The following is a 55,774-nucleotide window of genomic DNA, read 5'->3' as shown; positions in this document are numbered from 1 at the left end:
CTGGCCGCCGGCAAGATGGTGTTGACCGAATGGCCGCTCGGTGTGGATCTGGCCCAGGCCGAGGCTCTCGCGGCCCTGGCCCAGGCCGCGGGCGTGCGCACTTTCATTGGCCTGCAGGCGCGCTTCGCGCCCCAGGTCCGCTATGCCCGTGACCTGATCGCATCCGGCGCGCTTGGCCGGGTGCTCTCCACCTCGCTGGTCGGCTCGGGCATGATCTGGGGCGATGCGATCCCGCCGAACTTCGCCTATACGCTCGACCACCGGGCGGGCGCGGGCGTTGGCCCCGTGGCCCTCCTGCACGCCCTCGAAGCGCTGACCTTCACGCTGGGTGATTTCCGGACAATCGACGCCACATCCGCCATCGGTCGCCCACGCGTCCGCGTCGGAGACACCGAGGAGACGGTGGAAGCCTCCTCGCCAGACCACATCGCCGTGAGTGGAATCCTGGCGGACGGCGCAGTGGCGTCGGTGCTCTATCGCGGCGGCGCGGTCCGCGGTCCCAATCTCCGTTGGGAGATCAACGGCACGCAAGGCGACCTGGCCATCACCGCCGAGTTCGGCAACTTCCAGGTGGCCGACCTCAAGATCGAGGGCGCCTGGGGTGAGACGCCCCGAATGTCGGAACTGGCTTTGCCGGCTGCCTACCGCGATGGCGAGGCTGGCGCGGCGGAGGGGTTCGGCGCCAACACCTTGCGGGCCTACGCGGCCATCGCCCACGACCTGACGACGGGTGAGGTCACGGTCCCCGACTTCGCCTACGCCGTGCGTCGCCATCAGCTGCTGGCGGCCATCGAGCGTGCGGCCCGCGACGGCGTGCGTCAGGAGATCGCGTGATGGCCGGGGAGAGCATGCGCCAGTGGGAGGCGCGGCCGGGGCAAGCCCCGACCTTCGAGCTCACGTCGACCGCCCAGCCCACGCCCGGCCCGGGCGAAGCCTTGGTCAGGATTGACGCCGTGTCGCTGAATTACCGCGACATCGCCATGCTGGACGGTGAACTCGCCGCGCCTTCGGGGCCGCCCGTGCCCGGATCCGACATCGCCGGCGAGGTGGTCGCGGTCGGGCCGCAGGTCACCCGGGTCGCGGTCGGTGACCGTGTGATTGATGCGGACAACACCGATTGGATCGACGGGCGTCCGCCGCAGGACGCCAACGCCGTGCCGGTCCTCGGCCGCCTGGCCGAGTTCGCGGTCATTCCCGCCGCCCAGCTGGTCCGCGCGCCGACCAGCCTTGACGCCGCCGGCGCGAGCACGTTGCCTGTGGCCGGCTCGACGGCTTGGTTCGCGCTGGTCGAGGAAGGTCGGCTGCACGCCGGCCAGACCATCGTCGTCCAAGGAACAGGCGGCGTGTCGATCTTCGCCCTGCAGCTGGCCCGTGCGCACGGCGCGCGGGTCATCGTGACATCCAGCAGCGACATCAAGCTCAAACGCGCGATGGCCTTGGGGGCCGACCACGTGATCAACCGCGTCCTGGAGCCGGAATGGCAAAGGACGGTCCTGGAGATCACGGGCGGCCGCGGGGCCGATCACGTGCTCGAAATGGCGGGAGGCGACAATCTGGCGCGATCGCTCGAGGCCGTGGCGCTGGGCGGCCGCGTTTCGCTGATCGGCCTTCTGGACGACGCGCAGATGCGCGCGCCCATCGTGCCCCTGCTCTACAAGAGAGCCACGCTGGCGGCGATCGCCGTGGGGCATCGGCGCGCCCTGGAAGACCTGGTGCGGGCGGTCGACAACCTGTCCCTGAAGCCGCAGATCGATGGCCTGTACGGGTTCTCCGATGTCCCGCAGGCCTTCGAGCATCTGCGGAAGGGGCCGTTCGGCAAGGTGGTGGTCTCGATCGCCTCCGAAGCCTCGACGTCTCACGCCGCCTAACGGCGTCTGGCATGCGTCCAGTCAACCCCGGAGCGATGCTTGGCCTGTCGGCGTCAAGCCCGGCTCCGGGAACGTCCCCCATGCAAACCCATTACGCCCCTAGGTTCCTTCGCCCGATCGCCGGGGTCGCGAGCACACCTAGCGCCGCCGTGCGATATGGCTCCGAAAGCGCAGCCCGTGCCCATCGTCCCGCCCTTGCGCCTTGGCAGGCGCGGCGTATCGAGGCCTTCGTCGCGGCCAATCTGTCGGGCGCCTTGCGCGTGCCGGATCTGGCCGCGGTCGTCGGGCTCAAACCCCGCTATTTCACCAAGGCCTTCAACGGCAGCTTCGGCGTTTCACCGCACGTCTACGTCGTCGAGCGACGGATCGAGCAGGCTTGCGTCATGCTCCGCGACACCAACGAGGCCTTGGCCCAGATCGCGGTGAGCTGCGGCCTCTACGACCAATCGCATATGACGCGGATCTTCCGCCGGCTGCGCGGCGAGACCCCCGCCGCGTGGCGGCGCTCGCGCCTTGCGCCCCGCCGCGCGGCCTGACTTCGGCGACACGGCGTGCGGTCACGCGGCGAAACCCGCGTAGGACACGCAGATGCAAACAGCGCGCTCGGAGCTTAGGGCTCCGAGCGCGCTTTGCTATCGGCGGGCCGCGAGGGCGGGCGGCGGTTATGTCGGGAGGGAGGCCGCTCCGCCGGACAGGGGGAGGAGACGGGCGGAGCGGCCCACGAACGCCCCGGGGGGAGGCGTCCGTAACGCGACTATGATCTCGGCGGCCGGGCGGCGATTGGATGTCTGCGCGCTGACGAAGGCCGGGCTCAGGCCGCGGCGTTGAACTGGCGGACAAGCGCCGCGATGTCCGACCGGGCGCCTTCGAGGGCTTCAGTCCGCGCCGCGGGGCCAAACGCCACCCCCTCCGCCCGAACAAAGGTCACGTCCGTCATGCCGATGAAAGACAGCAGATGGCGCAGATAGGGTTCCTGAAAGTCGGCCGAAGCGTTCGGCGTGGCGGTATACTGTCCGCCCCGGCTCTCGACGACGATGACGCGCTTGCCGGTGATCAGGCCCGTCGGCGCGCCACTGTCATAGCTGAAGGTCTCTCCGGCGCGGATGACGTGGTCAAACCAGGCGCGCAAGGGCGTGGCGATGCCGAAGTTGTACATGGGCGAGCCCAGGATGATGGCGTCGGCCGCGCGCAGCTCGGCGATCAGCGCGTCGGAGAGCGCCCGGGTCGCCAGCTCGGCCACGGACTGGGGTACGCCGCGCACGCCGGCCAGGGTCGCGGCCGTCAAGTGGGGGATCGGCTCGGCGCCCAGGTCGCGCCGGGTGACCGACAGCGGTCCATCGACCTGCTCGAGCGCGGCGATCACGTCCTCCACGAGCGCCCGCGAGACCGAGTCCGGAGTGATGCTGCTGTTGATGGCCAGAACGTTCGGCATGGCTTTCTCCTTTTGCGCCCCCTAGATGTCGTTTCGGATGGCGGTCGGGCAGCCCGCGTTTTCGCGACGGCCCGTTGCTGAAAATGGAACGCTGAATGGACACCGACGACTTGCGCGTCTTCCTCGCCGTGATCGAGGCCGGTGGCGTGACACCCGCCGCGCGGCGCCTGGGCCTGGCCAAGTCGATCGTCAGTCGCCGGCTCGCTCGCCTGGAAGAGCTGGTCGGCGCCAAGCTGCTGACGCGCACCGCGCGCGGCGCGATGGCGACGGAAGCCGGCGACCTGTTGCGTGACCACGCCGCAAGAGCCTTGGGAGAACTGGAGGCGGCCTGCGACGCGCTCAGCGCCGGCTCGGACCTGCGGGGCCGGCTCCGACTGGCGGCGCCCCTGTCCTTCGGCGCCGTGCTCGCGCCGGTGCTGGCGCGGTTCGCGGCGCAGCACCCGCGCCTGGAGCTCTACACCGCTTATACCGACCGCTTCGTCGACCTGGCCGGCGAGGGCTTCGATGCGGCGGTGCGGATCGGCGTCCTGGCCGACTCCAGCCTCATCGCACGACGCATCGGGCAGATCGAAGCGCGACTCGTGGCCAGTCCCGACTATTTGCGGCGGCATCCCGCGCCGGCGAGGCCGCAGGATCTGCTCGGTCACGAGGCTTTGTTGCAGGGTCACGAGGCGTGGCGCCTGCGCGACGGGTCCAAGGAGGTCACGATCAAGCCCCAGGGACGGTTCAAGGCCGATAGTGGGTCGGCCTTGGCGGCCGCGGCCTTGGAGGGCATCGGCATCGCCTTGCTGCCCGCCTTCCTGGTAGACGAACACATCGCGTCGGGCGCGCTTCGAGCGTTGTTGCCCGCTCACCCGATGCCCCCGGTCGGCATCTTCGCGCTTCGGCCGCCCGGTCAGCGGCCGCCGCGCAAGACGCTCGCCCTGATCGACTTCATTGCGCAGCGGCTGGGCGGCCCGGTCGTGGCCGCCCAGCCGCCCGTTCAGCCCTGAGGGGCGAGCGGCGCGGCGTCCGCCCATTCGGCCCGTGTCGTCGGATGTCCCTTGATCGTGGCCGCCATGGCGGCGGACTTGTTGAGAGTTTCCTGCAGTGACCTTGGACCTTGGAACGGCCGCCCGCCGATGTGCCAGCCGTCGGGATGGAGCTCCTCGATCAGCACCCACACGACCTCGCGAAAGGCCTCGGATCCCTCGAACCGGACCATGACGTCGGTAAGGGCCGCGGCCATCTCGTGCTTTTGCTCGGGCGTGAAAACGCCCTCGACCAACTTGACGTTCACGAAGGGCATTGTGGTCTCCTAGGTTTTGCTTCTGGGGAAGGCGTGATCAGGCCTGGATCTCGACGACCACCTTGCCGCTGGCGCGTCGCTCGGCGAGCCATTGGTGGGCCGCGTCGGCTTCGGCGAGACTGAACCGGGTCGGATCAACGATCGGCTTGAGCAACTTCAGGTCGGCCAGGCGGGCGACCTCGCGGAGGATCTCCCCGTGACGCTCCCGGCCAACGCCGGTCAGCAGCGGCAACAGGGTGAACACCCCCGAATAGGTCGCCGCCTTGAAGGACAGCGGCGCCAGCGCATGCGTGCCCCATCCCAAGCAGCTGACGACGTGGCCGAACCTGCGAACCGACTTGAAGGCCTGGTCCAGCACCGGACCGCCGACCGTGTCGTAGACGAGATCGAAGCCCTCTCCATCCGTATGCGCCGCCAAGTAGTCGTCGACCGTCTGGTCGCGGCTGATCGCGGTGGCGCCCAGGCTCTCGATGACTGGAGCCTTTTCCGGCGCATCCACGGCCCAGACCCGGGCGCCGAAGCTGCGCGCGATCTGGATGGCCACGTGGCCGACCCCGCCGGCGCCGCCCAGGACGAGCACTCGTTGGCCCGACCGCACCCCGGCGCGATCAACCAGACCCTCCCAGGCGGTGATGCTGATCAGAGGCAGGGCGGCGGCTTCGCGAAGGTCCAGACCATCGGGAGCCAGGGCCAGGAGGCGCTGGTCGACAACGGCGTGGGTCGCCAGAGAGCCTTGCACCCCGCCAACGCCACCGGTCATGCCGAACACACGATCGCCCGGCTCGAAATCCAGGACGTCGTCGCCGACCGCCTCGACAACGCCGGAAAGATCCAGCCCCAGCACCGCGGGGGCGGCGTGACGGGCGTGGGCCGCCTCGCCGGCCCGGATCTTGAGGTCGAGCGGGTTCACGCCGCTGGCGACGACATGCACGAGCACCTCGCCGGGCCCCGGGGTCGGTCGCTGGGTTTCGAGGAGGCGGAACGCGCCCTGGGCTTCTTCCAGAACGAGAACCTTCATGGTGGCGGACATAGGCGTTGCTCGTGATTGCAAATTACGAGCGCGATACTGGGCGGCGCCTCACGCCTTGAATTGGACGGAAGGGTCTTCGAATGGCCGAGCCCTACGCGGGTGACGCTGCCTCAGATTGCGGTTACGCGCCGGATCCGCGTTGTTCATGGATCGCCCGTGCGCCGGCCCGCCAGCTCAAACCCAGGGACAAGAGGGCAAGCGGAAGGCAGACGCCCAAAACGATGGAGAGCGACCAGCCGACCTTCTTGGGATCGGCGAAGACAAGATCGGTGAGCATGGCGACGCTGCTGGGACCAACGGCCATGGACGCCAAGGTCATCGCCGAGGTCACCAGGGCGATCGTGCGGCTGCGGAACCGGTCCGGGACCGCCTGGCTGAGCGTCGCCATGATCGCGGCATTATAGGGTATGACCAGATAGAACAGCCCGATCAGGGCGAAGGCCGCGTCCTTGCCCGCGACCAGAAAAATGACCGGTCCCAACGCCAGGAGCACGGCGGCGACGACCGTTAGGTATCGGTAGCCGGCGTTGATTACCCCTCGGGCGATCAGGGTGTCGATGATCGCACCGCTTGCGAGATAGCCGCAGACGCCGGCCGCCAACTGGAGAAGACCCAGTCTCGATCCGATGTCGCCCGCGTCCACCTCGAATTGGCGAGACAAGAACGTCGGCGTCCAACTGGCGACGGCGTAGGCGGCGATGCCGAGCTGAATGCCGGCAAAGGATAAACCCAGGACGAAGATCCAGCTTCCGCCGAGCCAGCGACCATAGGCCCTGAGACCACCGCGTCCTTCACCGGGCCCCTCTTCGCGTCGATGCGACGGGATCAGAAACACGAGCAGCGCCAGGATCAGGCCTGGCGCGCCGACCATGACGAACACCTTTCGCCAAGCCACCTGCGACTCTGCGCCAAAGAAGGTGAAGTCAGGCAGTCCGTGCGCCTGGGCCAGCAGTTGACCTCCGGCATAGACCGCCATGGCGGCCCCGATGGGCGCGCCCGCGCCGAGGACGCCGGTGGCCAGGCCCATGCCTCCCCGCCGAAAAAGATCGGCCACGATGCTGAAGGCCGCGGGCGCCAAGGCGGCTTCTCCGACCCCGACCAGGACACGAGCGACGAGCAGCTGCTCGTAGTTTTGGACGAAGGCCGCGGAGATCGTCGACGCGGACCAGAGGATCACGCCCGCGAAGATCACGCCGTTGCGCGACGTCCGATCGGCGATCCAGGCGAGCGGAAACCCGGCCAGACTAAAGCCCAGGGCGAACGAAAGCCCCTGGACCACGCTGATCTGCACGTCCGTAAGGCCCAGGTCGGCCTTGATGGGATCGACCATCAGGACGATCACCATGCGGTCGACATAGGACAGGACGACCAAAAGCAGCAGAATGGTCAGGGTCGCCAGGGCGCGCGCAGAAGGCCCGAGCGCACGGCCCGATGGTTCGATCGCTGCATGAGCATCGCTTCCCCGCACCGCCCCCATCCTCCCAAGGCTCCGTCGCTTGCGTCAGGGCCGGCTGGCGTGTCGTCGTCCAGGACGACCCAGCGCGAGCCCTGAGCGCATGCTGTCAATGCGAACGATAGCCCGCTTGCGTCGAGTGAACGTTCGGCAACACCTCCCGCCCGGTCAACAGACGTCCGTGGGAAACAAGGTGAAATAACGGGAATGGACGTGAACTCCGCACGCTGGGGGAGGACGACGCGAGCGACCTAAGTTATCCTTGGACGAGTTAGCGGACGGGTTGGATTTTGACGCGAGTTTCGCTCGGAAAATTGAGCATTGCCGTCAAAAACCGGGCCGTAAAGCTTTGCGTTGACTGTCGTTAGGGCGCAATCGCGGATTGCGCTCAGAAAAAGTCTAGGCCGTTCGGAAAATTGCCTTATGCCCAGCGGGCGCGACATCAATGATCTTGATGGACTTGGCGGAGGCGACCAGCCGCCCAGGCCGTCCACCCTAGATGCGCCCTCATCCCCCGTCGCGGGCCCACTGGTCTTCGGCGACTTTCGGCTAAACCCGGCGGCGCGGACGTTCGAGGGCCCCATGGGCGAGATCGTCCTGGGCGGGCGAGCCTTCGATCTTCTGGTCGCGCTCGTCGAGCACGCCGGCACGGTGATCTCGCATCGCGAGCTGCTGGCCCGGGTCTGGCCGGCCACGGCCATTTCGGACGGCGTCCTGCGTGTCCAGCTCAGCGCCCTGCGCAAGGCCCTGGGCGACAGCAAACGCTTCATCGTCAGCGTTCCGGGAAGGGGCTACGTCTTCACCGAACGTGCGCGACCCGAAAGCGCCGAGGCGGAGCTCGACACCGCCGCACCCGAGATGCCGCCGCCCCGTGGGCGCAACCATACCGCCCTGACCGGTCGCGACGCCGTGATCAAGGCGGTGATCGAACAGCTGGATCATCGACGGGTCGTCACCCTCGTCGGCCCGGGCGGGATCGGCAAGACCAGCGTGGCCGCGGCAGTGGCGCATCACCTGATCGAGGGCGACCAACGCGCCGCCCACTTTGTCGACCTCACCTTGGCGACCGAAGCCGGCTTCCTGCCGACCGTGATCGGCGCGGCCGTGGGCTTGCGTTTGAACCATCTCGAAGGGGACCGGCTGCTGACGTTCCTGGCGACGCAATCGTGCGTGCTCGTCTTCGACAATTGCGAACACATCATCGCGGCGGCGGCGCATTGGGCCAGCCGCATCGCGGGGCAGGCCCCAGGGGTGACCATCCTGGCCACCAGCCGCGAAGCCCTGCGTATTCCGGGCGAGTGGGTTATCGCCCTACCCCCGCTGGAGACTCCCGATCAGGAGGCGGCCGTAGACCCCGACCGGGCCCGCGACTTCCCCGCCGTTCGCCTGCTTCTCGACCGCATGGTCTCGCTCAGTCCCGGCAGACGCATCGTCGAGCAGGATGTTCTCACCGCGGCGCAGATCTGCCAGCGGTTGGACGGCGTCCCTCTGGCGATCGAACTCGCCGCCAGCCGCGTGTCGTCCTTTGGCCTGCCGGAGGTCGCCCGACAGCTGGATCACCGGCTGAGCATGACCTGGACCGCCGGTCCCTCCGCTCCCGCCAGACAGAGCAGCCTTCGCGCAACGTTGGGCTGGAGCTATGACTTGCTCGGCGACAACGAGCGCCTCTCGCTCTGCCGGCTCTCCGCCTTTGTCGGACGGTTCGGCTTGCGAGACGCCACGGGACTTCTTGGCCAGGCCGACCCGCCCTTCTCCGAGGCCTTGGCGCTCGAAGCCGTCCACGCCCTGGTCTCGAAATCTCTCCTGAATCTCGATTTTCAGGACGGAGAGCCGCGATATCGACTGCTCGACATCACGCGGACCTTCGCCAGCGAGCGCGCCTCAGAGCTTGGCCAGGCCCGCGCGAACGGACTGGCTCACGCACGCTATATCCGAGACTACCTGCGCCGCGCCCCGACCAACGTTCACGCCAAGGCGGCGCTGGACGGGCTGAACGACAATCTGGCCAATGTCCGCTCGGCGCTCGACTGGAGCTTTTCGCCGTCCGGAGATCTCGAGTTGGCGCAGGACCTCGCCGCCCTGTCGCCGCCGTTCTTTCTGGCGCTGTCGCTGTCCGAAGAGGTGTTGCACTGGTCGAGGATCGCTCTTGAAAAGCTCGCCTCCGACCAGCGCGGCGGCCTCCAGGAGCTCGCCTTGCAGGCTGCGACGTCCCAGGCGCTGGCGTTCGGCCAGTCGATGCGTCCCGCGCTGACAGGCGCTTTGACCTCGAGTCTGGCGCGGACCGTCGAGCTGTCCGAGAAGCTCGGCATGGTGCGCGAGAAAACACGGGCGCTCTATTTCATGTCGCGCCTCACGGACTTCCATAATCCCCTGCTCAAGGCCGACATGGCCGAGCGGGCGGGCGCAGGCTTGGACCACGACATCGCCTCGCAAGCGATCGATGCGTCTGACCGCGCCCTCTATCATTTCGCCTTTGGCCGCCTGCACCAGTCCATCCAGCATGCCGAAATGGCGCTTGCGCTGTTTGCGAGCGTGGGGCCTGAAGAGCTCGGCGTGCTCGACCAGGGCATCGCGGCCCATTGCCGAGGCATGCATTCCGTGGCGCTCTGGTATGTCGGGCGGCCCGACCAGGCGCTGTCCGCGGCGGAGCGTTGCCTGGCGCTGGCCGCTGAATCCAACAGCTTCGATATTCTCTGCGACGCGGTTATCTGGACGACAAACGTGTTCTGGTACCGCGGAGACCTCGGCAAACTGCTGCCCCATCTCGATGAGGTGGAGCGCGGTGCGATGTCGCGCGCCGACTTCAAGTCTCGTCCCTACATGCAGTTCGCCCGGGCGATCACCGAATTGGAACGCGGGAACAGGTCCCAGGCGGTCGACTCTTTGACCGGGCAGATCGACCTCGCCGGCAATCCCCAACTGGTCCTGCGCATCGGGGCCAGCTTGGCCGATGCGCACGCCCGGGCGGGCGATTTCGACAAGGCGCTGGCCTGTCTGGCGCGCCTGGAACCCACGCTCGACCATCTCGGCTACAGCAATCTCCAGCCCGAACTGATGCGCCTGAAGGCGGAGGCGCTTTGGGCGTTGGGGCCCGACGCGCGCGAAGATTGCGTGGCGGTGGCCACGGCCGGCAAGGATCTGGCCCGCCAGGTCGGCGCCCTGTCGTGGGAGCTTCGCATCGCCCGCAGCCTGGCCAAATTTCTGATGGCGCAAAACCAGCGGGCGGCCGCCGAGACGATGCTCGGGGAGGTCTATGAGCGCTTCACGGAAGGTCACGAGACGCAAGATTTGCGCGATGCCCGGGCCTTGCTCGAAAGCGCAAGAAGCGCCGCTCCGGCCGCTCGAGCCTAGAACGCCATCTCCGCCCTGATCCCGATCATCCTTGGACGATCGGGCGTGAAGTTATCGCTGACGGCAGACGAGATGTTGATGTTGTGTCGCTCGTCCAGGAGGTTCGTCACCCAGAGCCCGAGTTTGACGCGATCCTGCCCCAGCGCGACGTAAGCTTCGGCGCTTACCAGGTCATAGGCCGGCTCCCTCAAGCGATTATCGGCTTCGTAAAAAAAGCCGGAATTGTAGTAGTAGCTGACGCGCCCGCCCACGGCGCCGAACGAAACCGCCCGCCTGTAATCGATCGTCGTCGAGACAGTCGCGTCCGGCGTCCTGATCGTTCCGTTGCCGCGCGCGTTCACAAGCGAACAGGCCTTATTGCCGCCTTGCGTCGTCGCGAAGGGCGGCGAGCAGAAATAGCCTGGGGGCAACCGGGTCGGGTCCACCGGATTGCGCAAGGTGGCAGGCGCCCCCGGAAAATCCACGTACCGGCCGCGAATGAGGCTCACGTCGCTTCGAATGCTGAGGTCCCGACTGATCCTGAGTTCGACATCCGCGTCCAGGCCATGGAGGCGCGCCGCCGCCGCGTTGAGCAAAAGGGACCGGCCAAGCACCGACTGGACCAGTTGAATGTCCTTGTACCTGTAGCGCCAGGCCGACAGGTTCAGCCGCAGTCTTCGGTCCAGAAATTCGGAGCGCAACCCAACTTCGTCGGCGGCGAGCTTTTCGGGCCGAACGGGCGGATTGGCGAGATTGGAAAGGTTGAAGGCGCCACTCTTCAATCCGGTGTTGTAGCTCGCATAGACAGTCACACCCGAAGACAGACGATGGTCGAGCGCCAGACGGTAGGTCGGGTCGTCATAGGTTTCGGTCCTGTCGACCAGGTTGGTGTCCGGGCCCACGGCGAGCACCTCGCGTCCCACCAGTCGGCGCTTGTCGCTTGTGTAGCGCAGGCCAATCGTGGCGCGCGTGCGAGGCCCTATCGGGGCGGTCAGCTGGGCGAAGGCCGCCCGCGAGCGTGTCCGCAAATCACCGTACCGGCTGAGCTTGCCCCCCGCCGCGGCGCTGGCGGCGCCGGTGATCGCCAGCGGCTGCTGAAGCGCCTCAAGATCGAGAAAGAACAGTCCGGCGATCCACTGCACCCGCGCGTCGTCCGGCGACTTCAAATGGATTTCCTCGCTCGCTTGCCGATCCGCCTGTCGATATTCGATGGTGGCGAGGTCGATCTCCGAGCCGTCTTGATCATAGACGTTGAGCGCGTCCGACGTGCGGCGCGCCGTGAGGCTGACCAGTGTCGCCCAACCCAGGTCATGCTCGACGCGCAGGCTCGCGCCCGAACTCCTCAGAAAACTCCAGGGCGTCGCAACATTGTTGCGGACCCAGTACGGCGCGCCCAGATAGCCACCGCCGGCGCTGTTGACGCCCCCCGGGACAATGGTTCGAGGCGCGCTGAAGCTGTCCTTCTGCCGCGCATGGTCCACCGACAGCAGCAGCCGCCATTTCGGCGTTGCGTCCCAGAGCAGCTTGGCGCGAGCGCCGCCCGACCATCCCCGATAGATCTCGTCTCCGGTCAGGAGGTTGCGTCCCCATCCGCGCCGCTGACTGACATGCGTCGTCGCGATATTGGCGGACAGTCCGTCGGCGAGGGCCGACGTGCCGTAAGCCGACGCCGATACTGCGCCATAGTCACCGTAGGTGAACCGGGTCTCCAGGCGCGGGGCGGATGTCGGGTCTCGGGTGATCACATTGAGGAGGCCGCCCGTGGCGTTGCGCCCAAAAAGCGTTCCTTGAGGTCCTTTCAGGACTTCGATCCGCTCGACGTCGTTGAACTGGAAGATCGTTGCGTTCAGCGACGCGAGATAGACGCCATCGACATAGACCGCGTTGCTGCCCTCCTCGCCGGTCGCGCCATTCGTCGTTCCCACCCCGCGGATGTACAGACTGGGCGTGCCGGGCGTGCGGGTGATGACAAGCCCCGGAACCGCCCGCGGCAGCTCCGCGATCGACGCCACCCCGGCGGTCCGCAGGTCCTGGCGACCGACGACATCGATGGTCAGGGGCACACGCTGCAGGTCTTCATCGCGCCGCTGAGCGGTGACGATCACCTCGGTCAGCGCCTGAGCCTGGGCAGGCGTTGGCCACTTCGGGGCCGATAGAGCGACCGCGATCCAAATCCCCGATCGCCACCCGATCGCCCTCCCGCGAGCGCCGCCAGCGCGCTGCTTTCGATGCGGGTAGCCGGTCATGCAGCGTCCCTGACGATCATTGTTCGACCAACAATAGCTTTTTCATGCACGCTCACGTCCTGCAAGGCAGCGCTTTTCAAGACGATGCACGGCCATTGCTGGCGCCCAAATTTACAAGACCGCGCGTCCGATCCGCCGAACTCTCACCCGTCTGCCGCTAGGACAGGACACAATGAGCGAGTTCGGACCGGAGGCGACGGCGGACGATATCCTTCAGCATGTGGACCTGCGCGGCCGTCGGGTCCTTGTCACGGGCGTCACCTCCGCGCTGGGCGCGGAAACGGCGCGCGCCCTCGCCGCGCGGGGGGCCAGCGTCGTTGGCGCGACGCGCTGTCCGGGTAATGGGGTTGACGCCTTATTCCCTGGACGTGGCGACATCGCCCTGACGCGGCTTGATCTTGCGTCCCTGGCTTCGATCGATCGCTGCGCCGACCGCCTAGGGCGGGAGGGCCGCGCCTTCGACCTGGTGATCGCCCACGCCGCCGTGAGGACCGACAGCTATTCGACCGCCCACGGCGTCGAGCTCCACATGGGGATCAACCATCTTGGCCATTTCGCGCTCGTCCAGCAGATCACCCCCCTGCTATCCCCAGGCGCAAGGCTGGTCATGGTCTCCTCCGAAGCCCACCGGCTGGCCGACCTCGACCTCGATGACCCAAGCTTTCGATCCACGCCGTTTGACGGTCGCACCGCGCATGCGCGCTCCAAGACCGCCAACGTGCTGTTGGCCCTCGAATTCGACCGTCGCCACCGAGACAAAGGGATAAGGGCGATGGCCGCCAACCCAGGACCGTTCGACAAGTCGAACGGCCCAAGCACCGGCCGCACCATAGGGCAAGCAGCGGCCACGACAGTCTGGTGCGGCGTCGTCGCATCGGCCGCCGCGATCGGCGGGCGCTATTGCGAAACCTGCCGCGTGGCCGACGTCGTCGAACGCCAAGACGCCGAATACGGCGTGCGGGGCTACGCCATGGACGGGGAAAGCGCCGAGCGTCTGTGGGCCTGGAGCCAGGACATTCTGGGCGCTCGCCTCCAATAGTCTCGAGCCCTTGAATGTTGGATGACAAACGCCGCTGAACACCTTTGAACAACACGAAACTGTCCCGGCGCCCCGCGATCGTTCACCTTGGCGTCCTGGCGAGAACGCGGAAGGTCCGCTTGGCTTTCGCCAGACGCGTGGTTGCGCGAGCAAGTCTCAGGAGTTGCGACATGGCGGGATACCCAGCGCGCATCGAAGGGGGATGGGGCCATGCGGCGCAAGCCGGCGGGGGGCCATCTCCGGGCGTTTCGGAATTTGGCGCAGCGCCGCTAAGCTTTGGGGATTTCGAGCTCCATGAGCGAGCGCGTGTGCTTCTGCGCGCCGGCGAGCCCGTCGAAATCGGCGCCCGCGCCTTCGACCTTCTGTCGACACTGCTGCGCGCCCGCGGCCGGATCGTCGAGCGCGCCGACCTCATGCAGGCTGTTTGGCCGACGACGATCGTCGACGAGAGCAACCTGCGCTACCAGATCGGTGGGCTGCGGCGGATCCTTGGTCCGGACGGAGACCGCATCAAGAATATCCCCGGACGCGGCTATCTTTTCGCGGACGCACCGCCCATCGCTCTGGCGCTGCGGTTCGCCACGAGCCGGGACAACCTTGTCACCGAACCCAGCGGCGCGCCAGACGAACCGGAGGCGGACCGGCTGCGCCGGCTGGAGATTGAGAACCATAAGCTAAAGCGCGCCCTGCTTAGCCTGGTGGCGAGAGAGACGAGCGACCAAGCCATCTAGACGCCCGCTGTTTTGGCAGTTCTTCCGGGGGCCTTCAGGGTCGGTGGCATCCAGCCAACTCGAACATCAGAACCTCGCTGGCGTCAGGAACAGCTTCAATCCACAGATTCTGCGGTCAGCGTCGCTACCGACCATCAGGGCCGCACACGTCTGAGAGTTCGCCGCGCTTCGAGCGGTGGATTTCCAGAAGACTTCGATGCCTCGCAAGCCCGCCCTGCCCGCCTCTGATCAGCAATCCTCGGACAGCTCGCCAAACCGAACGCCCACACCCCAAAAACGGCGCGGCTACGCGCCCCGCCCTATCATCGCCTACCCCAAGGCGCTCTGGGACGAGTGGGACGATCCGGAGGACTTTGCCAGCGCCTTGGGCCTGCACATGCGCCGCCACAAGGACACCGGCTATGGTCTTCGTCGCGCGGTCTGCGGCCGCGACGACAAGGTGGAGACCACAACCTTCACGGCCTGGCGGCGCGGCGACAAGGCGCCACGCAGCGCCACCAGCTTCCGGATCCTGGCCGCGCTCGAGCGGCGCTGGCGGCTTCCGCCGGGATACTTCCGGGACAAACTCCACCATCCGGGCAGGATGATCACGAGCGAGGCGCTCATTCCCCTGCCCGAGCCGGAGCGTCGCAGGATGGCCTGGCACCTGCCCGACGACTTCGCCCTGCTGCCCGAAGCCAAGCGCGAGGAGATTCTGGCCTGGGTGAAGTCGGTCATCATCACCGGCGCGACCGACTATCGTCGTTATCAGGCCGCGGCCATGAAGCAACGGTTCGCCGTGCAGTTCACGGCGACCGGCACGGTTCGGCCTGGCTCGGGCAAGTACTGGCCCGACGACGGCAGGACACGCCCGGTCGCCGCCCCGCCCGCCTTGGACGCGGAGGCGGCGGACCTGGTCGAGTTCAAGTGCGCCACCCTGACCAGCCGCGGGCGCCAGCGGGCCGGTGTCTGGGGCCCGGACACGGCCGACCAGACGATGGAGCATCTAGGCCTCATGCTGGGCGCGCTGGTCGCCTCGCCCGACGGCGAGGTCGAGGGCTTCGGTGTCGACCTCGCCAACATCACCTTCGGTCTGCTGGCCTTCCCGACGGTCTGGGACTGGTATCTTGGCTGGCGCGAGAAGCGTCGAGGGTTCTTCACGCAGTGGGAATCCGAGATGCTGACCCTTGGGGCCGCGCTGTGCCGGCGCGAGACGGGATGGCTGCGACAGACGCCGAGCCTGGCCGAACGCCTGACTCCGATCGAGGGCCTGATCACCGCCGCGGATGTCGCCGCCGCCAAGGCCGACTGGGATGCTGTTTGCGACGAACAGCACCGCCACGCCCTGATCCGCGCCAAGGAGATCGGCCGCGTCAGTCGCGTTCACCGCGACCCTTTCGAACCTGTTCTTCCAATCCTCGAGGCCGATAGCCCGGTCGGCGAGTACCGCAAGATCACCGAGGAAGTGCTGCGGTACCGGCCGGATCGGCGACGGCATCCGATCTCGGCGGCGGAGTCGACCCGCGCGTTCCTGATGCTGCGCCTTGGCCTGCACCTGGGCCTGCGCCAGAAGAACCTTCGGCAGCTCCTCTTCAAGCCGAAGGGCTGGCCGGCGACGCCGGAACGGCAGCTGGAGGCGCTTAAGCGCGGCGAACTTCGCTGGAGCGCACGAGACAGTGGGTGGGAAGTCCTGATCCCGGCCGCCGCCTTCAAGAACGCCGGCTCCACCTACTTCCGCAAGAACCCCTTCAAGCTGGTCTTGCCTGACTTGGGCGGCCTTTATGCCGAGATCGAACAGTACATCGCCACCGATCGCGCCGTTCTCCTGCGGGGCGCTCCAGATCCGAGCGTCTTCTTCGTCAAGACGATGAGCTCCCGCAGCCGCGAGGCCGCCTACGATCAGAACACCTTCTACGAGGCCTGGCGGGTGACCATCCAGCGCTACGGGATCTACAACCCCTATACCGGTCGAGGCGCGATCGAAGGTCTGCTACCGCACGGCCCTCACAATGTTCGCGACGTCCTGGCGACCCACGTCCTCAAGCAGACGGGCTCCTACGAGCAAGCCAGCTACGCGATCCAGGATACGCCCGACACCATCGCCGAGCACTACGGGCGCTTCCTGCCTCAGGACAAGGCGGCGATGGCGGCGGGCGTGCTCAACAAGGTGTGGGCCGCCTAGATCGTGTCACCGCCGTGGAACCCGATCTTCGCGTTCATGTCTCGCGCGAGGTAACGGCGCCTCATTGCACCGCTTAATAAGCGGCGGCGATCCCGCGCTGTCTGCACTCGGCTAGCCCATCCGTCGCTTGGCGGAATAATAGAGACCTAATTTGGCGGGGAGCAGGGGAACCGAACGCCGGTCGCATCCAGGGTTTAAGAGCGTCAATAGCAGTCCTTGGTTCATCTCCAAGAAGTGGACACTCCGTTTTTTGCTCGGCGATAACCAAAAAGCCGCCCCCCGCATCTAATGCCCCCTAGCTAGGTTGCATGTTCTCAGGCCTGTACTCGGCCAGCATGCAGAGGGTGTTGACCAGCGACATCTCGCGAATGGTCCGACAGGGCGTCTCCAGCAGCGCCGGGCTGGCGAACATCAGGGCGGTGACCTGGGCGCGCGAGATCGCCACGTTGATGCGGTTGAGCGAGAACAGGAACTCGATGTCGCGAGGAAGCTCGTCCCCGCTCGAGGTCGTCATCGAGATCAGGCAGATCGGCGCCTCCTGCCCCTGGAAGCGGTCCACGGTCCCCACGCGGACCGCAGGGGGAAGCGCGGCCCGCAAGGCGTTGACCTGGGCGTTGTAGGGCGCGACCACCAGGATATCGCCATGGCCGATCGGCCGCTCGTCGCCATCCCGGTCCCGGAAGGTCGCCCCAAGGAGCTCATCGACTGCGGCGGCGATCGCGCCGATCTCCTCGGGACAGACCTGGGAGCGTCCCACGTGATTGATCGGAGACAGGCGTGCACCGACCAGCTGCTTGCCGGCGGCGTTGGCCAGCACTTGCCTGGCCGCCCCTTCGTCGCTGCGCAACCGACCTTCATAGACGGCCTTGGAGATGAACCCGCAGACATGCGGATGCATGCGGCGGCTCACAGGAATGAAGACGCCGCGATCGGCCGGCACGACCCGATGTCCGGCCATCAGGTATTCGAGGCAGGATTGGCCGCTCTGCCCTGGATGAAGGCCTTGCAGCGGCTGGGCCAGCTGCATGGGGTCGCCGATCAGCACCAGGTTCTGCGCCGACCTTGACATGGCGATCAGGTTGGCCAGCGAGACTTGCCCCGCCTCGTCGACGAACAGGTGACTGAAGGCCGCCTGGCCATATCGGGCAAAATGCCAGGCCGTGGCGCCGACCACGTGCGCGGCGGCGATCTCTGGCGCGTCGTTGTCGTTGACCCGGGTGATGCCGGAGGCTTCCGCCTCGTCGCCATCATCCTCGGACGTCTTCTGCACGATGTTGCATCTGACACCCATCGCTCGGGCGCGCGCATCCACGGCTTCGAGCAGGTTTGCGATGGCCTTGTGGCTGTTGGAGGAGACCGCGACCCGCCGGCCGCTTCTTACCAGGTCCACGATCGCCCAGGCGCTGACATATGTCTTGCCCGTGCCCGGGGGCCCCTGGATCGCCAGGACCGTTCGATCCATGGCGGCGATGGCGCTGCTGGTCTCTTCCGGCAGGGCTCCTTGCGGATCGACCACGCCCTGGGTCCGCGGGCCGTTGGAGAACCTGGGCGGCGAACGCCGCAGCAGTTGCTCGATGGCCGGATGTGGCGCTCCGGCGATGAACTCATCCCTGACCGCAGCCAAAGCGTCGCGCAACGGGCCGTTGCTGATGGGCTTGGGCGGAATGAGGTCGAGCCGCTCGGGCAGCAAGAAATTCTTGGCCGTGCTCTTGAGGGTCAGGGTGCGGGCGACAGGATCGATATCCTTGAGCTCGACCGCGATCGGCGCGTCAGCCGGCTTGACGCAGGGGCGCTTGCCCGACCGCAGCTTGGTCTCCTGCTCCGGAAAGGTATAGGTCCGCACGAAGGATCGCTTGTCTGGAACAGCAGGACCTGTCGCTTCGAGACCCGCGATGCACTCCAGGTCCTCGACGAGGTCGTCGCTCTCACGCCCCAGACGATCGAAGATCGACCACCAGGTCGGCTTGTCCTCGCGGGCATGGAAATCGCTCAAGTCCATAAGGAGTTGGCCAACCTCGCCGCCATAGATCTGGAAAACCGGCTCCAGCCGCGCGCGCAGTTCAGCGAGGGCTGCGTCTTCGTCAGCCACGTTCGACAGCGGTCCAGCCTCGGGCGCTGGACCGGGTTGCCGCCAGGCCATGCTCTTGGGCCGGACCTTCTCGACAAGCCAGTCACGGAGCAATTGGGTCGATCGGCAATCGGTCTCGTTGTAATCGCGGATCTGTTCGAGAAGGGCCGCATCGCCCTGTTGGCGCCACTGCTCGTAGACCACCACACTGGCGCCGGCGGTCGCCACCTCGCCGGCGCGCTTGTCCATGTAGAAGACCTCGAGATCCTTGATCGAATAGCCTCCCTCGGAGGCGACCAGACCTCCCGCGACCACGCGGAAGAGATCGACGAACCGCAGCTCTCGCTGCAACTGGTCCATGGCCGCCTCGCCAGTGCGATGCTGCGCCGTCAGGCGCCGGAGCGCGGCGACCTCGTAGTGGGCGTAGTGATAGATATGGGCCTTGGGATGCCTGGCGAAGTGGTCGACCAGGAAGGCCAGCAGGTCAGCGACCGCCTTGCCCTCGGCGTCCCGATCGTGAGCCCAGAACGCCTTGAACGTCCATTGCCCGCCGATCTTCAGCCAGAACCCGTGAAGATACTCCAGCCCGCCCGGAAAATAGGGATCGCCCTCGATGTCGTAGAAGACGTCGCCTTCATCCGGCTCGGGCAGAAGGCCAAATCCCCGCCCGGCCTCATAGGGCTTCAGGAGGAAGGAGGGTTCGCCGCCCGCCCGCCGCGCCGTCTGCAGGCGGGCCTGGGCCTGGAGCTTCTCCTGCGTTGGGCCAGCCAGATTCGGAACCTTTCCGGAGAAAGCCGCCAACGCCGCCATCGACCGAACGCCGGCCTCCTCGATCTTGACCCTCTGGCCGCGGGTCGCCCCCGCCACGAGCGCCAAGCTGTCGCCCTCTTCCCATTCCGTGCGGCACCTGGTGCGCCAGCGGCAGAGGTTGCACGCGCCAACCGGCTCGGATCGTGTCGCTGGGCGCGAAGCGACGAAGGTTTCCAGCTTGGTCCGTGAAAGGCGGGCGTAGGCGGAAAACTCCGCCAGCGGCGCCGAGAACCGGCTTCCGTCTCCAAGCTGCAGATGCGCCTGCTCGGGAGATAAGCCCTGCACGTCGGCCAGCAGGTCCGAATAGAGCGCCAGCTGAAGGACATGCTTGGGGTCCGGAGAGCGCTTCAGCTTGGTGTCGACGACCTCGTAGGAATAGTCGCCCAGGGCGGAGGGTTTTTCGACGCGCTCGAGGAAGTCAGAGTAGCCGCCCCAGGCTCCGCCCAGGAAGGCGCCCTGGAAGATGACGTCCGCACCCTGGGCCAGAGCCTGTTGCGTGAGGGCTACCGATTGCTCCAGCGATAGCCCGTCCTTGGGGATCTCGATGATCGAGCGCCCCTGTTCCCTGAGACTGGCGAGAAAAGCCAGCTCGTGGTCATCGCCCTGCTTCTGGAGCAGCTCGGCCTCGGCGCTGTCGCCGTCAGGCTCTAGGTCGCCCAGTTCCAGTTGTCGCAGGTCGAGCGCGGTAGCGTGCGCGCAGCCCTTGAAGCGCATCAGGTCTGAAGCCGAGAGGCGCAGCGCGCCGTCGATCATTCGCACGAGCGTTTCTCCCTAGTTCAAGCTACACCATGGCGGGTGTATGCTGGACTGTCACGCATAGGGGTTGCAACTTGTCTTTCAGCAAGGCCCAGGAACTCATTCGCCTGGCGACGATGGCCGCACGCCGGACGGGGGTGACCCTGGCCGACATCGAGGCGGAATTTTCGGTGTCCCGCCGCACAGCCCAGCGGATGACGGATGCGCTCTGCGCCAGCTTTCCGCTCACCGAGCATACGACCGAGGATGACCGCCGGGCCTGCTGGCGCCTGCCCACGCGCGCCATGGCCGCGCTGCTGACGCCCACGGCCGAGGAGCTCAGCGCCCTGGCCGCCACGCGCAACACCCTTCGTGTCGAGGGCATGGAGGCCGAGGCGAAACTGGTACGCCAGCTTGAACTGAAGGTGCGGGCCCTGATCCCCGCCCAGACGAGCGTTCGGCTCGAGGCCGACGAGGAGGCCCTTCTCGAAGCCCTGGGCCATGCCGCGAGGCCAGGTCCGCGACGGGCGGCCAACCCGTCGGTCGACGAGGCCATATCCGAGGCCTTGAAAGGCCCCTTCCTGCTACGCATCCGCTACCGGGGACGAACCGAAGAGGCGCCGCGCGATCGGAACGTGGCGCCACACGGGCTATTGCTGGGCGTGCGCCGCTATCTCGTGGCGCGCGACACCGCCAAACCCGCCGGCCAGCTGCTGCACTATCGAGTGGAAGAGATCGACCAAGCGGAGGTCCTGGCCGAGACCTTCATCCCCGACCCGGGCTTCAACATCCAGGCCCACGCAGAGCAGGCTTTTGGATCCTACATCAGCCGGGCCGAGCATGGCGAAGTGGTCTGGAAGTTTGCGCCTCATGCCGCGGCCCATGCTCGCCGCTACACGTTCCATCCAACCCAGACCCTGGAGGAAACCGCTGATGGCAGCCTGGTCGTCCGGTTTCAGGCGTCGGGGCATCTGGAGATGTGCTGGCATCTTTATGCCTGGGGCGATGCGGTGGAGGTGCTCGCGCCGCAGGCGCTGCGCGACATGGTGGAGGGCCACCGAAGGGGCGACTTTCCCGCCCTGCCTTGAAGGCGGTGGCGATCGGAACGGACACGCCATTCCGATCGCGTCGCGGCGGACAAAGTCCTAGCAGTCGGGCAGGTCGTCGAGGTTGTTCTTCGTCGAGCCGTCCCGCTGCGTGCGCAGGTACTTGCCGGTCGCGCCGTTGACGACCTTGATCTGGGTCGTCTGGCCGTCCGTCCACGACACGTAGTAGTCGTGGATCTTGTTCTCGATGTCGTAGATCGCGTCGGCCTTGAGACGCGGCGACCACGTCTGCCCAGCATTGCAGAGCTTGGTGATGTCGCCGTCCTTGTCTTTGCCGGACTTGTTCACATAACGCGTAGCCATGGTTGTAAACCTCATTTGGGAAGGGGATGTTGACGCCCCCACCTTGAGCTTCAGCCAGGTCAAAAGCTGTCACGGGAACAAAGCCAGTACCGCGCCGCAGATTTGTCGAAGACGGCTACCTCATCTGTAGCGCGGCCTGGGACGCGCTGACCTCGGCCCAGGAAGCGGCCTTCGAAGCCACTTTGCCCTTCAACCGCAACGGCGCAGCCGCGCCAACGATCAGCGGTTACCTCTCCCAAGATCGAACCTATTCTGCGGGCGGCCGCGCCCTCGACGGGTGTCGGATCGAACGTCTGACGCCACCACGTCATCCGCTGTCGGTTTGACGTAGCTTGGCCAACTCGAACGCCGGCGCCCTATCGAATGGTCCAGGGCTTGATCGCCGCCACCATGACGCCGAGCGATAGTCCGTAGACCACGAGCTGGCCTACGATCGACGCGTCGCGCAGCACCGCGTTCCAGAGGGCAAGGGCGGCGCTGGCCGGAAGCGCGGCGACCATCAGGCAGCCGATCCACATCAGCGGTGTCACCGCCCATTCGGGCAACCAGGCCCGTTCCTCGTCGTCATACCAGCCCATGACGCCCTCCCCACCACAACCCTAGCGACTTCCCGTCGCCAGACGAGCAGAAAAAGCCTCGTTTCAGCGACACGTGGCCCTGCCCGCCACCGCCGCGCTCGACGGCCGGTTGCGTCGCCTCGGCCAAGCGCACAACTTGGCCTTGGGGGAAGCAAAAATGGCGGACAAGCCGAACGGCTGCGGCAGCCTGCTTGCGCTGATCGCGATCGTCTTCGTGGTTGGCAAGTGCGTCGGCGACGACAAGCCCGCCGACCCGGTTCCCGCGCCTAGCTTCGCCGAAACCGCGCCCGCCGCCTTCGCGACGCCGGATGCGCCGACCACCGAGAACGCCACCGAGGCGGATCATGAGGTCGACGCGGACGCCAACGCCGAGACAAGTCCGTCGGGCGAGGACCTGGTCGAACCCACGCCCTCGCAGGCCTGGGGCAGCAGCGGCAGCTATACCGACTCCGACGGACACGAGGTCTCCCGCCCGGTCTATGCACCGCAAGCTCCGGACGGCGCCTCGGCCCAGTGTCGTGACGGGACCTACAGCTTCAGCCACCATCGGCGCGGCACGTGTTCGCACCACGGCGGCGTGGCCGAATGGCTCTAAGTCGCGGCCGTCAGCATCGCTCCGAGAACCGGTCGTGGGCGTCGATCCGCCGAACCCGCAGGTCGATCTCGCCGCCATAGATCTCCTGGCGCAGAAACGTCAGTTCGGCGTCCTTGTCGGCCTCGGCGACGTCGACATGCCAGCAGCGCGACGGCACCACGTCGTCGCCGTTCCAGCGATAGCCGCGCGCCTTCAGCCGGTCCTTCATGGCGAAGGGCGAGTTCTCGGCCCAGATCCGCCAGGTCGGTGTCCGGGCCTGTTCCAGGAGCGCCGCCAGGGCCGGGCCACCGCTTCTGGGAAGATCCAGGGCCAGGAGTTCGATGGCTGCGGCGCAGTCGTTCACGGCCCGATGGCGATCGTAGAAGAAGCCGGCGCCCGCCGCGAGCCAGGCCAGCTTGACCCCCTCGTGGCCTTCGGCCGCCCAGTCGACCTGGCTCATCGAGCACGCCCAGGGCTTGGTCCGGAACACCTCGCAGAACCGCTCCAGGAAGCGCCGGTCGAAGGCGGCGTTGTGAGCGACAACCAGGGCGGCCGGCGCGGCGAACGCGGCCACGGCGTCCAGGTCGATCATCTTGCCGGCGACCATGGCGTCATCAATGCCGGTCAAGGCCGTGATCTCCGCCGAGATCGGTCCGGCGGGCTGGCGCAATCCCTGAAAGGCTTCGCCGATCTCGTAGACCCGCCCGTCCAGCCCGTAGCGAAACGGGATCATGGCCAGCTCGATGATCTCGTCGGTGCGCCAGTCCAGACCCGTGGTCTCGACGTCGACGAAGAGGCCCGTGCGGGTGACAACGCCGTCCGGGACCGCCAGCGGCGGCCGCGGCGCGAGGCGGCGCAACACTCGATAGTCGCCGCTCGCCTCGAGCGCCGCCGCCATCGCTTCGAGATCCGCAACCGGCTCAGCCATGAACCCGGCATACCACCGAGCCGGCGATTCCCGCCCCGGTCGATTGACTCCCCATCGCCTAATCAGAACAATAGAGGAACATCCAGGAACCCCAGCATGTCCCCCTCCCCCCGGTCCGGGCGCGTCGCCGCGCCGGGCAAGCCGCCGCGCGTCTACCGACGCACAATCGAGAAGCTGACCCGTCACCGCGAGCGTTCCGGCGATCTTGACGCCCGCACGCTCTATTTCACCTTCCCGGGTGGGCGACGGGCCTACCGCAGCCAGGTGACGTTCGTCGCCGCCGAGAACGTGCCCGCCTTCGAGGGCGAGGAAGCCTGGTTCGAGATGGAGCTTGTGGCGGGCAAGCCCTGGTCCTGGTGGCGGGCGGTCCGCCAGGTCGAGGCCCCAAGATGAGCCAGCAGCTCAGCCTGTTCGACGCTCCGATCGAGGCGCATCCAAACCTGCCGGAAGGCTTTGCCTATCGTCCCGACCTCATCGACGTGGCCGAGGAGCGGGACCTCGTGGACCAGTTTCGTGATCTGGATTTCCAGCCGTACGAACACATGGGGTACCTGGGACACCGTCGCGTGGCCGGCTTTGGCTGGCGGCGCGACGCGCGCGGCCACATGGTCGAGACCGGAGAGCCGATCCCCGACTTCCTGCGACCGCTGCTTTCGAAGGTCGCCGAGTTCACGGGCCTGGCGGCGGACAGCTTCCGCCACGCCCTGGTCACCGAATACGCGCCCGGCGCCGGGATCGGCTGGCATCGCGACCGCCCGCCGGCCGTGGCGATCGCGGGCGTGTCCCTGCTCTCGCCCTGCGCCTTTCGCCTGCGCCGCCGGGTCGGCGACCGCTGGGCCCGCGCGACCCAGCTGGCCGCGCCGCGGTCGGTCTATCTGATGGCCGGCCCCGCCCGCAGTGACTGGCAGCACAGCATCCCCCCCGTCGAGGCCCTGCGCTATTCGGTGACCTTTCGGACGGTCGCCGCCCCTCGCGCCTAGTGCCCGCCCTCCACCCAGGGCACGCCGGCGGTCCGGAACGCCTCGGCCAGGGCGGCCTCCAGGTCCAGCGACTCCCACTGCCGCAGGGGATTGAGGTGTTCGGTCAGGCCCGGAACGAGCCGAACGCCGAAGCGCCTGACGGCCCCGCTGGCCTTGTAACCCGCCTTGTGCTGGTCAAAGCGCAGGTCCGGGTCGCGCCAGGTCTGACCGACATAAAGTCCCCAGGGCTCGGCGCGGCGAGGATCGTGGAGCAGGACCACATAGACCGAATGGTTCGCCTTGCCGGCCCCTCGGGTCGTTGCTTTCAGGGCGCGCGCGGCGCGCTCGGCTCTGGCCCACCACGGGGGCAAGCTGACCTGGACCATGCTCAAACCCTAGCGGGTCCGCCGCCGCGCGACCACCGCGTTCAGGCGTGACCGGCGCAAGCCCGTGATCGACGCGGTACGTGTCCATCGCCATGATGAAGTTCCCGTTCCGTTCGCATCTTGCTAGACTGCGATCATGGAGTCGGCGACCCGCAAAATTATCCATATCGACATGGACGCGTTCTTCGCGTCGGTCGAACAGCGGGACAATCCCGCCCTGCGCGGTCGTCCGCTCGCCGTCGGCCACGGAGCCAGGCGCGGCGTTGTCGCCGCCGCCAGCTACGAGGCGCGCAAGTTCGGGGTTCGCTCGGCCATGCCATCGACCACCGCCCTGGCCAAGTGCCCCGAGCTCGTGTTCGTGCCGCCGCGCTTCGACGTCTACAAAGCCGTGTCTCGACAGATCCATGAGATCTTCGCCGACTACACCGACCTGATCGAGCCGCTGTCCCTGGACGAGGCCTATCTCGACGTCACCGCCAACCGTCGGGGCCTGGAGACGGCGACCCAGACGGCCCGGGAAATCCGCGCCCGGATCCTGGAGACCACCGGCCTGACCGCGTCGGCGGGCGTGTCATACAACAAGTTCCTGGCCAAGCTCGCCTCGGACCAGCGAAAGCCCAACGGCCAGTTCGTGGTGCCGCCCGGCAAGGGCGAGGCCTTCGTTCAGTCGCTGCCGATCGGCCGCTTCCACGGCGTGGGCGCCGTCACCGAACGCAAGATGAAGAGCCTGGGCATTCACACGGGCGAGGACCTCAACCGCCAGAGTCTGACGTTACTGCAGCACCACTTCGGCAAGTCTGGCCCCTGGTACTACGCGATCGCGCGCGGCGAAGACCACCGTCCGGTCAACCCCGACCGGGTGCGCAAGTCCTCAGGGTCGGAAACCACCTTCGACCAAGATCATGTCGCGCCTGAGCCGATCGAGGCGGGCGTCACCGCCATGGCCGACGACGTCTGGGCCTGGTGCGAGAAGACCGGCGCGCGGGCTCGCACCGTCACCGTGAAGATCAAGTGGGCCGACTTCCAGCAGGCCACGCGCAGCCGCTCCCTGCCCTCGCCCGTCGCCGACCGCGAGACCTTGCACCAAACCAGCCTGGACCTGGTTCGCTCGGTCTATCCGCCGCGCATGGGCATTCGTCTGGTCGGCGTCACCCTGTCGAACTTCGACCAGGCCATTCCGCTCAAGACCGAACAGCTGGGCCTGGGCTTCGACCTGGCGACAGCCGGCGAGGCCGGCTGCGCCCAGCACAGCCGCGCCTAGGATCAAGGCCATGCCCCGTCGCCGCCCCACCGCCCGCCTCCTCACGCCCGCCGGATGGGTCGGGGCCGTGACCTTGCTGATCCTCGCCGGCGCGCTGGTGGCCGGGCTCCTCGTCCGCTAGGCGCGAGGATTGCTCCTTGGAGAGGCGACGCCGCACCGGCGCTCCGTCTCGAAACACAAGGATTTGCCATGACCGCCACCGCCCGCCTCGTCATCGATCGCACCAAGGCCTCCCCGCGCGCCGTTCAGCAAGGCCAGACCCCGACGCCCTGCCCGGTCGCAGACCTCGCCGCCGAAGCCGCCGGCATCCTGCGGGCGATGAAGGCCCTGGGACACACCGAATTGCGCGACGCCGACACGCGCGACCTGGAAGCGACCGATTTCCCGCTCTACCGCGAATTCGAGGCGTCTCTCGAAGGGCCGTCGGCTGAGTATGTCGGCAAGTCGCTCTTCACTCGGCTCTATGCGGTCAAGAAGACCGCGACCCACCGTCGGGCGACCTCGCTCAAGGGTGCGCTCTTCCAGCTTTATCTGTCGGGAAATCTCGCCGGCTATGTCAGCGGCAGCCTCGTGGAGACCAAAGACAATTCCCGGGACATGAAGACGATCCTGGAGACCGAGGAAACCTGCGAGCGGCTGTTGCACAGCGCGATCGCCGCTCTGCAGCCGCTGGTTGCCGACGACGAGGACCTTGCGATCATCCGTCCCTGGTTCTTCGATCCCGGGTCGGACGCCAACAGGATCACGGACCTGGCGATCGAGCGGGCGTGCGCGTGGCCGGTCTAGTCGCCAAGGTCCGGAGCACAGCCCCTGGCGAGGCTCGGGCCTTCCTCGTGAGCCGGCCGGCAGGCCACCTGTCGGCCGCACTCTCCTCCGAACGCTTGCGCCCGGCGGTCGCCGGGCGCATCAGGCCGCGATCTTCATCGGGGAATCGCATGCGCCGCCTGATCCTGTCCGCCCTGCTCGCCGCTGCCGCCGTCATGCCGACATCGGCACTGGCCTGGGGCCGCGAAGGCCATGCCGTGATCGCCCAGATCGCCCGCGGCTACCTCACGCCCAAGGCCGCCGCCGCCGTCGACGCAATGCTGGCCAGCGATCCCGACACCCTGACGCCGCCCGACCTTGGCGCGCGCGCCTCATGGGCCGACGCCTGGCGCAAGGACCACCGCGAGACCACCGAGTGGCACTTCGTCGACACCGAACTTGACCAACCCGACCTCGCGGCCGCCTGCTTCGGCTTCCCGGCCAGCGCCACGCCGGCCAGCGCTGGTCCCGAGAAGGACTGCGTCGTCGGCCGCATCGACGCCTTCGCCCGCGAACTGGCCGATCCCAAGACCGACGCGGCCGAGCGCCTACTGGCCTTGAAGTTCCTGCTGCATTTCGTGGGCGACCTGCACCAGCCGCTGCACGCGGCCGACAACCAGGACCGGGGCGGCAACTGCGTGCCGCTGGCCCTGGGCGGGCCTCGCACCGTCAACCTGCACAGCTACTGGGACACCGTCGCGGTCGAGGCCATCGATCCCGACGCCGACCGGCTGGCCAGGACCCTGGCGGCAGAGATCACACCGGCCCAGCGCAAGGTCTGGGAACAGGGCGACGCCAGGACCTGGGCCCTGGAGAGCTTCGCCATCGCCAAGGCCAGCGTCTACACGGTCGGCTCCAAGCCCGGCTGCGCCACCGACGCCGCTCCCGTCGCCCTGCCTGAGGGCTATGGCGATACGGCCAAGAGGGTCGTGGCCGAACAGCTGAAGAAGGCCGGCGTTCGACTGGCGCTCGAACTCAATCGCGCCCTGGGATGAAACGAGAAGAGGCCCCGCCAAAGCGGGGCCTGCGGGGCTAGTACTCACTGGCCAGCATGATGGTCAGCACTCGACGCGTGACCGCCGGATCGGACGGATCGGGAGAGCCGTGCGTCATGTCGAGGTCATAGTAGTCGATCTTCCAGAAGAGTTTGCGTCCCTGGACGACCAGGGCGCCGAAGTCATGCTCGCCATGGGGGTCGTTTGCCTCGTCGAACCGCTCGAAAGACCGCACGGCGAAGGTCGCCGCACCCACGAAAGCGAGCCCAAGGCACTGAACCCCGGCGGTCATCATCCAGCCAGGACCCGGCTGGCGGCTGAAGGCGTCGTTTAGGGCGGCGATGGCGGACGGATTGGTGTGGCGGGCAGAATCGAAGGGCGAAGGTAGTTACCTCTACGCTGCAGCCCTATAGCCTACGATTTCCGAATGGCGCACTCTTGCGATCTGACTCGCGAGTAAGATGCGCTCTCAACTCTACGCGACTGTCCCTCACCTGAAGCGGGTCAGGGCGTTTGTGTTGCCTCTTTATCACGTTTCCACGTGAACGGAGGATAGTCATCAAACGGAAGGGGTGGGCTAATTTCATAGAATTCGCTATCGAACACGACATGGGCATGCGCCAGTAGCCATGCAGCGCTAAGCTCAATGTCCAAAGCGATGAAATCGTCAAACTCAAAGTCTTCTACAAATGCGCCCGCCGACTCTAAAGAGGATATTATCATAAGCTGAATATTCATTAATGCTAGGCGGCAGACAGCGTAAAATCTATCAATCTGAGGCGATTTCTGCACGACACGCTTATCGCTTCTCAAGCCGCTTAAATCTTCCGCCCCCCAATCGCTTGGTTCCGGGACTTTGTCGTCCCCGTGATACACATGGTGACGAAATGTTCGGCAAAGGTCAGCGGCTAACTCCGCCGTCGACCCCGCGGACCTCGCAACAGTCGCCCTTATATGTTCATCGAGCCCGCCGCCGCGTTGGCAGATGGTAAGCGCTCCGTGTAGGCAGGCGCGAAAATAAGGTAGCCCTTCTGAGGCCCCCGCCGTAAGACGCGATAGTTCCCTAGACTTATTACCTGCCCTTCCGGTCAAAACCCTTCCATACGGGCTGATTTCTCGCGCACCCTCGTATGCAGACCATAGAAAATTGAACGTAATAAGCCCGGCCATATACTTAGACGCCATTTCGCTGTGGCTAAATTCAAACTCTGCAGCGCCACTGCACATGTACATGGCGCCATCGTCCGTGACGGCTGTATCAGCAAAGACATCCTCCAAGCTGGCGGCCATTTGCAGAGCGTATCGGACACCTTCCCACGAAGCGTCGGCGGGACGCGCCGAACGTAGGGCACCCTTGACCACGCAGGCTAGTAACAGCTCATGAACTCTAACAATGTGATCTTTGAGCGGGCGCATTCGAGACAAATCCGATGCGTGCTCCGGCAGCTCCAGCCATGCAGCATTCATAGGGTCGAGGGCGCAGTACGGCGAAGTGATATCGCCATTCTCATCTACATCGATACGCTTGGCAAAAGGCAGGTTATATAACTTTTCCCAGTCGAGGTAATTCCGTTCAGTGCTCAGCAACAACGGCTCAACCACTTTATCGCCCTTCGCCTGCATTCGAGCTAGGCCGAGAAAGAGCGCAGCGGCTCTCTGAAGCAGGTGCGTCACCATTGGGGCTATGCGCAATTTCATTTTCTTTTGCCCCGAGGCCCACTTCTCAAAGCTGAGACCAGCGACACCTTGATCTTCTGGCTGAGGGATTTGAAGATCAAATCGGTTGGCTAGCAATCACCCCCGCTTTGCGCTCATGCAACTCGACACCGGCGTGACCCCCGCAGTCCAAGCTTGGCCGGCCTTGCAACCTGGATTTGGCAGGGCGATCATGCTGACCAGTCAAGGAAATTGCGTTCAGGTCGGACCGGAAGCGGCAGCGGGAGACGGAAGTGTCGGAGGCCGATCCTAGACTCCCTTGGGGGGCTCCTCCTTTGGCGGAGACTCGAACCAATGCGCAGCGGAAGCGAAAGTACCGCGCCACAGACCCAGCAGAGGCCTACGTTCAGTGCAGGTGCGCTCGACCTGATTGCTGGACTCGTGGCTTGCTGCCACTTCGAGAGCATATCGCCGCGCTGTTCCGCGCGATCGCCTCTCTCGGCTACTATGAGCGGTTTCCGCAGTACGAGCGCTGCGACGATCCGTGGCCGGGCGTGATCTACGGCCTGCAGATGGCCGCGAGCCTCGATGACTTGTTTGCGGATCCCTCCTACGTCACCGGCGATGAGGCTGGCTTTTGGTGCGACGCTGCATGGCAGCGGGAAGAGGAGGACAGGGAACTTGCCTCGAAGTACGCAGCGGCGTTGATCACATTTAACTTCGCTTGGAATGCCTATGAGGCGGCAATCGAAATCTCGGCCGAAGGAATGTTCCCGAAGGATAAAATACCGGTGCGAGCCCGGCGACTATTTCAAGCCGAACAAGGTGAAGCTGCAAAAATCCAGGCCTTTGAAGTAAGCTTTCGCGTGGCTAGGCACATTTGCAGCCACCAATGTTCTCTAAAGAACGAGATTGATTCCATTGGCGAAAAGTATGGACTGAGTGGCGCCGGTGCTGCTGCGGAACTTGTCAGAATCTTTCGAAACTACATCGTGCACGGAAACGACCCGTTGCCAGCCCATGATGACTGGCCTTGTTTTAGGTTTTACGCCATCACTCGAGTTATGCTTCTTCTCACGCAGTATCTCGTCCTAAGAAAGGTGCCTAATCCAGAATATTCGGTCTTCATTTATGCGATGCAGGAGGATCACGGGTCGGCACCTGCCGATCTGTATATGCGAAATCTACACTATTCGCGTTCGGTCTGGCCGCTCAACGGCTATCAGGCGGAACTCGCGCTAGGTGAAGAAACTGCGAGGACTACATAATGGACCACCGCGTCATTCGCGTCAGCATTCCTACAGTGACAGAGTACGACGTCGTTTTTCAGAACGGTAAGCCAATTTTCGTCGGCGCCGTTATCCGCAGGCCGTCATCGGTAACTGGTCCTAACGCAGGGCAGTGGGTTGATACTCACAGGACGACCTGGGACGGTCGCGGCGGAGCTGAACCGATCCATCGCCATCCAAAGACGCAAGAGCCCATAGGGCTGAGCAGCAAGATCATCGATATGGCCGCAAGACTGCTGGCCCGCTCACCCGATGAAGGTCGGGATCGCAAGATCCCCAACCAGCTTGGGCGCCCGTTTACGAAAACTCGCCCCCACACTCGGTAGGATCGCGCCTCCCAACAGCCGATAGGTAGCCCGGGGCGGTTTCCGGCGAGGCCGTGAGACTATGGTTGTGCGCGGCTGATTTCGCCGTGTTGCACACTTTTCCGATCCGCGGTCCCTTTCCAATTATCGGCGCCCTCGCAGGCGGCGTCGACACGTAGCTGGGACTTGAAACCAGCTTGGCTTTAGCTACGTTTGAACTGCTGACCAGTGTGGATCTGCACCCTTATGGGGCGGGCCCGCCAAAACATGGAAAGAAGACAAGATGGCCAAGAGCCTCTCCCCGGCGCGTGTGCGCGCCATTGCCGATCTCCAAGAGATCCGCGACCAGCGTCCCGTGAACTCGCTGGAGTACGCCTCCGCCGATCACGCGATCGATCTCGTCATGAACGAGACCCGCCCCGAAAACGCCTTTCTGGTGCCCAACGCGCTGCGCGACGCCCGCAGCGTCCTGCTGCGCCAGCGCCGCCGCGAGGCCACGCGACAAGCTCCGGTCGAAGAGGTCGATACTGCTGACGGTTTCGAAGCCATCTCGCCGTCCGCGCTGATGTGCCAGTCGCCCGAGCAAGCTCTCATCTGGTCCGAAGGCTACCGCAAGCTGGCGGCTTGGGCGGCGGGCCGCTCCGTGCGCACCGCTCGCTGCCTGGAGCACTGGCGCTACGGTAACACCGCCGCCGAGGGCGCTGGCCTGCTCAACATTTCCCGCCGCACCGTGATGACGGAACGCAAGACGATCCGTCTGGCCGCCCGTAACGCTGGCGCCAACTAGAACCAAGGCAGGCGGGCTCCGGCCCGCCCGTCATCCCCGAGCGCGTCGATCAACCCGATGGGTGACGGCGCTAAAGTGAAGGAAAAGAACCTTGACGACCCCGAACAAGACCGCCCCGCCGCCCGCCCGCGTGGCGATGATCCAGACCGGACAAGCGCTGATGTCGCTCCGCGATTCCGGCTACGATCTTTCGGCCGCCATCGCTGAAGTCGTGGACAACTCGATCGAGGCCAACGCCAACAACATCTCGATCGATCTGATCGAAGGCGACGGCAAGAAGCACATCACTTCGATCGTGTTTGTCGACGACGGCGCGGGCATGGACCCGAGCGTCCTGCAACACTACCTCGTTCTCGGTTACTCGACGCGCTGGATGCGCACCGACACGATCGGCAAATACGGCGTCGGCGCGAAGTTGGCGGCCCTGAACTTCGCGACCAAGATCGATGTTTGGAGCCGCCAGGCCGCTGACGCGCCGTGGCTGCACGTGGGCTTTGACTTGGTGAAGTCGAAGGCTGCGGAAGAAGCCGGAGAAGAAAATCCCTTTGGCATTGATCCGCCCGCGCCTCGTGACCTTCCGCCGGAAGCTACGATGCACGCTCCTAAAGGCGCCGGCACTGTTGTGCTTTGGAGCGCGATCGACCGCCTGCAACATGGCCGCTTCGCCTCTGATGCAAACCAACTGACGATCGAGGTGCAAAAAGAAGTCTCGCGCATCTTCCGTGAGTTCATCGACGGCGGGATCAGGATCAGCGTCAACGGCACGGCGTTGGCGGCCCACGACCCGCTTTACAAGATGAAGGGCACTTGGGCGGATGTGCTTCTGACGAAGGCGGATCCCGAGAAGCTTCGCGGGGGCGGTACGAAACACTATGCCCCTCAGGTAATTGCGGACCGCGAACCCATCCCTCTCAAGGGCGGGAAGGCCTACCTTACCGTGGTCCTATATCCCGAAGAAGTCACTCGTCGTCGCGGTCTGGGTGGCGATGAGTTGGCCAAGCGACTGCGCTTGCCCGAGAACGAAGGCGCCATCAGCTTCATGCGGTCTCGTAGGGAGATTGCTTATACGAACGTGCCCCGGATATTTCCTCGGGGTGTCAGCGAGCCCGACCGCTTTATCGGGATCGAAGTCGCGTTTTCACCGGACCTGGATGACTACTTCGGCGTGCGGAACGTAAAGAGAGGCGTCGAACCGCATGGCGAGCTTCGCGATAAAATCCGCGCCAAGCTGACCACCTACATCCCGACGGCGCGCAAGCTTCTGGAAAACCGGTGGGGAAAGGCGGCCCAGAAGGAACAAGTTCACGCTGGCGAGCATGCCGCGATTACCGAAGCGGTGAAGGAGGTCGGCCACGTTCTTCCCAAGGGAACGCCACAGCCCGCCGACGATAAGAAGCGGCGCGACGCCTATGAGCAGCTCGCGAAGGACACGGGGCACGCGGAAAACCAGAAGGAGAAAGATGAGTACATCGGCCGGATCAAGGACCTGCCCTTCGTCCTTGAGTCAGTCGACTATCCCGGGAAAATGTTCATCGACATCCAGATCATCGACCGCCAAGTCATCATCAGGGTGAATACGCGCCACCGCTTCTACCAGGAGCTTTGGAAGCCTCTCCAAGAGCTGTCCAAGATGGATCCGGGAGCCGTATCCGGCGATGACGCAGTTAAGGCTGCACGCCGCTCGGTCGAGGGGCTGTCCCTGATGCTGATCGCCTATGGCAAAGCCGTAGCGATGGAGGAGAATGGCCCTGAGATCCACGAAGATCTCACGGCCTACTGGGGCCAGTTCATCGATACTCTGATGGGCAAGGTGAAGGGCGTCATCTGACGACGCGCACTGGGCCTTCGGCAATTGCCGAAGGCCCAGACTGCCCAAGCTGCGCCGCGGCTTATTGCCGGCCGCGACCCACCGCCAGTCGCGTGCTTGTCGAGTTGCGTGCTCGTCGACGATTTCGTGCGCGCCTTTTGCAGCTACCAGCGCCCGGTGCATGCTAAAATTGGACAGCCCCACAATCTCAAGGCAAAGTTGCTAAAGGCTAAGTCGGTCCGGGGGGGAGTCGCATTTTGAAATCTTACGTTGTCGATCTAAACGCACCGATAATTGCACGCAGCAAGAAGATTTGGATCGTCCACCCTGGCAAAGACAGAGAATATTTCGATATATTCGAGCGGGAAGGCCTTATCTTCCTCGACTTTCCAGACCTTGATCTATCAAAACCGGCAAAGATAACAGACGACATAGTTCGTCAGCGAATTCGCTATTCAATGGCCGTCAGAGCCAGCCGAGGCTTTATCTATGACAGCGGGCTCCCTATCCTTCTAAAAGATTTTAATGGCGTCCCAGGCACGGATGTCAGTGTGCATCTACGAACCGTCAAACATCTTTTTCAGAGAATGGGTGAAGGCGACTTGATCATTGTGCCCGGCCGGGGCGCTCAAGGCCGTGTTCTGTTCGGCGAGGTGGCCGGAAGCTTTCTTCCGCAGAGAACGATCCGTCCGAGCACAATAGATTATGCGGACGTTCCGGTGAGGCAGGTCAACTGGATCTCGACAGATCACTATAAACTCGACCTTCCTCCATACCTCGTGAAATACTTTGAAAAGCCGCCAGCCATTTCCGCAGTTCCCCGGAACGGAATTACGGACAAGTTTTTCGATTTCGCCTACGAATCCTACATCAGCGAAAAGGAATCCTATGTTTCCATCGCCGCTCCGACTTACGACGGCCGGGATTTCCTTAGCATAACGCCGCCAGCTCAACTGATCGCGCTGGCAGTCAGCATATACAAGGCACAGGAAAGCGGGCAGAGCATCGCTGGACTGTCCTATGACAGCATCATCAGCACCTATTACGACGATGATATATTTGCCGACGCGCAAATGCGGTTCACGTCACCCGGTCGATATAACTTCAAGGATCGCGATCGACGCCTGGCTCAGTTTGTCAACGCATTCGTTGCCCTCGCGATAGCCGGAGCGCTCACGGGGTGCAACTCCTCCGTGACCAACAGCAAAGCGCCGAACTCGCCAGAGACCTCGGAGATCGATCGCATGATCGCCAGCGCCAAACGCGATGCCGGCACGGCCGTGCTCAACAAGGCGCAGGACCAGGCGAAGCTTTCCAAGGCAAAAATTGGACTGTCACCACCGGCGAAGGTTGGATGAGATGGCAATCACGTGGACCTCGGCAAAATCAAAACTCGCCGCTCTCGCCATCGGCCTTCTGAAGTTCTTGTGGCAGGACAAAATCCCACTGATCATCGTCGCGGTCGCTACATCCTTGGGAACATTCTGGATAGCACCTGTCATAAATCAGACGTTTGAACGCCAGAAGATGCAAGCTACCTACGTCTTGGAAAACCTTCGCGAACTCAATAGGCTTATATCAGATATCTATGTCGACGTATCCGCCATCAGCTATACTGTTGCAGCAGGAAAGATCGCACCTGACGACAAGGTTATACATGCGCGCGAAAATTTGGTCCGCCTCAACTGGAAACTGATTGAGACGGCGTCGATGTTGTCACGAGAAGAGGACCGTCGTGTGCTGCGCGAGTTTCAAGAGAGCGTCTCTGCAGTGGTGAGCGCGCTGAATGGCAGTCTAGACATCAGGGGCTGCAACGAACTTTTGAGCCGCGTGGAGGTGATGTCCAAGAAAGGCTCGGTTGTGATCGCCACGATCGGCAAGCGTGCGGACTTGGGTGTAAGTCTGTCGCAACCGGTTAGCCACTAGCGCGAGCGCTGCATCCCGGCCAGGAGCTCGCGCGAACTCTCTGTTTTCACTCCCCCGCCCCCTCCACGCTCGCCGCCACCGACCGATCCAGCGAAGCCGCCGAAATAATCGCCCGAAACTCGTCGAGGATCTCGGGATGCCGACCGCGCAGGTAGCGCTCGATCTCCTCGTTGCCGACCAGACGGGCCAGATAGCCCGAGGCGATGACTAGATGCAGGACGTCGTCGCCGTAGGACGCCTCCAGCGCTTTGAAGTCCTGGGTCAGGGATGCCATTTCGCGCTCCATGCGCGCCATCTGTTCGGAGGTCATGCCGCCGACCTTCTTGGGCTTGTCGGCATGAACGAGATCGGCCTGGCGCGTGGCGGCCAGCAGGGCCTTGGCATAGGCGGAGGTGAAGTTGCCGGCCGAGATCATCAGCTCGGCCACCTCGATCTGGCGCATGGCCTTCATCTTGCGCAGAACCTCGAAGGTGACCGGATTGACCGACCGGTCCTTCAGAAGCTCAACCACCTCCGGCGCGACCCCGTCCAGCAGGTTGCGTCGCCGCTTGATCGAGCGCACGTCAACATCCAGCGCCCGCGCCAGCTTCTCCTCGGACACGCCGCGCTCCAGCGCCCGCACGATCATGTAGTGCTCCTGGATGGTGGCCAGGCGATTGACCCGCTTGTTGTAGGTGAAAGCCTCGTCGTCCGAGGCCAGCAGGCAGCGTGTCTCCCGCTCGCCGAGGTCGCGCAGGATGGCGTGGCGTACATGGCCGTCCAGCAGCATGTAGGGCCCGCCGCCCGGCGAGCGCACGACCACCAGCGGCTCGATGATCCCGACCTCGGCGACCGACTGGGCGATGCGCTTGTACTTGACCGAAGCGCGCACCGCGTCCGGCAGCTTTCGCATCGGCAGGATCTCGTCCAGCGGGACGACGACCAGCCCGCGCTCGAAGGCGACCTTGACCTCCTTCACGCTCACGCTCCGGCCACGCCCAGCCGCTCGGCCAACGGCCGCGGCAGGGTGTGCATGGCCTCGGCCCGCAAAAGGGTGACGAAATGCTCGTCGGCCAGCAGCCGCCGCAGGCCATTGACGACGAAGAGCAGCCGGCTCTGGGCCAGGGCCGCCTTCTTGACGAGCAGCTTCTGGCGATCGGTCTCCTTGCGGTAGGCCCGGACCAGGGAGTCGGCCGTCACCCGCACCCGGGCCCCGCCGCCCCGCGAGCCGCTGTGTCCCGCCTTGCCGCTGATCTTGCGCTGCTCGATGATCCGCCGGATGGCGAGCAGTTGATTGCCCGGCAGGGCCTTGTTCTCGTAGGCCTCGGCCAGGGCGCCCTGGACGTCGGCGTCGCCGGCCTTGGCGATCTCCATGGCGATGGTGTGGGGAATGACGCCCCGCTCGACGGCGTTGATCAGCCGCTCCTCGCCGTTCTCCAGGAGGAAGCAGATGCACCAGATGTATTCGACGCTGAAGTCGGTCTTGCGGGCGATCTCGGCGGTCGAGTAGCCGCGCTCCTTCAGCGCGCCGATCTCCCGGACCAGCTCCAGGGGCGAATGCTGACGCCGGGCCAGGTTCTCGACCAGGCTCATCACGAAGCAGTCCTCCTCGGTAACCTCGGCGACGATCGCCGGGATCTCCGCCTGGCCCAGCGCCACGAACGCCTCCAGCCGTCCCTGCCCGCAGATCAGGTCGTAGCCTGACCCGTCGGTCCGCCGGCTGACGGTGATCGGCTTCTTCAGCCCGAGATTGGCGATGCTGGTGACCAGCTCCTGGAACACCCGCTTGTTGCGCGAGCGGGGGTTGAGGATGGTGATCGCGGCGATCGGGATCGACCGGATGTCGGAGGCCCGCTCGCTCATGCCGCGCTCTTCAGGCTGGCGCGCCGGGTCAGCTGGAAGAATGGATCCAGGGTGTCGAAGCGATAGGCGTCGAGGAAGACGCCGTTCTCCTCGCTCAGCCGCAGCCTGGCCGCCACGCCCAGGTCGATCCACGGCAGGAGGTAGTAGTCCTGCACCTGGGCATTGGCCGCATCCATCCGGGCGACGATGGTGATGTCGGGCCGAAGGCTGGTGTCGAGACGGATCTTCCAGCGACATCCGCCCGCCGTGGTCCGCGCGCAGCGGACGATGGCCAGCGAGGCGGAGAACTCTTCGTTGATGGTCAAGAGGTCGGTGACCGGATCGACCCGCACGCCGGCCCCGAGCGCCTCGATGCTGGCGATGGTCTGCTCGACGACTTGCGGATGCAGCAGTCGCAGCGCCCGGTTGGTCTCCAGATAACGGTAGTCGCGGCTGGAGGCGTAGCCGACCATCTGATAGGCGCGCACCAGACTGCCGAAGCGGTGGCGGTAGGTGGAGCTCGACGGCATGTCCTCCCGCTCGTCGATGATCAGGCCCGAAAGACAACCCTTCTGGGCCAGAAGATCGGTCAGGCGCTCCAGGAGCTCGGCGTCGGTAAAGCGGCGACTGCGCTCTTCGATGATGCGCCGGGCCGCCAGGAAGAAGTCGGGATCGACGATCGCTTCGAAGGCCCCCTCGGCGCGGACCCATTGTTCGGGCTCGTTGACCACCCGACGCTTCTTCAGCTTGAAGGAGACGCGGTTGTAGACGTTGTTGCCGACATATTTCTCGTTGGTCAGCACCTGGTGGACCGTGCCGCGCGTCCAGGCGCGCCCCAGGTCGGTCAGCACGCCCTCGCCGTTCAGCAGCAGGGCGATCTCGCGCTCGGAGCGCCTGTGCAGCACGAACATCCGGTAGATGCGCTGGACGACCTCGACCTCCTCGGACGGTCCGGGGACCAGCACCACGCGGTCGGTCTGCAGGCTCTTGTGCTCGCCCCGGTCCAGCAACGCCTTGGGCCGCCGCTGCTCGTCGACCAGCTGGCGGCGCAATCCAAAGCCCGCCGGGCCGCCCTGCCGGAAGCCCAGGTTGATCAGGCGGCATTGGCCGGTGAAGACCTTGACCGACAGCTCGCGGCTGTACTCGCCGGCCATGGCCCGCTTCATGCTCTTGATGATGGTGGCGCTGAGGCTGCCGTCGTTTTCGAACTGCTCGGCGCAGTAGTGGATGGTGATGCCGGCCTCGCGGCAGAGGAACTCGTAATAGGCCCCCTCGTCGGCGTCCTGGAAACGCCCCCAGCGGCTGACGTCGTAGACGAGAATGGCGGTGAAGTCGGCGCGCCCGGCCTGGACGTCGGCGATCAGCCGCTGAAGGGCCTCGCGGCCGTCGAGCCGCAGCCCGCTCTTGCCCTCGTCGGCATAGGTGCGGACGATCTCGAAGCCGCGTCCCTGCGCATAGCGCGCGATGATCTCGGCCTGGTTCTCGGTCGAGTACTTCTGATGCTCGGTGCTCATGCGCACGTACTGGGCGGCGCGTACGCGAAGGCCTCCCGACAAATCCCCGCCCAACTCAGTTTTCATGTCCCAACACCGCCCACGTCACGCGTCACCTGATCGGAGCGCCTTGGCTCCGGTCGAAATCCTAGGTTGGTCGCAGTGGGTATGTCGCGTTCGCAGAAGGACCGAAAAGTTCGGTCAGATTCAGGAAAAACTTTTCCGTCCGCCGCCGTCCCGCCCCACGGTTTCGACTTCATAGAGGCCATCGCCCAGGCCCTGCGCCGCGAGTACGGCGGCAGCCCGGCGGCGGTGAAGGTCGTGGTGCGGCTGACCCGCGCCAACCCCCGCGCCGTGCGCAACTGGTTCGCCGCCAACAACGGGCCCAGCGGCGAGAACCTGGTGGCCCTGCTGCGTCATTCCGACGAAGTCCTGGAGACGGTGCTGTTCCTGGCCGGTCGCCATGACCTGATCACAGCCCGCAAGCTGGCCGGGGCCCGCGAGAAGCTGAAGGCGATGCTGGAGATGATCGACGACCTGCAGGGCGGCTGAGCCGGGTCGCCCGTCCCGGGGCGCGCCGAAAAAGTCGCGCCCCGGCTACCGACCCCTGCCCCACCGTTCGTCATGACGGCGTATCCAACGGAGCTTGATCCTTGTCCAATTCAACGCCTCATCCCGTCGACGTCCATGTCGGCGCGCGCATCCGCCTGCGTCGCAAGATGGCCGGCGCCAGCCAGAACCAGCTTGGACAGGCTCTTGGCCTGACTTTCCAGCAGCTGCAGAAATACGAGCGCGGCGCCAACCGGATCAGCGCCTCGCGCCTGCACGACCTCTCGGTTCACCTGGAAACACCCGTCGCCTGGTTCTTCGAGGGGTTGGTCCAGCCCGGCGTGGACGAAGAGAGCGCCCGACGCCTGATCGCGCTGGAGACGCTGCTCTCCACGCCCGACGGGTCGGACCTGATCGCCGTCCTCCCGAGACTCCCCGCGCGCCAGCGACGCCAGGTCCTTGCCCTGGTCCACAGTCTCGTGGCGGTGGAGGGCCTGCCCCTGACCGTCTGACGTCAGGGACCGCGATGCTTGCGTCCCCGGGTGAAGCCCCGGTCGGTATCCATGAACCGGGCCAGCATGGGGGCGATCAGCTTGACCGGCTCGGCGACCTTGCCGCCCGTCTCGGCGGCGAGCGCCTTGCCGTAGTCGACGAGGTCGCGGTGCAGCGACGCCGGCAGGTCCAGGGTGATCTTGACGGGCGTGTCGTCCTCGATGGGACCCAGCTTCAACTTGCTCATGGGCGGCGTCCTTCCACGTAAGGTTCCAGCACGAGATCCCGGGTCAGCAACACGCGCAGCGGCGCGCCGGGCCGGATGGTCAGGGTTGGCGCGCGCGCCAGACTGGAGCCGACCATCTGGCGGCCGACATCGCCGGCCGCCTCCGACGTTCCCCGGCGCACGGCGCGGGCGAGATCGGACTCGTCCGAGGCGCCCGCCTCGGCGCCGACGGCCAGCAGGGTGCTGAGCGCCGCCGCCATGAGAACTTCGCGGCCGTGACGGTCGACGCCGTCCTGCAGGCCGGTCATGCCGCGCACATCCGCCGCGGGCAGCTTGTCCAGGACGATCGAACGGCCCGACGGCAGGATCAGGCGCGTCCAGACCACGCCCAGGCGGCTCTGGCCCGCCGCCAGACCGCTGTCGTACTCACCGACCAGGCGCGATCCGGCCGGGATCAACAGCACCCCGCCGCCCAGGCTGTCGAACACGTTTTGGGTGACCTGGGCGATGGCCGGCCCCTTGATGTCCGACCGCAAGCCGGTGACCAGGGCCGCCGGAATGATCGCCCCTGCCTGCAGCAGATAGGGCGAGGCCGGGGCCTGCAGCCGCTCGGCGCTGACCATGCGCGGATCGGGGCCGGTCGGCGTCTCCGCCGCCATCGTCGCCGCAGCGGCGCCCGCCGGCCCGGCTCTTGGTCCGCTCGCCGCGAACAGGCCGCTCGACGCGGCGGCCTGACGGACGGTGCGCTCGGCCCCCGGGGCCGGATCGACGCGCCGCGCCAAGGCCGGCGATGGCGGAGACGCGACGATCGGCTCCGGCGCCGGACGGCCCTGGTTGGCCAGGATCGGCCGGCCCAGATCGCCCGGCAGCGGCGGCCCCAGCACCGGCGCGCCGGCCGCGCCGCCGTAGCCTCGCGGCGCATTGACCACGGGTTCGGGCGGCGGGGCGGCGGGCGCGTAGGCCGGCTCTGGCGGCGGCTTGTGACGCTCGATCAGCGACCAGCCCAAGGCCCCGGCCACACCCAGGCCCAGCACCGCGCCGCTGACCATCAGCGCCCGGCGCGAAAGCCGGGTTATCGGCGGCGGACTGGCCCGCAGGCGCAGGGTGCGGGCGATGGCCTTTTCTTCCTCGTCGACAGGCGTCCCGCTCATCGGCCCGCCTCCCGCACAATGCGCACGCGGCGCGCCCAGCGGCCCTGCCCCAGCCGCAGCTCGGCCCGGTCGAGGATGCGATCGACCACGAGGCGTCGGCCGACGAGGCGATAGTTGAGCAGCTCGGCGCTTTTGCCGTCAGGCCCCGTGAGGAACAGCGGCGGCAGATCGACCAGCCGCACGGCGGGCGCGAACTCGACATAGGTCCGCTGGCCGTCGTCGAACACGCGAGAGGGCCGCCAGGCGACCCTTGCCCCCCTGATCCGATAAGCCAGGTTCAGGCGCGTCAGGTCCGGATCAGCCCCAGCGACCGGGGGCGCAACCGGGACTGGGGGCGCGGCGACCAGGACGACCGGCGGCGCGGCATAGCGCCAGCGCACCTGCGGATCGCCGCCACGCGCCACCGCGCGCAGGTCCAGATGGTAGGTCCGCAGGGAGGTGTTGATGATCAGGTTGGTGGCCAGGCCCAGGGCCGAGGGCTTGACCAGCACATGCACCCGCTCCTCGCTTCCCGTCCCGCTGACCGTGTCGCCGATGATCCATCGCGCGGTGTCGCCGGCCGCCAGCCCCGACCCGACCAGCCGCTCGCCCGGCTGCAGGACCACGTCTGTGATCCGCCCCGGGCTCGCCAGCACCGCATAGACCCGGCCGTCCTCATAGGCATAGGTTCGCGGCGCGACCTCTGCCTGCAAGGGCGTCGGCGGGCGGCCTGGCGCCGCGCTCCAGGCCTTCGCGCCGAACCCGGCCGCCACGATCAGGGCGACCGCCGACACCCGTCCCACCGGCGCGCTCACGACGTGAACTCCTTGGACCAGGCCATTGAATGAATGAAGATTCCCAACGGGTTCTTGCGCAAGCCGTCGACCGTCCGGGGCGGTCGCAGGACCAGGGTGAGGATGCCGCTCCAGTGGTCGGTGGCGGCGAGCTGGCCGTTCTCGTAACGGCGCTCGATCCAGGCGAGCCGGAAGCTGTCGGGAGACGCGCGGACCACGCTGGTGACCTCGACGGTGACCTGGATCTTGCCGACTTGGCCGAACGGATCAGCGGCGCGCGCGTGATCGGACAAGGCCACGGCCCCGGCGTCGTCGACGAAGTCATAGGCCCGCCGCCAGGCCTGGCCCAGCACCACAGGGTCGGCCGGCAGGGCCCGCACGCCCTCGAGCCAGCGCGCCAGGCTCCAGGCGACCATGGGGTCGGTCGGCCGCCAGCCCTGGACGGCGGGCGCGGTCGCCCTCGCCTCGCCCAACTTGTCGACCTCCACGACCCACGGCGTGACCCCGCCATGGGCGGCCTGCCAGATCAGGCCCATCGACTGGCCGGCGTTGACGGCAAGCAGGCCAAGCGCGATCAGGCGCCAACCGGCGGCCTGGGCGCGCCAGGTCCCCAGGCGCAGGTCCCAGGCCTGGCCGGCGCGCTGGTATGGGGTTTCGGGAACGGGCGTCGCGCCCAGGCGCGGCGAGCCCTTGAACGGGTTCATCAACGATCCTCCAAGAGAGATGGGGTGGCACCCGAGCCGTGGGCGTCGCCGCTGGCGAGGGTGTGCGCGACCAGGCCGGCCCCGTGCGCGATGGCCTGGCGATGCTGCAGGTCGCGGGCCCAGGCGGGCGGGCCACCGCCCTGCCCGTCGTCGCTCTCCAATCCGGCGGGTGATCCCGCCCGGGATCCGGCCCAGTCGGCGCCGCGTGGCGCGTTGGCCGAGCCGCCCGAGGAACCACCCGACGATCCGCCCGAGTCGCCCCCAGAGGCCTTCGGCGAAGCCGCGCCGCCAGGTGATCCGCCGCCGGAGCTAGGACCCGGCCCCGAGCCTTGCGGCCCGGCCGGGGGCGGCAACCGATCACCACCGCCCGAGGGGCCAGGCCGGCCACCGCCCGCCGCGGCCGCACCGGCCGCAAGGCTGGTCCCGCCGCTCACCGCCAGCTGGGCGGCCGCGGCGCCGGCCATGGCCATGCCGCCGACCATCAGGCCTGTGCCGACCGCCGCACCGGCGCCCAGCTGCGGTGCGCCCGACACCAGGCCCGCGGCGACGCCCGGTCCGAAGATCGACAGGCCGAGCAGGGTCAGGGACGCCAGGCCCAGGGCCAGGACGGTCTCGAGGTTGGGCTGGCCAGGCCCGATGGCGCTGGTGAATTCGGAAAACAGCGACGAGCCGATGCCGGTGATCACCGCCAGCACCAGGACCTTGACCCCCGCGGCGATGACATTGCCCAGCACGCGCTCGGCCAGGAAGGCGGTGCGCCCGAACAGGCCGAACGGCACGAGCACGAAGCCGGCCAGGGTCGTCAGCTTGAATTCTATAAGACAGACAAAGATTTGGACGGAAATGATAAAGAAGGCGACGACGACCAGCAGCCAGCCGATCAGCAGCACCACGACCTGGACTATGTTCTCGAAGAAGGCTGGAAAGCCGCTGAGCTCGGCGGCCGCCTCGAGCATCGGCTTGGCCGCTGAGACGCCCGCCGCCGCGACGCGTCCCGGCCGCAAGAAGTCCTCCGCCGAGAGGCCGCCGCCCGCCGCCTTCAGGCCCTGCCCTGAGAAGCTGGCCAGGATGATCGAGGCCAGGGCGTGGAAGTTGCCGATGATGAAGGCGAAGAACCCGACATAGAGGGTCTTCTTGATCAGCCGGGCCAGGACGTCCTCGCCGGGCGCCCAGGCCCAGAACAGCGCCGCAAGAGTGACGTCGATCGCCACCAGGGTGGTCGAAAGAAAGGCGACCTCGCCGCCCAGAAGGCCAAAGCCGGAGTCGATGTAGCGACTGAAGACATCGAAGAAGCGGTCGATAACGCCGGTGTCGTTCATGGCCGGCTCTCCGGCGCATGGCCGAAGAATCGCGCGCGGGCGCCGTCCCAGCTCCGGCGACAGGCCGGGTCGCCCAGCGCCGCCTGCCCGGCGGCGCGGCATCGCGCCAGGTCGGGATCGGCCGATGACGCCGCCGCCGGGGCCGGTGTGGCTTTCGGTGCGTCCCGACCCGCCAGGATCGCGGCACCGAAGAGCATGATCAGCGCGGTCCCCCAGACGAGGACCTGAAGGGAACGGGAGTGGGTCATGGCTGAGGCGAAGCCTCCGTCGCGCGCCCCATGAACCTCGCGAACCGGGCCTTGGCGTCGGCGCGGGCCGCCGCCCGGTCGGCCGCCTCCAGCGCCTGCGCCCGACCTTGCGCGGCGACCAGGGCGGTTAGGGCGGTCAGCTGCTGGGCCTGGAGCGCCAGGAGCTGGTTGCCCGCCTGGGCAGCCGCCAAGGCGCCGCTGGCGCCCTGGCTCGCCGTCACCAGCGCCTGCATCTCGCCGCGCCCCACCTCGAGCCCGCCCATGACCCCGGCCTGGACCTTCAGGGCGTCCTCGAACCCGGCCACCGAGGTGGCCCAGCGCTGATCGGCCCGCGCGGTGAGATCCTGGTCGCTAGCGGTGAGCGGAACCGCCCCGTAGCGGCCCTGGAAGGCGTCCTGGATCTGGTCGACGTCATAGGCCAGGCCCCGCGCCTGGCCGATCAGGGCCTGGGTCTCGGCGATCTGGGCCTGCAGCGTCGCCAGCGACGAGTACGGCAGGCTGGCCAGGTTCCTGGCCTGGCCGATCAGCATCTGCGCTTCGTTCTGCAGCGAGGCGATCTGGTTGTTGACGCTCTGCAGGGCGCGCGCGGCCTGCAGGACGTTCTGGGCGTAGTTGCTGGGATCGTAGACGGCGACCTGGGCCAGGGCCGGCGGCGCGGCCGCCAGGCCAAGCATCAGGGCCGCCGCCAGGCGGCGTCGGGTCAGAGACATCACTGGAGCTCCGGGAAGAAGGGGGTGTCGGCGCCGGGCTGGCCCGGCAGCAGGTCGGCGGCCCAGGACAGGCCGCGATGGACCAGCCAGGCGCGGCCAAAACCCTCCGGGCCGTGCTCGGCCAAAATCCTGGCGATGGCGGCCTGGTCGGGTTTGGAGGCGGCCGCGCAGAACGCCAGGGCCACGGGTCCGAGATCGAGATCGAAGAGCCGGTCGCCGGCGGCCGTGCGCAGGTAGTAGTCGCGCTTGGGCGTGGCCCGGGCGAGGATCTCGATCTGGCGATCGTTGAACCCGAACCGCCGATAGGTCGCCGCCCCCTGCGGGTCCATGGCCCAGGCGTTGGGCAGGAAGATCCGCGTCAGGCAAAGCTCGGCGATCGAGGCGGCGATGGCGCTCTTCTCGACCTGGGCCAGCGACAGGGTCGACAGCACCACCGAGCCGTTCTTCTTGCGCACCGTGCCCAGCCAGGTCTCCAGCTGCGCGCCGAAGGCCGGATCATCGAGGGCCAGCCACGCCTCGTCGACCAGGATCAGGGCCGGGCGGCCGTCGAGGCGGCGCGAGACACGGTGGAAGAGATAGGCCAGGACGGCCGGGGCGGCGGCCGTGCCCAGCAGCCCCTCGGTCTCGAAGGCCTGGACATCGTCGGTCCCCACGCTCTCGTGGTCGCCGTCGAGCAGGCCGCCCCAAGGCCCGCCCAGACCATAAGGCGCCAGGGCGTCCTTCAGCTCGCGCGAGGCCAGGAGCGCGATCAGACCGCTGAGGGTGCGCTCCCCGGCCGGGGCGGAGGCCAGACTGGCCAGGGCCGACCAGACGTGGTCGCGCACGGCCGGGGTGATCAAGACCCCCTCGCGGGCCAGAATGGCGACCAGCCAGTCGACCGCCCAGGTGCGCTCGGCCACCTGGTCAATCGCCGCCAGCGGCTGCAGGGCCACAACACTCCCGCTGGAGCCGCCCTGGCCGGCCAGCACGCCGCCCAGGTCATGGAAGGCGCCGCCCATGCCGAGGGCCGCGGCCCGGATCGAACCGCCGAAGTCGAAGGCGAAGATTTGCGATCCGGCATAACGTCGGAACGACAGGGCGATCAGGGCCAGCAGCACGCTCTTGCCGGCCCCGGTCGGCCCGACCACCAGGGTGTGGCCGACATCGCCGACATGCAGCGACAGGCGAAACGGCGTCGAACCCTCGGTCCGGGCCATCAGCAGCGGCGGCCCGCTCAGATGGGCATTGCGGCGCGGCCCCGCCCACACCGCCGACAAGGGCGCGATATGGGCGAGGTTCAGGGTCGAAAGCGGCGGCTGGCGGATATTGGCGTAGACCTGACCCGGGATCGATCCGAGCCAGGCTTCCACGGCGTTGACCCGCTCGCGGATCACCGTGAAGTCGCGCCCCTGGATGACCTTCTCGGCCAGGGCCAGCTTGGCGTCGGCAATGGCCGGGTCGCGGTCCCAGACCACCAGGCTTGCGGTGACATAGGCGTAGGAGACCGTGTCTCCGCCGAGATCCTGCAGGGCCATATCCGCCTCGGCCGCTTTGTTGGCCGCGTCGCTGTCGAGCAGCGCCGACGGCTCCTGGGTCAGGGCCTCTCTCAGGAGGGCGGCGACCGACTTGCGCTTGGCGAACCACTGGCGGCGGATCTTGCCCAGCAGGGCCGCGGCGGCCGGCTTGTCCAGGCAGATGGCCCGGGTGGTCCAGCGGTAGGCGAAGGCCAGGCGATTGAGCTCGTCGAGCACGCCCGGCACGGTCTGGGTCGGAAACCCGACGATCGTCAGAACCCGCAGATACGCCTCGCCCAGGCGCGGCTCCAGGCCGCCGTCCAGGGGCTCGGTGGCCAGCAGCACGTCCAGCTGCATGGGCGTTTCGGGCACGCGCACCGACTGGCGCGCCGTCGAGATCGCCCCGTGCAGGAAACTCAAGGTCGCCGCGTCATCCAGCCAAGCGGCCAGCGGCATCAGGCCCTCAAGCAAGGCCAGGAGCCGGTTGGAACGATCGACGAAGGCGTCCAGCTCGGCGCGCCAGTCGATCTGGCCCGAGCCCCGCCCTTCGACAAACAGCCCCTCCAGCCGCCCGGCGCGCTCGGCCGGCGGCAGATAGACCAAGGTCAGGAAGTAGCGGCTCTCGAAGTGCTCGCCGGCCTGGCGAAACCGCGCCTTGCGTTCCTCGTCGACCAGACCCGAGACCGGATCGGCGAACACGCTGTCCGGATAGGCCATGGCCGGATCGCGACGGGCCTCGACGAACAGGGCCCAGCCCGATCCTAGGCGCCGCAGCGCCCCGTTCAGCCGCGCGGCGACGGCGGCGACTTCCGCCTCGCTGGCCGAGGCCAGGTCCGGCCCGCGAAACTCGGCGGTGCGCTGGAAGGCCCCGTCCTTGTTGAGCACCACGCCGGGCGCGACCAGGGCCGCCCAGGGCAGATAGTCGGCCAGCACCTTGCCCCGACGTGGATAGTCGCGAAGGTCCAGCACCGCTTAGACCTCCAGCCGGGCCGGCAGGCGCACATGTCGGCGGCCGACATCGAAGATCTGCGGGTCACGCCGCGCGGCCCAGACCGCCAGGCCGTGGCCGACCAGCCAGACGGCGATCCCGACCAGCCACAGCCGCAAGCCCAACCCCAAGGCCGCGGCCAAGGTGCCGTTGACCAGGGCGATCCCGCGCGGCGCACCGGCCAGCAGCATGGTCTCGGTGAGGGCCCGGTGAACGGGCGCGGCGTACCCCGAGGCGGCCATCAGACCAGCGCTCCGCCGCCGAACGAGAAGAACGACAGGAAGAAGCTGGAGGCGGCGAAGGCGATCGACAGGCCAAAGACGATCTGGATCAGTTTGCGCGCGCCGCCGGAGCTGTCGCCGAACGCCAGGGACAGGCCCGTGACGATGATGATGATCACCGCGATGATCTTGGCGACCGGGCCTTCGATCGACTCCAGGATCCGCTGCAGCGGTTCTTCCCAGGGCATGGACGAGCCGGCCGCGTGGGCCTGAGCCGCGCACAGCAGCGCCGCGCCGGTCAGGCCAGCCCCAACGCCACGCAGCGCAGCCCGCGACAGCAGGCGGCGCAGGTCTCGCGCCAGGTCGCGGCCGAACATCCAGGCGCGCAGGGTCGATGGCCGCGGCCCATGGGCGCGCGGCAGGGCAAGGCTCGTGAACACGAGACCGTCTCCTTCAAGTTTTCAGGGGGATGTTGGGGGTTAGAGGCTCAGAGCGGACTGAGCTGGTAGGCCCCGTCAGGGCCCAGGCCCGAGAGGCGCGAAAGGTCGGTCAGCCTTCGCTGTCGACCGCGTCCGGAGAGGACGGCGACGATGTCGATGGTCTCGGCGATCAGGGCGCGCGGCACGGTGACCACGGCTTCCTGGATCAGCTGCTCCAGGCGCAGGAGCGCACCCAGGGCCGAGCCCGCGTGCAGGGTGCCGACGCCCCCGGGATGACCCGTGCCCCAGGCCTTGATCAGGTCCAGGGCCTCGGGGCCGCGCACCTCGCCGATAATGATGCGGTCGGGGCGAAGACGCAGGGACGAGCGCACCAGCTCGCCCAGGGTCGCTACGCCCTCCCCGGTTTTCAGGGACACGAGGTTCCGGGCCGCGCACTGCAGCTCACCCACGTCCTCGATCATCACCACCCGGTCCCCGCCGGCGGCGATCTCGGCCAATAGGGCGTTGACCAGGGTGGTCTTGCCGCTCGAGGTCGGCCCCACCACCAGGATATTCATCCGGTCGCGCACCGCCGCGGCCAGCCGGTCGGCCTCCCCCGCGCTCATCACGCCGCCAGCGACATAGTCCGCCAGGGGAAACACGCGGCTGGCGGGCTTGCGGAGGGCGAAGGTCGGCCCCGCCGCCAGCGGCGGCATCAGGCCCTCCATCCGCTCGCCCGTGCCCGGCAACTCGGCCGACAGGCGCGGCCGCCCGGCATGGATCTCGGCGCCGACATGGTGGGCGACGAGGCGCAGGATCCGCTCGCCATCTGCAGCCGACAGCACCAGCCCCGCGTCCACCAGGCCGCCCGCGAAGCGGTCGACCCAGACCCGGCCGTCGGGATTGAGCATCACCTCGGCGACGCCGGGATCCTCGAGCCGCGCCAGCAACAAGGGCCCCAGGGCGGTGCGCAGCATCTTGCGGCTGCGCGAGAGTTCGACATCAGGCTGGGAGGGGTCCACGGTCGTCTCCGCTGCTTACGGAGACGACTAAAAGGACTGCGTTCAGGCCGATCTCAACAGCCAAATCGTCCGATCGTACACTGGCGTAGAGAGGCAGGCGGTCGGCGGCTTCGCGCCAATTGCCGCCTCCAGAACCTGGACGTCGGTCAATCATGCACAACGGCTGAGGTATCGCCACGACCGGCCGCGTGATTGGACGGCCCAGTCTTCGCGCGAAGCAGTGTATAGGGGGAAGCGTAACGCCGTGCGATAGATCTGGGTCGCAAGCCGCCGTAGGTGTTCCCAACAGCGATTGGACTTGTTTGCGGCCGCTACTGAGCCTCTCAGCTGACCAACAGCTTCGGCGCCAGAACAACAGGCCCCCTACGACCTGCGTAGCCTCAGCACTTCCGAATAGGTGCCAGGAACGTCAACCTCGAACCGATCGGGTGAGAAGTATGTAAGCCAGCGAATGAGCGTTTGCCCGGCCGACTGACGCCCCTCGTGGCTGGCCTCTGGTAGGATGGTTCGCAGCCAATCGGTCAGGGCGCCAAAACGCTGTGGCGCGACAAGGAAAGCTTCGAGCGACGCGACAAGCGGCGACGCCAGCAACACGGCCCGAACATGGGCGTCGAATGCCGCCTCCCCGGCCTCAAGCGGCGGCGTTAGCGCGACGAGATCCTGTAGGGCTGGTTCACCAGAAGCCGCCTTCAGCATCCAATCGTCATCGACCGCCAAGGCATAAAGCCGATCTGGTGATCGGAACGACGGGAACCAGGATTGTTTCTGGATCGCGCCGCCCTCGCCCTGAGCATCAGGCGGTGTCACCGCCTCCCGTGGCAACCTTGCGCCGAGAGCCTCCGCCTCGGCGCGCAGGGTCTCTGCCTCCGCTCTTGTCGCTAGCCGACTTCGCCCCTCGAGTTCGGCAAGAAAGAGCCGCGCCGTGCCGGGCGCGACCCTGGTCGCCTGCAAAACTTCGAAATTTGGCTTTGCCGAGAGGCCGAGCGCTGCGGCGGTGATGTTGGCAGATCCGAGCAAAGCCGCCGCGCCGTCGACAAGGAAGACCTTGGCGTGAAGTTCATCGCAGAGATGAAGCTCCGCGCCGGCGTGGGCCTCAACGAAATCCAGCACCGCAAGGTCGCTGACACCTACGGCCACCTCATCGACACGCCAGCGCGTGAAGGTGCGCACCCTAACCCCGGGGCGGACGGCGTCGAGCAAGCGCTGGAAGGCCGTCGCCTTGATGAACGGCGCCACAAGCACCACTTCGCGCTTCGCTGTCGAAAGGTGCTCACAGAGCCGTTGATCAAGGTCATGCCAGAACACGGACGAGCGCTACTCGTCGGCTTCGCGCAAGAAGTCCCGCGCGATCCGCCCCCATTCGCCGCGGATATCCTCAAGCTCGATCTTGCGTTCGCCAGAGGCCTCATCTTCCATCCGCGCCCAAGCGGTGAGGAGAAGCTTCAGCCCTTGCAGCGCCGGGCTCTCAGGGGTGTCGGCCTCGCCCTCGCGCAGAAGCTCAAAGAGGTGAGCATGGGCGGGGTGCTTGGTATTGATCGTGATAATGATCACGCCGGCCTTTGACGTGACGTCAAAGACGGCAAAGCCTGGGAAGTCAGCATGGCGGAAGAGGAATTTGATCTTCCGTTTGACGTAGCTAACCGCGATTTCGCGCGCTTTGGCTGGATCGAGGCCCTCTTGCTCGATCTCGCCGGTCAAAACATCGGCGCGCTCGTCATCGGGCTTGTTCTCGTCCTTGTCGCTGGCGCCGGTGGCGCCGAGCTTCTCCTGCCGACGGCGCAGAGCGCGCGTGGCGATATCTTCGGCGGTAGAGCCGTCCTCGCCTTGCGCGGCCCTCTCGATCCGCTCGCCCTCGCGCATCCGCGCGATCTGGTCGCGCATAGTCTCAAGCAGCTTATCGATCGCCTTGCTGATCTCGTACATCGGCAGACGAGGATCATTGTCGAGCCTGAGCTGTTCTTGATAGTCGGCAAGGCTCATACCGTGGGCTGCGGCGTCATCGTCGATGTCTAGACGATGGAAGCCCGTCGCGGATTGCTTGTTGTTCGAAACGCCAAACACCTCATCGAGCGCCGGCGTGAAGGCCACCTCCACGCCCCACCAACGTTCGCGCGGATCGTAGGAGTTCTCAAAGGAGCGATTGAGCTCAAGCTCGCGATCGGCGCGCACGACGGACACGCCCTGATTTTTCTTCGCGAACGAGCCAATGCTCGAGCTACCGCCCCTTTTCCGGGTCTCCACCTTACAGATCGAAGCGGCGATCGTGACGATGTGGCTTTGGCCGCCATATCCGACCTCAAGCTCTTGGGGCTCTCCGAAGGGCTCGAACGCGGGCGTATCATCGTAGGGCGCTGGCGCGCTCGTGCCCGTCATCAACATCAGCGGATCGTTCGGCCGAACGAAGTCGTCGCTGACGCTGTTGAAGCGCCCGCCGCTGATCTCTTCATACGCGGCCAGGCGAATGGTCGCTTTTTTTGTATTGATGAAGTAGCGGTAGATACGTCCAATCATCAATTCAGCGTTGCGAAGCAGAGCCGTGCTCTGCTTCCACTTCATCAAGTCCAGCTGCGTCCAGATAACAAGGGTGCCGCTCTCGCCCTGATCACCGCTGATCAGACACAGCCATTCAGGAGGCAGCACCGACGCCTGCGGCTCAGGCACGTCGACCAAGCGGCCTTCCTGTATATCGTCAACGTCGAGATAGCTGTGCCAGGTCTCTCCGTCACGCCAGGTATAGACGTCCACGCGACGCGCCTGGGAAATCGAAGAGTTGGGCAAGCCCATCCCGAACTTCCCAATGCCCTTTTGGTCGTCTTCCTCAAGGTGGTTGCCAACGCCAAACTGCAGCGCCCGGCGTAGCGTTTCCTTGTCCATGCCACAGGCGTTGTCATAGACGGCCAAACGGTCTAGCCGGCGCCGGCCTCCGGGGCTGTCATAGCCTGCTTTGTCGACGCAGATGACCTCAACGGAGACCGGCCGTGAAAGCTTTTCGCCGGCCTGGATCGAGTTATCGATGAGCTCGGCAATGGCGTAGGCGCTGTCCTTGTAGCCCGAGCTGCGCATCGCCTTGATGGACAGCTTTTGCGGAATAATCGCGAAGCTCAACCTCTTACTCCCCCTCCCAAATATCATCCCAGAACGCGAACCCATCAGCGAGACTTCTAAAACCTGGCGCTTGATCGACGACCGTAAGAACCCGGCAGGTGTCGTTACCACCGGCGCGTTTGCCGCGAGCGGCCCGACCGATCATTTGACTGTAAAGCGAGACCGAAGTTGTCGGTCTTGCGATGAAGGCAACATTGGTCTTAGGGGCGTCAAATCCGGTCGTGAGCACACCGTAGTTACACAGAACGTCGATCTCGTCGGTCTCACGATAGCGCTGAATAACCTGCCGACGCCGTTCCTTCGGCGTGCTGGAGGTCACCGCCGCGGCGGCGACACCGCGAAGGCGCAACACACTGGCCAGCAGACTGGCGTGCTCCACCGACATCGCAAAAAGGATGATCTTGCCCCCGTTTGCGACCTCGGCCTCGACGGCCTGGAGGATAAGCAGATTGCGAGCGTCGTCCGCGGCGAGCTGCTCGATGACGCGCAGCGGAAGATCAAACCCCTCGCCGATGCGAGCGGCTTCAACGTCGGTAAGGGTCACATCGCCCTTGGGCTCGAAAGGAAGTCGAATGAACTCGGTTTTGGCCAAATAACCTTCCGCCGTCAGATACTCGACCGGATTGCTATAGCCGTCGATTTCCAACTTCACCTTCTGGCGGTTGAAAAACGCTGCCAGCTTGAGATCCGCGCCAACGTCCTTCAACGAGCGTCCAGGCGTAGCCGAAAGGCCAAGGACGCCCGTGGCGGGCCGACGTTGAAGCAGGTTGATCAGGTGCGAATAGGTCGGCGCGGTGGCCTGATGAGCCTCATCCATGACGATGAGTTTCACCCGGCCGGCAAGATCAAGAATTTCCCCCTGCCGCGCCAGGCTATCTTTGTAGAGCAGCTGCAGGCTTGCGACGATAAACCCGTCCTTGACCGTTTCAAACCGCCCGATCCGATGGTCGCCATAGTGGCGATAGACCGTGAACGGACGCGGCCCCAAAGCCGTCCAAGCCTTGACGGCTTCGTCAAAGGCCTGATCGCAAAGCTCCTCAGAATGAGCGAGCCAAACCACCACCTGTCCATCCGGCAGTTCGCGAAGAAGGTCCACGATCGTGGTCATCGCCGTGCGGGTCTTGCCAGCGCCGGTTGGCATGTGGAGCAGCACGCGCGCATTACGCGGCTTTAGCTTTTCTCGGACCGCGAGCGAGGCCCGCCGCTGGTGAGCAAACAGCGTGTAGGGCGAGGTCACCGTCGCTAGAGGGATTTTCTCCTCTGCGTCGTCGACCTCGAAGGCCACGCCGAAAAAGGCATGCAGCGTCGCGAGCTGACCTTGGGAGCGATCGAAATCAACGCGTGAGAGCGCCTCAAACGGATCCATGGCTGGCAGGCCAAGGATTTCGCGAAGTTGCTCGGCCTCCTCGCCCTTCAACGAGTCTAGCGTCAAAGCACGAACATCGCGCGCTCCAAGGGCGGCGCTTGCGCCTAGACGTTCAACAACGATGGTCGCCAAGGTGTGGGCGTTGAGCGCCTTGACCTCAAGCCGCTCGAGGAGATCAACCGCGCTCTTGCCCGCTAAGCCATAGAGGGGCTCAACGCCGGCGCGGGCCAAAGTCTCGATCAGACGCTTGGACACCCTTCCCCCGCTGCTGCGCGCTCAACCCACCGTGGCGCCTTGAGCTTAGCTATAGGCGGTTCGCGGCTGGCCGCAACACGGTTATTTGTGGCAAATCACGCAGCCAGCCGCAGCTTCATCAATACCATAAAGCTCGTCAATGCTCGGGGCTAGGTCGCCCGCGAGCGGATTGACGGGGCGACGGGCCAGAAGCCGAGCGCGGCGCGCTTCGTATTCCTGTTCGATTTCCGCCACACGCTTAGGCTGCGCGAGATCATCAAGGCTCTCGCCTTGGCTCCAGGTGAACGGCGAGCCGTGGCTAAGAGCTGTCTTTTCGTAACCCTTGGCTTCTTCAAAGGCGTCAGGGTGTTCACGCGACAGCCGCACCCACTCGATCTTCTGTTGGAAGAAACAGAAGGTGCAGCCCGACCGCGAGCGCCAGCTATAGTATTCCGGTTCGCCCACGCCAGCGCTGTCGAGCATCTCGAGCACGCCTTGCCGGTCGATGCCGGCCTCACGCAGCGGCAGATGTACGCGCATGTTCTCGTGAGTGGACTGATAGCCCTCGCGGTGCGGTTCGTCCGAGCGGATCGCGACGTAGGAATTGACGATCACCCCGTCGTCCAGGTCCTTGCGTAGCCACAGCTCAAGCGGACGCAACTTCAGTTGACGCGTGCACCAGCGCGTGCGCGGCGACGGCAGGAAGTGGTTGTATTCACGCAGCCAGAACTCGAAATCACGATCTGGATTGAGGCGGGTGATGGGCTTGCCCAGGAACCCCTCGAGCCGATCTAGGAACCGGTAGACCTCGTCGAGCTCCTTACCGGTGTCGGTGAAGAAATACTCCAGATCAAGCTCAGGCTGCGTCTCGCGCATATAGACCGCGAGGGCGGCGCTATCGCGCCCGCCAGAGATTCCGAGGATATGGCGCTCCTGCATCACGCGGCCTCACTGACGGTCGAAGAGAGCATCTCAAGCACGCGGGCCACAGCGGCGTATTCGATCGCCGACGGGCTTTTGCGATCCTTCATGGCGGCAAAGAGCTGCTCGGCCAATTGATCGGCCTGCCGGCGCTCCTTTTCCGTCACTTCGAAGGCGTGGAACAAAGGTTGGGTCTTAGGATCAAGTCCGACCATCAGCGAGATCGCCTGCGCGGTCGGATCGCGCCCCTTGATCGCGGCGAGCGCCTCGGCTTCGCGGAACTTGCGAGTAAGCTTGGCCAGCTCAAACCGGGCCTGCTGCTGTTCGCGGTCGGTCCAAGAGCGAGCAGGCTTATGGACCAGAAGGCTGGCGAGGCCTTCAACATCGCCCTCCCCGCTCTCGAACGCGCCGGCGCGCATGGCGAAGGCGTCAAAGCGCAGGTCGGCGGTCACGCCCGAGACCGTCACGGAACGCAGGCCAAGACCCTCGAACGTCTCAGGGTCGACACCCAGTTGCTCAGCGAGCGTAACGCGAAGATCGCTCAGCATGGCCTGGAACGCCGCTTCGCTTTCGGCCAGGGCGGCATGCACCACCACCGCCGGATCGGCCTCATCCTTCAGCACGTCCATCAGATCGGTGAAGAGCAACGCTTCGGGATCAGACG

54 protein-coding genes (2 of these 54 cut by a window edge) are annotated in these 55,774 nt (G+C 66.1%); 23 read left to right on the top strand and 31 right to left on the bottom strand.

The features are described from left to right. The 3 genes from EIK80_RS17015 to EIK80_RS17005 form a co-directional block, all read left to right on the top strand. Positions 1–834 carry the 3' portion of a Gfo/Idh/MocA family protein gene (locus EIK80_RS17015; protein WP_125158192.1) on the top strand. It extends 279 nt beyond the left edge of the window, so the window shows 834 of its 1,113 coding nt (coding positions 280–1,113); its start codon lies beyond the left edge, outside the window; the stop codon is at positions 832–834. After that, the gene (locus EIK80_RS17010) at positions 834–1,868 is read left to right on the top strand and encodes an NAD(P)-dependent alcohol dehydrogenase (RefSeq protein ID WP_125158191.1); all 1,035 of its coding nucleotides are present in this window, start codon (positions 834–836) and stop codon (positions 1,866–1,868) included. Before EIK80_RS17015 ends, EIK80_RS17010 begins: the two co-directional genes overlap by 1 nt. Before the next feature lie 80 nt (positions 1,869–1,948). Further along, complete coding sequence (locus EIK80_RS17005; protein WP_158624715.1) at positions 1,949–2,404, top strand: AraC family transcriptional regulator; 456 nt, start codon at positions 1,949–1,951, stop codon at positions 2,402–2,404. A gap of 275 nt (positions 2,405–2,679) precedes the next feature. Here the strand turns inward: EIK80_RS17005 and EIK80_RS17000 are convergent, their stop codons facing one another. Continuing rightward, positions 2,680–3,300 (bottom strand): FMN-dependent NADH-azoreductase, encoded by a 621-nt coding sequence (locus tag EIK80_RS17000; RefSeq protein ID WP_125158189.1) that lies wholly within the window; start codon positions 3,298–3,300, stop codon positions 2,680–2,682. A 95-nt stretch (positions 3,301–3,395) separates the two neighbouring features. On the opposite strand from EIK80_RS17000, the gene EIK80_RS16995 reads away from it, so the two are divergent. Beyond that, positions 3,396–4,292: a LysR family transcriptional regulator gene (locus tag EIK80_RS16995; protein ID WP_125158188.1), complete on the top strand. Its 897-nt coding sequence runs from the start codon at positions 3,396–3,398 to the stop codon at positions 4,290–4,292. On the opposite strand, the gene EIK80_RS16990 is transcribed toward EIK80_RS16995, so the two are convergent. The 3 genes from EIK80_RS16990 to EIK80_RS16980 all read right to left on the bottom strand — a co-directional run bounded on the left by EIK80_RS16990 (position 4,283) and on the right by EIK80_RS16980 (position 7,086). Beyond that, positions 4,283–4,588, bottom strand: coding sequence for a 4-oxalocrotonate tautomerase family protein (locus tag EIK80_RS16990; RefSeq protein ID WP_125158187.1), 306 nt, complete (start codon positions 4,586–4,588; stop codon positions 4,283–4,285). The genes EIK80_RS16995 and EIK80_RS16990 overlap by 10 nt on opposite strands. Before the next feature lie 37 nt (positions 4,589–4,625). Further along, on the bottom strand, positions 4,626–5,618 hold the full coding sequence (locus tag EIK80_RS16985) for a zinc-dependent alcohol dehydrogenase family protein (RefSeq protein WP_125158186.1): 993 nt from the start codon (positions 5,616–5,618) through the stop codon (positions 4,626–4,628). Positions 5,619–5,739: 121 nt separating this feature from the next. Next, positions 5,740–7,086 (bottom strand): MFS transporter, encoded by a 1,347-nt coding sequence (locus EIK80_RS16980; protein WP_158624714.1) that lies wholly within the window; start codon positions 7,084–7,086, stop codon positions 5,740–5,742. 567 nt (positions 7,087–7,653) lie between these two features. Here EIK80_RS16980 and EIK80_RS16975 point away from each other — a divergent pair. Further along, entirely contained in the window at positions 7,654–10,422 is a 2,769-nt protein-coding gene (locus EIK80_RS16975; protein ID WP_158624713.1) for a winged helix-turn-helix domain-containing protein, read from the top strand. Here the strand turns inward: EIK80_RS16975 and EIK80_RS16970 are convergent. Further along, a complete protein-coding gene (locus EIK80_RS16970) occupies positions 10,419–12,647 on the bottom strand; it encodes a TonB-dependent receptor (protein ID WP_125158183.1) in 2,229 nt (742 codons plus the stop codon). The genes EIK80_RS16975 and EIK80_RS16970 overlap by 4 nt on opposite strands. Positions 12,648–12,867: 220 nt before the next feature. On the opposite strand from EIK80_RS16970, the gene EIK80_RS16965 reads away from it, so the two are divergent. The 3 genes from EIK80_RS16965 (at position 12,868) to EIK80_RS16955 (ending at position 16,578) form a co-directional block, all read left to right on the top strand. Continuing rightward, complete coding sequence (locus EIK80_RS16965) at positions 12,868–13,686, top strand: SDR family NAD(P)-dependent oxidoreductase (protein WP_233586755.1); 819 nt, start codon at positions 12,868–12,870, stop codon at positions 13,684–13,686. A 308-nt stretch (positions 13,687–13,994) separates the two neighbouring features. After that, positions 13,995–14,417 carry a winged helix-turn-helix domain-containing protein gene (locus EIK80_RS16960; protein ID WP_158624712.1) on the top strand — a complete coding sequence of 141 codons (423 nt, stop codon included), beginning with the start codon at positions 13,995–13,997 and terminating at the stop codon, positions 14,415–14,417. A gap of 196 nt (positions 14,418–14,613) precedes the next feature. Then, on the top strand, positions 14,614–16,578 hold the full coding sequence (locus EIK80_RS16955; protein ID WP_233586749.1) for a hypothetical protein: 1,965 nt from the start codon (positions 14,614–14,616) through the stop codon (positions 16,576–16,578). A gap of 295 nt (positions 16,579–16,873) precedes the next feature. Here EIK80_RS16955 and EIK80_RS16950 read toward each other — a convergent pair whose 3' ends face one another. Continuing rightward, complete coding sequence (locus EIK80_RS16950; protein ID WP_233586792.1) at positions 16,874–20,209, bottom strand: TM0106 family RecB-like putative nuclease; 3,336 nt, start codon at positions 20,207–20,209, stop codon at positions 16,874–16,876. A 77-nt stretch (positions 20,210–20,286) separates the two neighbouring features. Here EIK80_RS16950 and EIK80_RS16945 point away from each other — a divergent pair, with 77 nt between their 5' ends. Beyond that, positions 20,287–21,279 carry a YafY family protein gene (locus tag EIK80_RS16945; RefSeq protein WP_125158180.1) on the top strand — a complete coding sequence of 331 codons (993 nt, stop codon included), beginning with the start codon at positions 20,287–20,289 and terminating at the stop codon, positions 21,277–21,279. Positions 21,280–21,336: 57 nt separating this feature from the next. On the opposite strand, the gene EIK80_RS16940 is transcribed toward EIK80_RS16945, so the two are convergent. Next, on the bottom strand, positions 21,337–21,600 hold the full coding sequence (locus EIK80_RS16940) for a DUF3892 domain-containing protein (RefSeq protein WP_125158179.1): 264 nt from the start codon (positions 21,598–21,600) through the stop codon (positions 21,337–21,339). 122 nt (positions 21,601–21,722) lie between these two features. Between EIK80_RS16940 and EIK80_RS27055 the strand changes: the two genes are divergently transcribed. Beyond that, positions 21,723–21,926 carry a hypothetical protein gene (locus tag EIK80_RS27055; protein WP_158624728.1) on the top strand — a complete coding sequence of 68 codons (204 nt, stop codon included), beginning with the start codon at positions 21,723–21,725 and terminating at the stop codon, positions 21,924–21,926. 30 nt (positions 21,927–21,956) lie between these two features. On the opposite strand, the gene EIK80_RS16935 is transcribed toward EIK80_RS27055, so the two are convergent. After that, complete coding sequence (locus EIK80_RS16935; RefSeq protein WP_125158178.1) at positions 21,957–22,178, bottom strand: hypothetical protein; 222 nt, start codon at positions 22,176–22,178, stop codon at positions 21,957–21,959. Between the two features lie 157 nt (positions 22,179–22,335). Between EIK80_RS16935 and EIK80_RS26430 the strand changes: the two genes are divergently transcribed. Continuing rightward, positions 22,336–22,773, top strand: a complete 438-nt coding sequence (locus tag EIK80_RS26430; protein ID WP_199743517.1) for a DUF3761 domain-containing protein — start codon at positions 22,336–22,338, stop codon at positions 22,771–22,773. Positions 22,774–22,783: 10 nt separating this feature from the next. Here the strand turns inward: EIK80_RS26430 and EIK80_RS16925 are convergent, their stop codons facing one another. Continuing rightward, the gene (locus EIK80_RS16925) at positions 22,784–23,680 is read right to left on the bottom strand and encodes a 3'-5' exonuclease (protein WP_125158177.1); all 897 of its coding nucleotides are present in this window, start codon (positions 23,678–23,680) and stop codon (positions 22,784–22,786) included. A gap of 96 nt (positions 23,681–23,776) precedes the next feature. On the opposite strand from EIK80_RS16925, the gene EIK80_RS16920 reads away from it, so the two are divergent. Both EIK80_RS16920 and EIK80_RS16915 read left to right on the top strand, forming a co-directional pair. Next, a complete protein-coding gene (locus EIK80_RS16920) occupies positions 23,777–24,073 on the top strand; it encodes a hypothetical protein (RefSeq protein ID WP_125158176.1) in 297 nt (98 codons plus the stop codon). Then, positions 24,070–24,660 (top strand): alpha-ketoglutarate-dependent dioxygenase AlkB, encoded by a 591-nt coding sequence (locus EIK80_RS16915; protein WP_125158175.1) that lies wholly within the window; start codon positions 24,070–24,072, stop codon positions 24,658–24,660. The genes EIK80_RS16920 and EIK80_RS16915 overlap by 4 nt, the downstream gene beginning before the upstream one ends. Here the strand turns inward: EIK80_RS16915 and EIK80_RS16910 are convergent. Then, positions 24,657–25,025, bottom strand: a complete 369-nt coding sequence (locus EIK80_RS16910) for a hypothetical protein (RefSeq protein ID WP_125158174.1) — start codon at positions 25,023–25,025, stop codon at positions 24,657–24,659. The two genes, EIK80_RS16915 and EIK80_RS16910, sit on opposite strands and share 4 nt — an antisense overlap. Before the next feature lie 136 nt (positions 25,026–25,161). Between EIK80_RS16910 and dinB the strand changes: the two genes are divergently transcribed. The 3 genes from dinB to EIK80_RS16895 all read left to right on the top strand — a co-directional run bounded on the left by dinB (position 25,162) and on the right by EIK80_RS16895 (position 28,085). Continuing rightward, a complete protein-coding gene (gene dinB, locus EIK80_RS16905) occupies positions 25,162–26,286 on the top strand; it encodes a DNA polymerase IV (RefSeq protein ID WP_125158173.1) in 1,125 nt (374 codons plus the stop codon). Between the two features lie 189 nt (positions 26,287–26,475). Beyond that, the gene (locus EIK80_RS16900) at positions 26,476–27,072 is read left to right on the top strand and encodes a hypothetical protein (protein ID WP_125158172.1); all 597 of its coding nucleotides are present in this window, start codon (positions 26,476–26,478) and stop codon (positions 27,070–27,072) included. Between the two features lie 149 nt (positions 27,073–27,221). Next, positions 27,222–28,085 (top strand): S1/P1 nuclease, encoded by an 864-nt coding sequence (locus EIK80_RS16895; RefSeq protein WP_125158171.1) that lies wholly within the window; start codon positions 27,222–27,224, stop codon positions 28,083–28,085. Positions 28,086–28,122: 37 nt separating this feature from the next. Here the strand turns inward: EIK80_RS16895 and EIK80_RS16890 are convergent, their stop codons facing one another. Together EIK80_RS16890 and EIK80_RS16885 are read right to left on the bottom strand one after the other, a co-directional pair. Continuing rightward, the gene (locus EIK80_RS16890; RefSeq protein ID WP_255414598.1) at positions 28,123–28,377 is read right to left on the bottom strand and encodes a DUF3768 domain-containing protein; all 255 of its coding nucleotides are present in this window, start codon (positions 28,375–28,377) and stop codon (positions 28,123–28,125) included. Between the two features lie 212 nt (positions 28,378–28,589). Next, on the bottom strand, positions 28,590–29,879 hold the full coding sequence (locus EIK80_RS16885; protein ID WP_125158169.1) for a hypothetical protein: 1,290 nt from the start codon (positions 29,877–29,879) through the stop codon (positions 28,590–28,592). Positions 29,880–30,187: 308 nt separating this feature from the next. On the opposite strand from EIK80_RS16885, the gene EIK80_RS16880 reads away from it, so the two are divergent. From EIK80_RS16880 to EIK80_RS16860, 5 genes are all read left to right on the top strand, one after another. After that, on the top strand, positions 30,188–31,009 hold the full coding sequence (locus EIK80_RS16880) for a hypothetical protein (protein WP_125158168.1): 822 nt from the start codon (positions 30,188–30,190) through the stop codon (positions 31,007–31,009). A 609-nt stretch (positions 31,010–31,618) separates the two neighbouring features. Then, the gene (locus EIK80_RS16875) at positions 31,619–32,122 is read left to right on the top strand and encodes a hypothetical protein (RefSeq protein WP_125158167.1); all 504 of its coding nucleotides are present in this window, start codon (positions 31,619–31,621) and stop codon (positions 32,120–32,122) included. Positions 32,123–32,213: 91 nt separating this feature from the next. Then, positions 32,214–33,950 (top strand): ATP-binding protein, encoded by a 1,737-nt coding sequence (locus EIK80_RS16870; protein ID WP_125158166.1) that lies wholly within the window; start codon positions 32,214–32,216, stop codon positions 33,948–33,950. A 236-nt stretch (positions 33,951–34,186) separates the two neighbouring features. Next, complete coding sequence (locus EIK80_RS16865; RefSeq protein ID WP_125158165.1) at positions 34,187–35,287, top strand: hypothetical protein; 1,101 nt, start codon at positions 34,187–34,189, stop codon at positions 35,285–35,287. Between the two features lies 1 nt (position 35,288). After that, a complete protein-coding gene (locus tag EIK80_RS16860) occupies positions 35,289–35,855 on the top strand; it encodes a hypothetical protein (RefSeq protein WP_125158164.1) in 567 nt (188 codons plus the stop codon). Positions 35,856–35,901: 46 nt separating this feature from the next. Here EIK80_RS16860 and EIK80_RS16855 read toward each other — a convergent pair whose 3' ends face one another. The 3 genes from EIK80_RS16855 to EIK80_RS16845 are packed head-to-tail and all read right to left on the bottom strand — an operon-like array spanning position 35,902 to position 39,256. Beyond that, positions 35,902–36,813, bottom strand: coding sequence for a plasmid partitioning protein RepB C-terminal domain-containing protein (locus tag EIK80_RS16855; protein WP_125158163.1), 912 nt, complete (start codon positions 36,811–36,813; stop codon positions 35,902–35,904). A 2-nt stretch (positions 36,814–36,815) separates the two neighbouring features. Continuing rightward, positions 36,816–37,697, bottom strand: a complete 882-nt coding sequence (locus EIK80_RS16850; protein WP_125158162.1) for a plasmid partitioning protein RepB C-terminal domain-containing protein — start codon at positions 37,695–37,697, stop codon at positions 36,816–36,818. Then, positions 37,694–39,256, bottom strand: a complete 1,563-nt coding sequence (locus tag EIK80_RS16845) for a recombinase family protein (RefSeq protein WP_199743516.1) — start codon at positions 39,254–39,256, stop codon at positions 37,694–37,696. The genes EIK80_RS16850 and EIK80_RS16845 overlap by 4 nt, the downstream gene beginning before the upstream one ends. A gap of 81 nt (positions 39,257–39,337) precedes the next feature. On the opposite strand from EIK80_RS16845, the gene EIK80_RS16840 reads away from it, so the two are divergent. Both EIK80_RS16840 and EIK80_RS16835 read left to right on the top strand, forming a co-directional pair. Continuing rightward, complete coding sequence (locus tag EIK80_RS16840; RefSeq protein WP_125158160.1) at positions 39,338–39,721, top strand: hypothetical protein; 384 nt, start codon at positions 39,338–39,340, stop codon at positions 39,719–39,721. A 101-nt stretch (positions 39,722–39,822) separates the two neighbouring features. Further along, positions 39,823–40,230, top strand: a complete 408-nt coding sequence (locus EIK80_RS16835; protein ID WP_125158159.1) for a helix-turn-helix domain-containing protein — start codon at positions 39,823–39,825, stop codon at positions 40,228–40,230. A gap of 2 nt (positions 40,231–40,232) precedes the next feature. Here EIK80_RS16835 and EIK80_RS16830 read toward each other — a convergent pair whose 3' ends face one another. From EIK80_RS16830 to EIK80_RS16755, 16 genes are all read right to left on the bottom strand, one after another. Further along, on the bottom strand, positions 40,233–40,457 hold the full coding sequence (locus EIK80_RS16830; RefSeq protein ID WP_125158158.1) for a DUF2274 domain-containing protein: 225 nt from the start codon (positions 40,455–40,457) through the stop codon (positions 40,233–40,235). Continuing rightward, positions 40,454–41,587: a TrbI/VirB10 family protein gene (locus tag EIK80_RS16825; protein WP_125158157.1), complete on the bottom strand. Its 1,134-nt coding sequence runs from the start codon at positions 41,585–41,587 to the stop codon at positions 40,454–40,456. Before EIK80_RS16825 ends, EIK80_RS16830 begins: the two co-directional genes overlap by 4 nt. Beyond that, positions 41,584–42,381 (bottom strand): P-type conjugative transfer protein TrbG, encoded by a 798-nt coding sequence (gene trbG, locus EIK80_RS16820; protein WP_233586741.1) that lies wholly within the window; start codon positions 42,379–42,381, stop codon positions 41,584–41,586. Before trbG ends, EIK80_RS16825 begins: the two co-directional genes overlap by 4 nt. Beyond that, positions 42,378–43,064 (bottom strand): conjugal transfer protein TrbF, encoded by a 687-nt coding sequence (gene trbF, locus EIK80_RS16815; RefSeq protein ID WP_125158156.1) that lies wholly within the window; start codon positions 43,062–43,064, stop codon positions 42,378–42,380. The genes trbG and trbF overlap by 4 nt, the downstream gene beginning before the upstream one ends. Beyond that, entirely contained in the window at positions 43,064–44,383 is a 1,320-nt protein-coding gene (gene trbL, locus EIK80_RS16810) for a P-type conjugative transfer protein TrbL (RefSeq protein ID WP_125158155.1), read from the bottom strand. Before trbL ends, trbF begins: the two co-directional genes overlap by 1 nt. After that, positions 44,380–44,631: a putative entry exclusion protein TrbK-alt gene (gene trbK-alt / locus EIK80_RS16805; protein WP_125158154.1), complete on the bottom strand. Its 252-nt coding sequence runs from the start codon at positions 44,629–44,631 to the stop codon at positions 44,380–44,382. Before trbK-alt ends, trbL begins: the two co-directional genes overlap by 4 nt. Further along, positions 44,628–45,341, bottom strand: coding sequence for a P-type conjugative transfer protein TrbJ (trbJ, locus tag EIK80_RS16800; protein WP_125158153.1), 714 nt, complete (start codon positions 45,339–45,341; stop codon positions 44,628–44,630). The genes trbK-alt and trbJ overlap by 4 nt, the downstream gene beginning before the upstream one ends. Continuing rightward, positions 45,341–47,803 (bottom strand): conjugal transfer protein TrbE, encoded by a 2,463-nt coding sequence (gene trbE / locus EIK80_RS16795; RefSeq protein WP_125158152.1) that lies wholly within the window; start codon positions 47,801–47,803, stop codon positions 45,341–45,343. The genes trbJ and trbE overlap by 1 nt, the downstream gene beginning before the upstream one ends. A gap of 3 nt (positions 47,804–47,806) precedes the next feature. Continuing rightward, a complete protein-coding gene (locus EIK80_RS16790; RefSeq protein ID WP_125158151.1) occupies positions 47,807–48,064 on the bottom strand; it encodes a VirB3 family type IV secretion system protein in 258 nt (85 codons plus the stop codon). Then, complete coding sequence (locus tag EIK80_RS16785; protein WP_125158284.1) at positions 48,064–48,420, bottom strand: TrbC/VirB2 family protein; 357 nt, start codon at positions 48,418–48,420, stop codon at positions 48,064–48,066. The genes EIK80_RS16790 and EIK80_RS16785 overlap by 1 nt, the downstream gene beginning before the upstream one ends. Before the next feature lie 110 nt (positions 48,421–48,530). Then, entirely contained in the window at positions 48,531–49,439 is a 909-nt protein-coding gene (gene trbB, locus EIK80_RS16780) for a P-type conjugative transfer ATPase TrbB (RefSeq protein WP_125158283.1), read from the bottom strand. Between the two features lie 408 nt (positions 49,440–49,847). Next, complete coding sequence (locus EIK80_RS16775) at positions 49,848–50,789, bottom strand: phospholipase D family protein (RefSeq protein WP_125158150.1); 942 nt, start codon at positions 50,787–50,789, stop codon at positions 49,848–49,850. A 9-nt stretch (positions 50,790–50,798) separates the two neighbouring features. Further along, positions 50,799–52,589 carry an ATP-binding protein gene (locus EIK80_RS16770; RefSeq protein ID WP_158624711.1) on the bottom strand — a complete coding sequence of 597 codons (1,791 nt, stop codon included), beginning with the start codon at positions 52,587–52,589 and terminating at the stop codon, positions 50,799–50,801. 4 nt (positions 52,590–52,593) lie between these two features. Then, the gene (locus EIK80_RS16765; protein WP_125158148.1) at positions 52,594–54,210 is read right to left on the bottom strand and encodes a DEAD/DEAH box helicase; all 1,617 of its coding nucleotides are present in this window, start codon (positions 54,208–54,210) and stop codon (positions 52,594–52,596) included. 81 nt (positions 54,211–54,291) lie between these two features. Then, entirely contained in the window at positions 54,292–55,128 is an 837-nt protein-coding gene (locus EIK80_RS16760; RefSeq protein ID WP_125158147.1) for a phosphoadenosine phosphosulfate reductase family protein, read from the bottom strand. After that, on the bottom strand, positions 55,128–55,774 hold the final stretch of the coding sequence (locus tag EIK80_RS16755; protein WP_125158146.1) for an ATP-binding protein. Its footprint extends 2,686 nt past the window's final position; only the last 647 of its 3,333 coding nucleotides appear in the window; its start codon lies off the right edge, out of view — the gene reads right to left on this strand; it ends in the stop codon at positions 55,128–55,130. The genes EIK80_RS16760 and EIK80_RS16755 overlap by 1 nt, the downstream gene beginning before the upstream one ends.

The sequence above is a fragment of the Caulobacter sp. 602-1 genome (assembly GCF_003931565.1).
Taxonomy (GTDB): Bacteria; Pseudomonadota; Alphaproteobacteria; order Caulobacterales; family Caulobacteraceae; genus Caulobacter.
This window is presented reverse-complemented; position numbering and strand designations above follow the sequence as displayed.

What these genes read in the sequence shown, in the direction of transcription:
- EIK80_RS17010 (WP_125158191.1), top strand. Translation starts at nt 834, where the DNA reads ATGGCCGGGGAGAGCATGCGCCAGTGGGAGGCGCGGCCGGGGCAAGCC.
- EIK80_RS17005 (WP_158624715.1), top strand. Translation starts at nt 1,949, where the DNA reads ATGCAAACCCATTACGCCCCTAGGTTCCTTCGCCCGATCGCCGGGGTC.
- EIK80_RS17000 (WP_125158189.1), bottom strand. Translation starts at nt 3,300, where the DNA reads ATGCCGAACGTTCTGGCCATCAACAGCAGCATCACTCCGGACTCGGTC.
- EIK80_RS16995 (WP_125158188.1), top strand. Translation starts at nt 3,396, where the DNA reads ATGGACACCGACGACTTGCGCGTCTTCCTCGCCGTGATCGAGGCCGGT.
- EIK80_RS16990 (WP_125158187.1), bottom strand. Translation starts at nt 4,588, where the DNA reads ATGCCCTTCGTGAACGTCAAGTTGGTCGAGGGCGTTTTCACGCCCGAG.
- EIK80_RS16985 (WP_125158186.1), bottom strand. Translation starts at nt 5,618, where the DNA reads ATGTCCGCCACCATGAAGGTTCTCGTTCTGGAAGAAGCCCAGGGCGCG.
- EIK80_RS16975 (WP_158624713.1), top strand. Translation starts at nt 7,654, where the DNA reads ATGGGCGAGATCGTCCTGGGCGGGCGAGCCTTCGATCTTCTGGTCGCG.
- EIK80_RS16970 (WP_125158183.1), bottom strand. Translation starts at nt 12,647, where the DNA reads ATGACCGGCTACCCGCATCGAAAGCAGCGCGCTGGCGGCGCTCGCGGG.
- EIK80_RS16955 (WP_233586749.1), top strand. Translation starts at nt 14,614, where the DNA reads ATGCCTCGCAAGCCCGCCCTGCCCGCCTCTGATCAGCAATCCTCGGAC.
- EIK80_RS16950 (WP_233586792.1), bottom strand. Translation starts at nt 20,209, where the DNA reads ATGATCGACGGCGCGCTGCGCCTCTCGGCTTCAGACCTGATGCGCTTC.
- EIK80_RS16940 (WP_125158179.1), bottom strand. Translation starts at nt 21,600, where the DNA reads ATGGCTACGCGTTATGTGAACAAGTCCGGCAAAGACAAGGACGGCGAC.
- EIK80_RS16935 (WP_125158178.1), bottom strand. Translation starts at nt 22,178, where the DNA reads ATGGGCTGGTATGACGACGAGGAACGGGCCTGGTTGCCCGAATGGGCG.
- EIK80_RS26430 (WP_199743517.1), top strand. Translation starts at nt 22,336, where the DNA reads ATGGCGGACAAGCCGAACGGCTGCGGCAGCCTGCTTGCGCTGATCGCG.
- EIK80_RS16925 (WP_125158177.1), bottom strand. Translation starts at nt 23,680, where the DNA reads ATGGCTGAGCCGGTTGCGGATCTCGAAGCGATGGCGGCGGCGCTCGAG.
- EIK80_RS16920 (WP_125158176.1), top strand. Translation starts at nt 23,777, where the DNA reads ATGTCCCCCTCCCCCCGGTCCGGGCGCGTCGCCGCGCCGGGCAAGCCG.
- EIK80_RS16915 (WP_125158175.1), top strand. Translation starts at nt 24,070, where the DNA reads ATGAGCCAGCAGCTCAGCCTGTTCGACGCTCCGATCGAGGCGCATCCA.
- EIK80_RS16910 (WP_125158174.1), bottom strand. Translation starts at nt 25,025, where the DNA reads ATGGTCCAGGTCAGCTTGCCCCCGTGGTGGGCCAGAGCCGAGCGCGCC.
- dinB (WP_125158173.1), top strand. Translation starts at nt 25,162, where the DNA reads ATGGAGTCGGCGACCCGCAAAATTATCCATATCGACATGGACGCGTTC.
- EIK80_RS16900 (WP_125158172.1), top strand. Translation starts at nt 26,476, where the DNA reads ATGACCGCCACCGCCCGCCTCGTCATCGATCGCACCAAGGCCTCCCCG.
- EIK80_RS16895 (WP_125158171.1), top strand. Translation starts at nt 27,222, where the DNA reads ATGCGCCGCCTGATCCTGTCCGCCCTGCTCGCCGCTGCCGCCGTCATG.
- EIK80_RS16890 (WP_255414598.1), bottom strand. Translation starts at nt 28,377, where the DNA reads ATGACCGCCGGGGTTCAGTGCCTTGGGCTCGCTTTCGTGGGTGCGGCG.
- EIK80_RS16875 (WP_125158167.1), top strand. Translation starts at nt 31,619, where the DNA reads ATGGCCAAGAGCCTCTCCCCGGCGCGTGTGCGCGCCATTGCCGATCTC.
- EIK80_RS16860 (WP_125158164.1), top strand. Translation starts at nt 35,289, where the DNA reads ATGGCAATCACGTGGACCTCGGCAAAATCAAAACTCGCCGCTCTCGCC.
- EIK80_RS16850 (WP_125158162.1), bottom strand. Translation starts at nt 37,697, where the DNA reads ATGAGCGAGCGGGCCTCCGACATCCGGTCGATCCCGATCGCCGCGATC.
- EIK80_RS16845 (WP_199743516.1), bottom strand. Translation starts at nt 39,256, where the DNA reads ATGAAAACTGAGTTGGGCGGGGATTTGTCGGGAGGCCTTCGCGTACGC.
- EIK80_RS16840 (WP_125158160.1), top strand. Translation starts at nt 39,338, where the DNA reads ATGTCGCGTTCGCAGAAGGACCGAAAAGTTCGGTCAGATTCAGGAAAA.
- EIK80_RS16830 (WP_125158158.1), bottom strand. Translation starts at nt 40,457, where the DNA reads ATGAGCAAGTTGAAGCTGGGTCCCATCGAGGACGACACGCCCGTCAAG.
- EIK80_RS16825 (WP_125158157.1), bottom strand. Translation starts at nt 41,587, where the DNA reads ATGAGCGGGACGCCTGTCGACGAGGAAGAAAAGGCCATCGCCCGCACC.
- trbF (WP_125158156.1), bottom strand. Translation starts at nt 43,064, where the DNA reads ATGAACCCGTTCAAGGGCTCGCCGCGCCTGGGCGCGACGCCCGTTCCC.
- trbL (WP_125158155.1), bottom strand. Translation starts at nt 44,383, where the DNA reads ATGAACGACACCGGCGTTATCGACCGCTTCTTCGATGTCTTCAGTCGC.
- trbK-alt (WP_125158154.1), bottom strand. Translation starts at nt 44,631, where the DNA reads ATGACCCACTCCCGTTCCCTTCAGGTCCTCGTCTGGGGGACCGCGCTG.
- trbJ (WP_125158153.1), bottom strand. Translation starts at nt 45,341, where the DNA reads ATGTCTCTGACCCGACGCCGCCTGGCGGCGGCCCTGATGCTTGGCCTG.
- EIK80_RS16790 (WP_125158151.1), bottom strand. Translation starts at nt 48,064, where the DNA reads ATGGCCGCCTCGGGGTACGCCGCGCCCGTTCACCGGGCCCTCACCGAG.
- EIK80_RS16785 (WP_125158284.1), bottom strand. Translation starts at nt 48,420, where the DNA reads ATGTTCGGCCGCGACCTGGCGCGAGACCTGCGCCGCCTGCTGTCGCGG.
- trbB (WP_125158283.1), bottom strand. Translation starts at nt 49,439, where the DNA reads ATGCTGCGCACCGCCCTGGGGCCCTTGTTGCTGGCGCGGCTCGAGGAT.
- EIK80_RS16760 (WP_125158147.1), bottom strand. Translation starts at nt 55,128, where the DNA reads ATGCAGGAGCGCCATATCCTCGGAATCTCTGGCGGGCGCGATAGCGCC.